Annotated in this window: 55 protein-coding genes and 3 tRNA genes (1 of these 58 running past the window's edge); 46 read left to right on the top strand and 12 right to left on the bottom strand. The window is 53.5% G+C overall.

The genetic code is table 11. From position 1 onward, the window contains the following. A protein-coding gene (locus ACTCIA_RS04985) for a type II toxin-antitoxin system RelE/ParE family toxin (RefSeq protein ID WP_463000697.1) crosses the window boundary here: on the top strand, positions 1-169 show its final stretch. The gene continues 170 nt to the left of window position 1, outside the view; only the last 169 of its 339 coding nucleotides appear in the window; its start codon lies off the left edge, out of view; it ends in the stop codon at positions 167-169. After that, the gene (locus ACTCIA_RS04980; protein ID WP_463000696.1) at positions 162-443 is read left to right on the top strand and encodes a helix-turn-helix domain-containing protein; all 282 of its coding nucleotides are present in this window, start codon (positions 162-164) and stop codon (positions 441-443) included. The genes ACTCIA_RS04985 and ACTCIA_RS04980 overlap by 8 nt, the downstream gene beginning before the upstream one ends. Here the strand turns inward: ACTCIA_RS04980 and ACTCIA_RS04975 are convergent. Continuing rightward, positions 434-862 carry a transposase gene (locus ACTCIA_RS04975; RefSeq protein ID WP_463000695.1) on the bottom strand — a complete coding sequence of 143 codons (429 nt, stop codon included), beginning with the start codon at positions 860-862 and terminating at the stop codon, positions 434-436. The two genes, ACTCIA_RS04980 and ACTCIA_RS04975, sit on opposite strands and share 10 nt — an antisense overlap. Before the next feature lie 227 nt (positions 863-1,089). On the opposite strand from ACTCIA_RS04975, the gene ACTCIA_RS04970 reads away from it, so the two are divergent. The 37 genes from ACTCIA_RS04970 (at position 1,090) to ACTCIA_RS04790 (ending at position 37,251) form a co-directional block, all read left to right on the top strand. Next, positions 1,090-1,308 (top strand): hypothetical protein, encoded by a 219-nt coding sequence (locus ACTCIA_RS04970; RefSeq protein WP_463000694.1) that lies wholly within the window; start codon positions 1,090-1,092, stop codon positions 1,306-1,308. Then, positions 1,305-1,745: a type II toxin-antitoxin system VapC family toxin gene (locus ACTCIA_RS04965; protein ID WP_463000693.1), complete on the top strand. Its 441-nt coding sequence runs from the start codon at positions 1,305-1,307 to the stop codon at positions 1,743-1,745. The genes ACTCIA_RS04970 and ACTCIA_RS04965 overlap by 4 nt, the downstream gene beginning before the upstream one ends. Before the next feature lie 513 nt (positions 1,746-2,258). Then, a complete protein-coding gene (pseB, locus tag ACTCIA_RS04960) occupies positions 2,259-3,260 on the top strand; it encodes a UDP-N-acetylglucosamine 4,6-dehydratase (inverting) (RefSeq protein ID WP_463000692.1) in 1,002 nt (333 codons plus the stop codon). After that, positions 3,257-4,417, top strand: a complete 1,161-nt coding sequence (gene pseC / locus ACTCIA_RS04955; RefSeq protein WP_463000691.1) for a UDP-4-amino-4,6-dideoxy-N-acetyl-beta-L-altrosamine transaminase — start codon at positions 3,257-3,259, stop codon at positions 4,415-4,417. Before pseB ends, pseC begins: the two co-directional genes overlap by 4 nt. Then, positions 4,414-5,100 carry a pseudaminic acid cytidylyltransferase gene (pseF, locus tag ACTCIA_RS04950; protein WP_463000690.1) on the top strand — a complete coding sequence of 229 codons (687 nt, stop codon included), beginning with the start codon at positions 4,414-4,416 and terminating at the stop codon, positions 5,098-5,100. Before pseC ends, pseF begins: the two co-directional genes overlap by 4 nt. 24 nt (positions 5,101-5,124) lie before the next feature. Continuing rightward, positions 5,125-5,754, top strand: coding sequence for a pseudaminic acid biosynthesis-associated methylase (locus tag ACTCIA_RS04945; protein WP_463000689.1), 630 nt, complete (start codon positions 5,125-5,127; stop codon positions 5,752-5,754). A 2-nt stretch (positions 5,755-5,756) separates the two neighbouring features. Continuing rightward, positions 5,757-7,379 carry a UDP-2,4-diacetamido-2,4,6-trideoxy-beta-L-altropyranose hydrolase gene (gene pseG / locus ACTCIA_RS04940; protein WP_463000688.1) on the top strand — a complete coding sequence of 541 codons (1,623 nt, stop codon included), beginning with the start codon at positions 5,757-5,759 and terminating at the stop codon, positions 7,377-7,379. A 196-nt stretch (positions 7,380-7,575) separates the two neighbouring features. After that, complete coding sequence (locus tag ACTCIA_RS04935) at positions 7,576-7,770, top strand: hypothetical protein (RefSeq protein WP_463000687.1); 195 nt, start codon at positions 7,576-7,578, stop codon at positions 7,768-7,770. Positions 7,771-7,811: 41 nt separating this feature from the next. Next, positions 7,812-8,510, top strand: a complete 699-nt coding sequence (locus tag ACTCIA_RS04930; RefSeq protein ID WP_463000686.1) for a PIG-L deacetylase family protein — start codon at positions 7,812-7,814, stop codon at positions 8,508-8,510. Positions 8,511-8,592: 82 nt separating this feature from the next. Further along, complete coding sequence (locus tag ACTCIA_RS04925; RefSeq protein ID WP_463000685.1) at positions 8,593-9,312, top strand: formyl transferase; 720 nt, start codon at positions 8,593-8,595, stop codon at positions 9,310-9,312. A 96-nt stretch (positions 9,313-9,408) separates the two neighbouring features. Beyond that, positions 9,409-10,452 carry a pseudaminic acid synthase gene (pseI, locus tag ACTCIA_RS04920; protein WP_463000684.1) on the top strand — a complete coding sequence of 348 codons (1,044 nt, stop codon included), beginning with the start codon at positions 9,409-9,411 and terminating at the stop codon, positions 10,450-10,452. A 298-nt stretch (positions 10,453-10,750) separates the two neighbouring features. Further along, positions 10,751-12,154, top strand: a complete 1,404-nt coding sequence (locus tag ACTCIA_RS04915) for a flagellin N-terminal helical domain-containing protein (protein ID WP_463000683.1) — start codon at positions 10,751-10,753, stop codon at positions 12,152-12,154. Positions 12,155-12,225: 71 nt separating this feature from the next. Then, entirely contained in the window at positions 12,226-12,615 is a 390-nt protein-coding gene (locus ACTCIA_RS04910; RefSeq protein ID WP_463000682.1) for a flagellar protein FlaG, read from the top strand. Between the two features lie 129 nt (positions 12,616-12,744). Then, complete coding sequence (fliD, locus tag ACTCIA_RS04905; RefSeq protein ID WP_463000681.1) at positions 12,745-14,136, top strand: flagellar filament capping protein FliD; 1,392 nt, start codon at positions 12,745-12,747, stop codon at positions 14,134-14,136. Positions 14,137-14,141: 5 nt separating this feature from the next. After that, positions 14,142-14,594, top strand: coding sequence for a flagellar export chaperone FliS (gene fliS / locus ACTCIA_RS04900; protein ID WP_463000680.1), 453 nt, complete (start codon positions 14,142-14,144; stop codon positions 14,592-14,594). An 11-nt stretch (positions 14,595-14,605) separates the two neighbouring features. Further along, a complete protein-coding gene (locus ACTCIA_RS04895) occupies positions 14,606-15,037 on the top strand; it encodes a hypothetical protein (RefSeq protein WP_463000679.1) in 432 nt (143 codons plus the stop codon). A gap of 118 nt (positions 15,038-15,155) precedes the next feature. Next, positions 15,156-15,779: a PilZ domain-containing protein gene (locus ACTCIA_RS04890; RefSeq protein WP_463000678.1), complete on the top strand. Its 624-nt coding sequence runs from the start codon at positions 15,156-15,158 to the stop codon at positions 15,777-15,779. Positions 15,780-15,908: 129 nt separating this feature from the next. Beyond that, a complete protein-coding gene (locus tag ACTCIA_RS04885) occupies positions 15,909-16,520 on the top strand; it encodes a hypothetical protein (protein WP_463000677.1) in 612 nt (203 codons plus the stop codon). Between the two features lie 11 nt (positions 16,521-16,531). Next, complete coding sequence (locus ACTCIA_RS04880; protein ID WP_463000676.1) at positions 16,532-18,433, top strand: motility associated factor glycosyltransferase family protein; 1,902 nt, start codon at positions 16,532-16,534, stop codon at positions 18,431-18,433. 172 nt (positions 18,434-18,605) lie between these two features. Beyond that, positions 18,606-19,643 carry a hypothetical protein gene (locus tag ACTCIA_RS04875; protein ID WP_463000675.1) on the top strand — a complete coding sequence of 346 codons (1,038 nt, stop codon included), beginning with the start codon at positions 18,606-18,608 and terminating at the stop codon, positions 19,641-19,643. Next, positions 19,640-19,993 (top strand): EscU/YscU/HrcU family type III secretion system export apparatus switch protein, encoded by a 354-nt coding sequence (locus ACTCIA_RS04870; protein ID WP_463000674.1) that lies wholly within the window; start codon positions 19,640-19,642, stop codon positions 19,991-19,993. Before ACTCIA_RS04875 ends, ACTCIA_RS04870 begins: the two co-directional genes overlap by 4 nt. A 102-nt stretch (positions 19,994-20,095) precedes the next feature. Continuing rightward, entirely contained in the window at positions 20,096-20,470 is a 375-nt protein-coding gene (locus tag ACTCIA_RS04865) for a response regulator (protein WP_463000673.1), read from the top strand. Positions 20,471-20,495: 25 nt separating this feature from the next. Next, positions 20,496-20,954: a chemotaxis protein CheX gene (locus ACTCIA_RS04860; RefSeq protein ID WP_463000672.1), complete on the top strand. Its 459-nt coding sequence runs from the start codon at positions 20,496-20,498 to the stop codon at positions 20,952-20,954. A 36-nt stretch (positions 20,955-20,990) separates the two neighbouring features. Continuing rightward, positions 20,991-22,838: a hypothetical protein gene (locus tag ACTCIA_RS04855; protein ID WP_463000671.1), complete on the top strand. Its 1,848-nt coding sequence runs from the start codon at positions 20,991-20,993 to the stop codon at positions 22,836-22,838. 12 nt (positions 22,839-22,850) lie between these two features. Further along, positions 22,851-25,520: an Hpt domain-containing protein gene (locus ACTCIA_RS04850; RefSeq protein ID WP_463000670.1), complete on the top strand. Its 2,670-nt coding sequence runs from the start codon at positions 22,851-22,853 to the stop codon at positions 25,518-25,520. A 67-nt stretch (positions 25,521-25,587) separates the two neighbouring features. After that, the gene (locus ACTCIA_RS04845) at positions 25,588-26,103 is read left to right on the top strand and encodes a chemotaxis protein CheW (protein ID WP_463000669.1); all 516 of its coding nucleotides are present in this window, start codon (positions 25,588-25,590) and stop codon (positions 26,101-26,103) included. A gap of 25 nt (positions 26,104-26,128) precedes the next feature. After that, complete coding sequence (locus ACTCIA_RS04840; RefSeq protein ID WP_463000668.1) at positions 26,129-28,123, top strand: methyl-accepting chemotaxis protein; 1,995 nt, start codon at positions 26,129-26,131, stop codon at positions 28,121-28,123. An 18-nt stretch (positions 28,124-28,141) separates the two neighbouring features. Beyond that, complete coding sequence (locus ACTCIA_RS04835) at positions 28,142-28,963, top strand: CheR family methyltransferase (RefSeq protein WP_463000667.1); 822 nt, start codon at positions 28,142-28,144, stop codon at positions 28,961-28,963. A gap of 12 nt (positions 28,964-28,975) precedes the next feature. Then, positions 28,976-29,464, top strand: coding sequence for a chemotaxis protein CheD (locus tag ACTCIA_RS04830; RefSeq protein ID WP_463000666.1), 489 nt, complete (start codon positions 28,976-28,978; stop codon positions 29,462-29,464). Further along, positions 29,451-30,293 (top strand): HDOD domain-containing protein, encoded by an 843-nt coding sequence (locus tag ACTCIA_RS04825; protein WP_463000665.1) that lies wholly within the window; start codon positions 29,451-29,453, stop codon positions 30,291-30,293. The genes ACTCIA_RS04830 and ACTCIA_RS04825 overlap by 14 nt, the downstream gene beginning before the upstream one ends. Before the next feature lie 20 nt (positions 30,294-30,313). Then, positions 30,314-30,688 (top strand): response regulator, encoded by a 375-nt coding sequence (locus tag ACTCIA_RS04820; RefSeq protein ID WP_463000664.1) that lies wholly within the window; start codon positions 30,314-30,316, stop codon positions 30,686-30,688. 23 nt (positions 30,689-30,711) lie between these two features. After that, the gene (locus tag ACTCIA_RS04815; RefSeq protein ID WP_463000663.1) at positions 30,712-31,176 is read left to right on the top strand and encodes a chemotaxis protein CheX; all 465 of its coding nucleotides are present in this window, start codon (positions 30,712-30,714) and stop codon (positions 31,174-31,176) included. Between the two features lie 42 nt (positions 31,177-31,218). After that, positions 31,219-32,259 carry a protein-glutamate methylesterase/protein-glutamine glutaminase gene (locus ACTCIA_RS04810; protein ID WP_463000662.1) on the top strand — a complete coding sequence of 347 codons (1,041 nt, stop codon included), beginning with the start codon at positions 31,219-31,221 and terminating at the stop codon, positions 32,257-32,259. Between the two features lie 56 nt (positions 32,260-32,315). Further along, positions 32,316-33,182: an HDOD domain-containing protein gene (locus ACTCIA_RS04805; protein ID WP_463000661.1), complete on the top strand. Its 867-nt coding sequence runs from the start codon at positions 32,316-32,318 to the stop codon at positions 33,180-33,182. Positions 33,183-33,229: 47 nt separating this feature from the next. Next, positions 33,230-33,748, top strand: a complete 519-nt coding sequence (locus ACTCIA_RS04800; protein WP_463000660.1) for a hypothetical protein — start codon at positions 33,230-33,232, stop codon at positions 33,746-33,748. 13 nt (positions 33,749-33,761) lie between these two features. Continuing rightward, complete coding sequence (locus tag ACTCIA_RS04795) at positions 33,762-34,994, top strand: HDOD domain-containing protein (RefSeq protein ID WP_463000659.1); 1,233 nt, start codon at positions 33,762-33,764, stop codon at positions 34,992-34,994. Beyond that, positions 34,978-37,251, top strand: coding sequence for a putative bifunctional diguanylate cyclase/phosphodiesterase (locus ACTCIA_RS04790; protein ID WP_463000658.1), 2,274 nt, complete (start codon positions 34,978-34,980; stop codon positions 37,249-37,251). Before ACTCIA_RS04795 ends, ACTCIA_RS04790 begins: the two co-directional genes overlap by 17 nt. Positions 37,252-37,299: 48 nt before the next feature. Here ACTCIA_RS04790 and ACTCIA_RS04785 read toward each other — a convergent pair whose 3' ends face one another. Next, positions 37,300-39,126: a GGDEF/HDGYP domain-containing response regulator gene (locus ACTCIA_RS04785; protein ID WP_463000657.1), complete on the bottom strand. Its 1,827-nt coding sequence runs from the start codon at positions 39,124-39,126 to the stop codon at positions 37,300-37,302. A gap of 85 nt (positions 39,127-39,211) precedes the next feature. Here ACTCIA_RS04785 and ACTCIA_RS04780 point away from each other — a divergent pair, with 85 nt between their 5' ends. Further along, positions 39,212-39,493: an LA_2272 family surface repeat-containing protein gene (locus ACTCIA_RS04780; RefSeq protein WP_463000656.1), complete on the top strand. Its 282-nt coding sequence runs from the start codon at positions 39,212-39,214 to the stop codon at positions 39,491-39,493. Between the two features lie 76 nt (positions 39,494-39,569). Here ACTCIA_RS04780 and ACTCIA_RS04775 read toward each other — a convergent pair. The 5 genes from ACTCIA_RS04775 to alaC all read right to left on the bottom strand — a co-directional run bounded on the left by ACTCIA_RS04775 (position 39,570) and on the right by alaC (position 43,185). Continuing rightward, positions 39,570-39,646: transfer RNA gene (locus ACTCIA_RS04775), tRNA-Met, on the bottom strand. A gap of 39 nt (positions 39,647-39,685) precedes the next feature. Continuing rightward, entirely contained in the window at positions 39,686-40,015 is a 330-nt protein-coding gene (locus ACTCIA_RS04770; protein ID WP_463000655.1) for a DUF167 domain-containing protein, read from the bottom strand. A 20-nt stretch (positions 40,016-40,035) separates the two neighbouring features. Beyond that, entirely contained in the window at positions 40,036-40,653 is a 618-nt protein-coding gene (thrH, locus tag ACTCIA_RS04765; RefSeq protein ID WP_463000654.1) for a bifunctional phosphoserine phosphatase/homoserine phosphotransferase ThrH, read from the bottom strand. Between the two features lie 14 nt (positions 40,654-40,667). Further along, entirely contained in the window at positions 40,668-41,999 is a 1,332-nt protein-coding gene (locus ACTCIA_RS04760; RefSeq protein WP_463000653.1) for a homoserine dehydrogenase, read from the bottom strand. A 19-nt stretch (positions 42,000-42,018) separates the two neighbouring features. Continuing rightward, positions 42,019-43,185, bottom strand: coding sequence for an alanine transaminase (alaC, locus tag ACTCIA_RS04755; RefSeq protein ID WP_463000652.1), 1,167 nt, complete (start codon positions 43,183-43,185; stop codon positions 42,019-42,021). A gap of 481 nt (positions 43,186-43,666) precedes the next feature. On the opposite strand from alaC, the gene purM reads away from it, so the two are divergent. Together purM and tsaD are read left to right on the top strand one after the other, a co-directional pair. Beyond that, the gene (purM, locus tag ACTCIA_RS04750) at positions 43,667-44,728 is read left to right on the top strand and encodes a phosphoribosylformylglycinamidine cyclo-ligase (RefSeq protein ID WP_463000651.1); all 1,062 of its coding nucleotides are present in this window, start codon (positions 43,667-43,669) and stop codon (positions 44,726-44,728) included. Positions 44,729-44,984: 256 nt separating this feature from the next. Beyond that, complete coding sequence (tsaD, locus tag ACTCIA_RS04745) at positions 44,985-45,989, top strand: tRNA (adenosine(37)-N6)-threonylcarbamoyltransferase complex transferase subunit TsaD (RefSeq protein ID WP_463000650.1); 1,005 nt, start codon at positions 44,985-44,987, stop codon at positions 45,987-45,989. On the opposite strand, the gene mltG is transcribed toward tsaD, so the two are convergent. After that, complete coding sequence (gene mltG / locus ACTCIA_RS04740; protein ID WP_463000649.1) at positions 45,979-46,989, bottom strand: endolytic transglycosylase MltG; 1,011 nt, start codon at positions 46,987-46,989, stop codon at positions 45,979-45,981. The genes tsaD and mltG overlap by 11 nt on opposite strands. A gap of 26 nt (positions 46,990-47,015) precedes the next feature. On the opposite strand from mltG, the gene ACTCIA_RS04735 reads away from it, so the two are divergent. Then, a complete protein-coding gene (locus ACTCIA_RS04735) occupies positions 47,016-48,182 on the top strand; it encodes a radical SAM protein (protein ID WP_463000648.1) in 1,167 nt (388 codons plus the stop codon). Beyond that, the gene (hemW, locus tag ACTCIA_RS04730; RefSeq protein ID WP_463000647.1) at positions 48,182-49,321 is read left to right on the top strand and encodes a radical SAM family heme chaperone HemW; all 1,140 of its coding nucleotides are present in this window, start codon (positions 48,182-48,184) and stop codon (positions 49,319-49,321) included. Before ACTCIA_RS04735 ends, hemW begins: the two co-directional genes overlap by 1 nt. A gap of 35 nt (positions 49,322-49,356) precedes the next feature. Here hemW and selB read toward each other — a convergent pair whose 3' ends face one another. Together selB and ACTCIA_RS04720 are read right to left on the bottom strand one after the other, a co-directional pair. After that, on the bottom strand, positions 49,357-51,279 hold the full coding sequence (selB, locus tag ACTCIA_RS04725; protein ID WP_463000646.1) for a selenocysteine-specific translation elongation factor: 1,923 nt from the start codon (positions 51,277-51,279) through the stop codon (positions 49,357-49,359). Positions 51,280-51,293: 14 nt separating this feature from the next. Further along, positions 51,294-51,470 carry a hypothetical protein gene (locus tag ACTCIA_RS04720; RefSeq protein ID WP_463000645.1) on the bottom strand — a complete coding sequence of 59 codons (177 nt, stop codon included), beginning with the start codon at positions 51,468-51,470 and terminating at the stop codon, positions 51,294-51,296. Between the two features lie 166 nt (positions 51,471-51,636). On the opposite strand from ACTCIA_RS04720, the gene ACTCIA_RS04715 reads away from it, so the two are divergent. Both ACTCIA_RS04715 and ACTCIA_RS04710 read left to right on the top strand, forming a co-directional pair. Continuing rightward, positions 51,637-51,712 (top strand) — tRNA-His (locus tag ACTCIA_RS04715). Between the two features lie 20 nt (positions 51,713-51,732). After that, a tRNA-Arg gene (locus ACTCIA_RS04710) sits at positions 51,733-51,809 on the top strand. A 91-nt stretch (positions 51,810-51,900) separates the two neighbouring features. Here the strand turns inward: ACTCIA_RS04710 and ACTCIA_RS04705 are convergent. Together ACTCIA_RS04705 and ACTCIA_RS04700 are read right to left on the bottom strand one after the other, a co-directional pair. Next, the gene (locus tag ACTCIA_RS04705) at positions 51,901-53,913 is read right to left on the bottom strand and encodes a PAS domain-containing hybrid sensor histidine kinase/response regulator (protein WP_463000644.1); all 2,013 of its coding nucleotides are present in this window, start codon (positions 53,911-53,913) and stop codon (positions 51,901-51,903) included. A gap of 173 nt (positions 53,914-54,086) precedes the next feature. Further along, positions 54,087-55,085, bottom strand: coding sequence for an NAD-dependent epimerase/dehydratase family protein (locus ACTCIA_RS04700; protein ID WP_463000643.1), 999 nt, complete (start codon positions 55,083-55,085; stop codon positions 54,087-54,089). Between the last annotated feature and the right edge of the window lie 897 nt (positions 55,086-55,982).

Genomic DNA, 55,982 nt, shown 5'->3' with positions numbered 1-55,982 from the left:
CCAGGATAAAATCTGGGAAATAAGAGCGTTACAGGGAAGGAGTCTTTACATTACAGCGACGGGCAAAAAGATCATAATTCTCAGGTGTTTCATCAAAAAATCAAATAAGCTGCCGCGCAAAGAATTAAAAATTGCTCTGAAAAGAGCCCGGGAGATAGAAAATGGGTAAGAGTATAGAAGAAAAGCATAAGGAAATGCTTGTGGGAGATCCCGAGTATGCTAAAGTTTTCGCTGACATGGAGGAAGAATTTCAATTGGTCAATGAATTGATAAGGGCCAGAATCAGGTCCGGCATGACCCAGAAACAATTGGCTGAAAAAATGGGGACAACGCAATCATCCGTGGCGCGACTTGAATCCGGCGGTTCTCTACCGAGCCTGCGAAGCCTGAAAAGATACGCTTATGCAACAGGAAGTAAAATAAAAATCTCTCTCTATTCCTGAAACCGAGGATTGCGCGAGATTGCGGGGGACACAATACCTAATTTTTTGGTTTCGGTCCTGGCTTTTGCGGCCTGACTTTTCGGCCTGTCATCTTTTCCACGGAATCCAGAAAGTCCTCGTTTCCCAGTGGACGGCCGGTTTTGCCGTGCATTTTGATGCTGTCTTTGTCTGCTTCCGGCAGTCCTGATTCCAGGAGCCGATCCCAGTTTGGAACGATCCGGCACGGCGATGAGATGGATATGGTTGGGCATCAGGCAATAACTCCATATTTGTACGCCATGCTCATGGCACCACTGTGACATCAGCCTGATATACTGCCGGTAATCCCCACTGCTGAAAAAGGTCTTCTGGCCTCGGTTGCCACGCTGGGTCACATGATGGGGGCAGCCGGGTACAACGATTCTGGGTAAACGTGCCATATTTGAATCATGCCTGAGGCTGTATCGAATTTCAAGAAAATTGCATATTGTGTCCCCGGAATTGGATAAGGCAATAATCAAGGATTGACTCCCTCTGGTCACAAAATGGGGTCCACTCCTGATTGCAAAAAAGGCAATCTCCTGTTAAATTGATTTAAAATGAAGATGCTTTTCATTTATTGAAAAAATGGACAGATGAAAGCGGTTCAAGAGAGGAGGGGGTCTATATGAAAATCAAAGAACAGACTATCAAAGCCCTGGATGATTTGTCTGAAGCAGACATCATGCTTGTCAACGAATGGATTGATCAGTTGCGGCTTTCCCGTCATTCCCCTATCCCCCGGGAAAGCTACAAAATTACTTATGAACAGCTCCATGCCGCCATGCAGAAATGTAAAACAAGTCTCAGCAATGAAATTCACAGACAGCGCGAGGATCGGCTGTGAATCTTTTTCTCGATACTTCAGTGCTGGTGAAACTGTTTCAGGCGGAAAACGGTACAAAAGCGGTTATGGACTGGGTAAGTAACGCCCGGAAAATAACACTTCTTGATCTTGCCAGACTCGAGTTTCAAAGTGCATTGCAAAGGCTGCTGCGGAATCAGGAATTAAGCAGGGAGCACTATAACCTGCTTCAGCAGGGCTTTCGGGAAAGGTGGGATTCTTTTAACATTCAGCCGCTTAACCGCAAAGTCATTGATGAAGCTGAACAATTGCTTGAAAATTACGGCAGTCGATATGGCCTGAGATCACTTGATGCGATGCATGCGGCAGCATTTATATTGATTGCGGAAAGAGACTGGTATTTTGCAGCCTCGGATAAAAATCTTTGCGCCGTGGTGTCTGATCTCGGATTTCAAGTCCTCAATCCTCTTGAAAAATAGAATTTTTGATTAAAAACGCCGACTGGTTGTGACGATCCTGCCCCGTTATTGCCCATCCCCCTATCTTTTGAATTCTGTATTATGTCCCCGGAATTTGGACAGTATTCGATCAACTCCGAATATTCGATTGTTATACCCCCAAACATTATCTGGCGAAAATCAGTTCATTTGCCGTTTGAATGATATATTCTCTGCGCATGTTCTTTATACTTTTTTTGATTTGCGGCAGTTTTATTTACAATATCAGTCAACATGTCGAAAATTCAAGTAGAATTTTACGGGTCAAAAAGGGGGGCTTGATAATTGTCTTCAGACGAAGGGGTTTCGATTATTGTCTTTGGGGTTAGCCCAAAGACAATAATCAAGGTTTATCCCCCGGACCCTTCCCGCTTTTTTACCCTAAACCTTTTTGTTGATTTGGCCGAATAGCATTCCAGTATTAGGCTGAGGCAGCCGGTTTTTTTGCAGATACCGGCGTAAGGGTTTTGATGAAATTTCAACAATGGTAAAAAAATGCTAAATGGCAAATCCATACTGATTACCGGCGGAACAGGGTCGTTTGGGAAAAAATATATAAAAACCATTCTGGAGGGGTATAATCCCCGCCGCATTGTGGTTTATTCCAGAGACGAGCTCAAGCAGTTTGAGATGCAGCAGGATTTTAATCAGTCCTGCATGCGCTATTTCATCGGCGATGTCCGGGACCGGGACCGGCTGACCATGGCCATGCGGGGCATTGATTATGTCATTCACGCTGCGGCTCTCAAGCAGGTGCCGGCTGCGGAATACAACCCCACCGAGTGCATCCGGACCAATATCCAGGGGGCGGAAAACGTCATCCACGCTGCTTTGGCAAATGAGGTGGAAAAAGTCATTGCCCTGTCCACGGACAAGGCCGCCAATCCGGCAAATCTCTATGGGGCCACCAAGTTGTGCTCAGACAAGCTCTTTGTGGCCGGCAACAATCTGGCCGGAGACAGAAAAACCCGGTTTGCGGTTGTTCGTTACGGCAATGTTGTGGGTTCCCGGGGTTCGGTGGTGCCGTTTTTTCAAAAGCTTTTGCAGGATGGAACCGATCATTTTCCCATCACCCACGAAGACATGACCCGGTTCTGGATCACCCTTCAGCAAGGGGTGGAGTTTGTTCTCACCAATTTTGAGCGCATGCAGGGCGGGGAAATATTTATTCCCCGGATTCCCTCTGTGCGGATTGTGGATCTGGCCGCAGCCATGGAACCCGGTCTGCCCCACAAAATAGTGGGCATCCGGCCGGGGGAAAAACTCCATGAAATCATGTGCCCTGCAGACGATTCCCATCTGACCCTGGAGTTTGATGATCATTACGTGATTTGTCCTTCCATTAAGTTTTTCGGCATGTCCAACGGGTATAACAAAAACAGGCTCGGAGAAAAGGGCATGCCGGTAAAACAGGGTTTTGAATACAATTCCGGAAACAATCCACGGTTTTTAAACGTGGATGAAATCAAACAGTATAACCATCTGGGACTGCAATGATCCCATACGGAAAACAGGATATCACCCAGGCAGACATTGATGCCGTTGTGGCGGTATTAAAATCTGATTGCCTCACCCAGGGTCCGGTGATGACGAGGTTTGAACAGGCCGTGGCCGCCAGGACGGGGGCAGATTACGGGGTTGCGGCAAACAGCGCCACATCCGCCCTGCATCTGGCCTGCCGAGCCCTTGGGGTGGGCAATGGCAGCCGGGTATGGACATCGGCCATCACTTTTGTGGCATCTGCCAACTGCGCCCGCTACTGCGGGGCGGACGTGGATTTTGTAGACATTGATCCAAACACCTATAACATGAGCCCAGGGGCTCTGGAAATTAAACTGGCCGAAGCTGAAAGCACCGGAAAATTGCCCCATGTATTGATTCCCGTGCACATGTGCGGCCAGTCCTGCGACATGGCCGCCATCCACGCCCTTTCCCGGAAATACGGATTTTCCATTATCGAAGATGCCTCCCATGCCATCGGCGGGGCCTACCAGGGCCGGCCCGTGGGCTCTTGTTTCTACAGCGACATCACTGTTTTCAGTTTTCACCCGGTCAAGATCATCACAACGGGCGAAGGGGGCATGGCCATGACCAACGACCCGGCCCTTGCCCGGAAAATGGAACTGCTCCGAAGCCACGGCATTACCCGCGACCCGGCCGAAATGACCCATGACCCCGACGGACCCTGGTATTACCAGCAGATTGATCTTGGCTATAATTACCGGATGACAGATATTCAGGCAGCACTCGGCATCAGCCAGCTGGAGCGCCTTGACGCGTTTGTGTCCAAAAGAAGGGACCTGGCCCGCCGATATGACCAATTGCTGGATGATCTTGCTGTGATAACGCCTAAAGTAATACAGGATGCATCCTCATCCTGGCATCTCTATATTATTCGATTTCAACTAGAAGCCATTGACCGGAGCCGGAAAGAGATATTTGACTTTTTGCGCCAAAAGGCAATCGGGGTAAATGTGCACTACATTCCTGTCCCTGCTCAGCCTTATTACAATTCCATGGGATTTGGAATTGACCGGTATCCTGAATCTGAAAAATATTATCAGGAAGCCGTTTCCCTTCCCCTTTTTCCGGCAATGCGCAATGCAGACCAGGATAAAGTGATTTGCAGCATAAAGGAGGCCATTTGCCAATGAAAACAGTCGCCGTGATTCCGGCCCGGGGCGGCAGCAAACGAATCCCGGGAAAAAATATCAAAAATTTCTGCGGCCGGCCCATCATTGCTTATTCCATTCAGGCGGCACAAGACTCCGGGCTTTTTGACCGGATCATTGTTTCCACCGATGATGAAAAAATCGCTGAAGTGTCCAAACAGTATGGCGCTGAAATTCCGTTTATGCGCCCCAAGGAACTCGCAGATGATTATACCGGGACCAACGCTGTTGTGAAACACGCCCTTGAATGGTTCAGGGATCAGGGTGTTTCCGTGCAATACGCCTGCTGCATTTATGCCACAGCCCCGTTTATTCAGGTGGCGTATTTAAAGCAGGGGTTTGATAAACTGGTATCCAGCAACAAGGATTTTGCTTTCAGCGTGACCACTTTCGAATTTCCCATCCAAAGAGCTGTAAAAATAAATCATAAGGGCGAGGTTGAACCTTTTTACCCGGAGTATATTTCCAGCCGCTCCCAGGACCTGGAAGAGGCCTATCACGATGCGGGGCAGTTTTACTGGGGCAGGGCGGAAGCCTTCATAAATAAAGAGCAGGTGTCTTTGGCCTGTGCTTTACCGGTTATCCTGCCGCGATATATGGTGCAGGACATTGATACTTTAGAGGATTGGGAAAGGTCGGAATTAATGTTTCATACATGGCAATAAAGATAAAAATGCATGGAGACCGAGATGACTTTTAAAACCGAGCAAGAAGCATTCTGGCACGGGGAGTTCGGTTCAGCCTATATTGATCGAAATAAAAATGTGCAAAACATTGCGTCGAATATACACCTTTTTTCCAGAATTTTAACTGCTACTAGCGATATTAACTCTATCATTGAATTCGGATCCAATGTAGGGCTCAACCTGATTGCCTTGCAACAATTAAAGCCCTCTGCAGATCTGTGCGGTATAGAAATTAATCCTCAGGCTGTCAGAGAGCTACAGCAATTGAGAGGGATCAATGTGATCGAGGGCTCCATGCTTGAGATTGAAATAAATGATACCTGGGATTTGAGTTTCACAAAAGGGGTATTGATTCACCTCAATCCGGATTATTTGTCCATAGCCTATCAGCAGCTCTATGCTGCATCACGGAAATACATCCTTATCGCTGAATATTATAACCCGACCCCATTGTCATTAAACTATCGGGGACATAGTGACCGGCTTTTTAAAAGGGATTTTGCCGGTGAATTAATGGATCGCTATACCGACTTGGAATTAGTGGATTATGGGTTCGTGTACCATCGAGATCCCAATTTCAAACAAGATGATGTTACTTGGTTTTTGCTTGAAAAAATAAAAGTTGACAAATAGTTATGAAAATTTTCTTCCGTACTGATGCATCAAATAAAATCGGTAGCGGCCATGTTATGCGTTGTCTGGCTCTGGCTGAGGAACTTCACAAGCAAGGGTGTAGGGTCCATTTTATCTGCCGGGCGCATCCCGGGCACCTGGGCGGCATGATTACTGAAAAGGGCTTTTCTCTGTCCCTTCTCCCATCACCAGAGCAGCAAAAAAATGCCGAAATGGGAAATGATGACTATGCGGCCTGGCTTGGCGTTTCTCAGGATGAGGACGCCGAACAGACAATCGATGCCTTGGGTTCAAAACATTGGGACTGGCTCATAGTGGACCATTACAGTTTGGATGTGCATTGGGAAAAGAAGATCCGATCCCATGTTACCCGAATCATGGCTATTGATGATCTGGCCAATCGGAAGCACGACTGCGATCTGCTCTTGGATCAGAACTATTTTTTGAAAGAAGTGTTTAACCATAAAAGTACTAAGGGCACAGAAAAAGAAGCGCAAGAACAGCATGCAGGCCCTGGATGTTCACAATATATTGGTCTCGTCCCTGAAGACTGCCGTCTGCTTTTAGGGCCCAGATATGCTTTGCTCCGGCCTGAATACGCCCAATACCGGCGGACAATGAATCAACGAACCGGTGAGATCAAACAGGTACTGGTATTCATGGGCGGTTCTGATAATGCCGATATTACAGGCACGGCCCTGGAAGCCTTGTCCGTGCCGGAATTGGCCCATGTGCAGGTGGACGTGGTTGTGGGCGCTAACAATCCGCATAAGGATAAGATAGCCCAACAGGCCGAGGAGCGGTCCAGCACCTATCCCTACGGCCCGCGCCCCCATCTTGCCGATCTCATGAGCCGGGCTGGCTTGGCAATAGGCGGCGGTGGTGTGACCACCTGGGAAAGGATGTGCCTCGGTCTGCCCAGTATAGTGATCTGCGTTGCAGAGAATCAGAGGCCAGCTTGCGAGGCTCTTTACCAGGCAGGCCTTATTCATTACCTGGGGTTCTGGAAAGATGTAACGGCGGCTACTCTGGCCGAAAATATTATTGATATTTGTGAGAATCAGGAGATTTTGCGCTTCCAGGCCAAGGCCTGCCAGGCCATGGTTGATGGCTTGGGCGCCAAAAGGGTGGCAGAAGTTTTGCTCCCAAGCTCAAAGAGTGATCTATATCTCCGACCGGCTCTGGAAGATGACGCATTGATCTATTATGACTGGGTAAACGATCCAGTGGTTCGGGAAAACGCCTTTGATTCGGAACCCATCTCCCTGAATACCCATTTGGACTGGTTCGAAAAAAGACTGGCTGATGCGGACACCTATATGTTTGTTCTAATGGCCAGGGATTTGCCTGTGGGGCAGGTCAGGTTTGAACTGCAGGGAGATGAAGCAATTATTGACTACTCCCTGGACGGGATTGTCCGGGGACGGGGCTGGGGGGCTGAGCTGGTCCGATTGGGAGCACGCACGCTGTACAACATCCGCCCGGCTGACATCCAGGGCCAGGTGAAACCTGAGAATCAGGTTTCTTCAGCCGTGTTCATGTACCTGGGATTCGAGGAACAGCCTTTGCAGAGGGGGGTGCGCACCTTTCGATTGCCATCCTCTCGGATAGGGACAGCTGGATAAATGATTGGCTGCCGGGTCTTCTTCAATCCTGGCTGAATAAAGGCCATAAAGTGCTTTGGGCTCACGACAAAGAGACCCTGCAACCGGCGGATTTCTGCTTTTATCTGAGCTGCGGAAAGATCGTACCATCCGTGGTGCTGGATATGTTCATGCATAATCTGGCAGTCCATGAAAGTGATCTGCCCCTGGGGAAAGGTTGTCCCCGCTCACTTGGCAGATCCTGGAAAGCTTTTATCTTAGACGAAGGCCGGAAGACAGCCGGCTTGATCCGGACAAAACCATCCGGGAGCAATTCAATCTACTGCGGGTGGTGGATAATGAAAAGTATCCGGCCTTTTTTGATCTGCATGGCCAGAGATTTTTGCTCAAGGTTGAAAAGGCAAGCAATTAACTCTGCAACCTTTTAATATTATGTGGAAAATAAAAAGATTTATGAAACAAACAATACTTGTCATAGCCGCCCATCCCGACGATGAAATCCTGGGGTGCGGAGGAACAATAGCCAGGCACGTGGCCGAAGGCGACGAGGTCCATGTAGTCATCCTGGCCGAAGGCGCTACCAGCCGGGATGCGACCCGCAATTCTAAGGCCAGGGAACAGGAACTCAGCGATCTGGCCCAAGCCGCACACAAGGCAAAAGATATTCTGGGTGTATCCTCCCTGCACCTGCACCGGTTCCCGGACAACCGCATGGACGGGGTTGAGCTGCTTGATGTGATTAAGGTAATAGAGGGACACATCTGGCACCTTCGCCCCGCTATCGTCTATACTCATCACGCTGGAGATCTGAACATAGACCATCAGATCACTCACAGGGCAGTGGTTACGGCCTGTCGCCCTCAAACGGGACAAAAAGTGAATACTTTGCTGTTTTTTGAAGTCCCTTCCAGCACGGAATGGCAGATATCCGGCAGCGGGGCGACTTTCACGCCCAACTGGTTCGTGGATATATCCGAGGCCCTGCAGCAAAAAGAAGAAGCCCTGGCAGCCTATGCCGGTGAAATGAGGCCCTGGCCCCATGCAAGATCCATTGAGGCTGTAGAGCACTTGGCCCGCTGGCGCGGTGCAACTGTTGGGGCGGAGGCTGCTGAAGGGTTTGTTTTAGGCAGGCAGATTTGGTGCAAAGGTTAAAGGGACAAGGCAGAAGGTACCTTATGACCAAGTTTGCGTTCCTTTTTCTGATTTTTCGAATGTTCCGAGGGGATAAATTATTATGAAATATGTTCTTGCCACCTCAAGACCCTGGAATGAAATTCTGGCCAGGCGGCTGGAAGAGCAAACAGGCCATTGTTTCCATCTGATTACCCGGAAAGATGAATTGTCCCTGGAAGATTTGCGGAAGATTCAACCACGCTATGTTTTCTTTCCCCACTGGTCTTACATCGTGCCAGAGGAAGTTTTTAATGCTTACGAATGCGTTATATTCCATATGACGGACCTGCCCTATGGCCGGGGCGGCAGTCCTCTGCAGAATCTTATTCAACGCGGGCATAAAGAAACCAGGATTTCAGCTTTGCGCTGCACAAAGGAAATGGATGCAGGTCCGATTTATCTCAAGCGCCCGCTTTGTCTGGAAGGTGCTGCCTCTGAAATATTCCTGCGGGCAGCAGGTATTATCGAGGAGATGATAGAAGAAATTGTCCGTAAAGAGCCCACCCCTCTTACCCAGAAAGGCGGGCCTGTATTGTTTCAGCGTCGCACACCAGAGGAGAGCGATCTGGCCCGAGCCTCTGTACGGGATTTAAACGACTTTTTTGATTTCATCCGCATGCTGGATGCAGAGGGTTATCCCAGGGCTTTTCTGAATGTGCATGATCATAGAATAGAGTTCTCCAGGGTGCAGAGGGAGCCGGACAAGTTGGTGGGGACTTTTGTGATTTATAAGCAGCACAATATTTCTGATAAAAAAGGTGGGAATAAAGATCCTTTTTGATAGATGCTATTTAAAGCTTGGTCACCAGGCTCAGGCTCTGAATGATATAGAAACCTTTTTCCGCGTTTTCAGTAAACAAATACGGGATGTTATACAATGCATATTAAAAACAGGATTATATCAAGAAACTCTGAACCCTTCACCATCGCTGAAATGTCCGCCAATCACAATCAGTCGCTTGGCCGGGCGCTGGAGATTGTGGAGGCTGCGGCAAAATCAGGGGTCCATGGGGTAAAGCTCCAGACCTATACCCCGGATACCATGACCCTGGATCTGGGTGAAGGCGAGTTTTTCATATCCGATGAAAAAAGCCTGTGGAAGGGGCGATCCTTGTATGATCTCTACAGACAGGCCCATACCCCCTGGGAGTGGCACAAGCCCATATTTGAGCGGGCCAGTCAATTGGGGCTGATCGTGTTTAGCACGCCGTTTGATGAAACTTCTGTGGATTTTCTGGAAGATCTGGATGTGCCCTGCTACAAGATCGCCTCTTTTGAAAATATTGATATCCCTTTGATCCGCAGGGTGGCACAGACCGGCAAGCCCATGATCCTATCCACCGGTATGGCCACCATTGCCGAACTCGATGAAGCCGTGTGCACAGCCAGAAAACACGGCTGCAATGAAATTGTCCTTCTCAAATGCACCAGCACCTATCCCGCCGCACCGGAAAACACCAATCTGTTAACCATCCCGCACATGCGCGAATTGTTCGGCTGTGAAGTGGGGCTGTCGGATCATACTCCCGGCATAGGTGCGGCTGTTGCCTCAGTGGCCCTGGGCGCCACAGTCATTGAAAAGCATTTCACCCTGGACAGGGCAGACGGCGGTGTTGACGCGCCCTTTTCACTGGAACCCGAAGAAATGCGGGCATTGGTTGAAGAATCAAAACGGGCCTGGCAGGCCCTGGGCAGGATCACCTATGGACCGTCCGGTGCGGAAGAAAAAACTCTGATGCGGCGATCCCTGTATATCGCCGAAGACATGAAAGCCGGGGATATCTTAACGCCGGTGAGTTTGCGCCGTATCCGTCCGGGATACGGCCTTGCGCCGAAATATTATGATGTGTTGCTGGGCCGGCGGGTCAACCGGGACCTCAAAAAGGGAACTCCAGTGAACTGGGGATTGATTCAGTCATAGACCCGGGCACCAGAAAAAATTAAAGATTTTTGGCCAAAGCGTCGAAGAGAGGAATAAAGGCGGAAAGTAAAACGCTTTTGGCATTTAAACAACAGTGACATTAAACATTTTTTTCACAGCGAAATTTTTTGAAAGGAGGTGAAACGGCAGGATAGCAAGGGCATGGCAAGGGAAACGCAATTGTTTCCCAAACATGCAATGGAGGGCAGAGACCTTCCGCACTACCCGGAGCTTTTTGGCTCCCTAACTGAATAAGGGCATGGACGCCCGAATTTAAACTTTTCAAGGAGGAAAAATCATGGCTATTGTTATTAACACCAATGTTGCGTCTTTGAACGCACAGAGAAACCTTTCCCAGTCCCAGAGCACGATGAACACCGCAATGCAGCGGCTGTCCTCGGGTCTTCGCATCAACTCCGCAAAAGACGATGCAGCCGGTCTGGCCATTTCCGACCGGATGACATCCCAGATCCGCGGCCTGAACCAGGCCGCCAGAAACGCCAATGACGGCATCTCCCTTGCACAGACCGCTGAGGGTGCGCTCCAGGAAAGCACCAATATTCTCCAGCGCATGCGCGAGCTGGCGGTTCAGTCTGCCAACGACACCAACAGCGAATCCGACCGGGCATCTTTGAACGATGAGCTGAATCAGATCAAAAGCGAGCTGGACCGGATCGCCCAGACCACGGAATTTAACGGCACCAGCCTGCTTGACGGCTCCATGGACGGCGATGATGCGGCCACCTTCCAGGTAGGTTCCAACGCAGGTGCTGACCAGACCATTTCCTTTGGTATCGCCAGCGCCCGTGCGGAAGATTTGAGCGTTGAGGGCGTTGCGGCCGGCACCGAGGTGACCGGTGAAACCATCGCCAGCGGCGGGGTGGCCGCCGGCGACGTGACGGTCAACGGCGAGGACATTGGCGCGGTCAGCGGCGACGCCAAGGCCATTGCCGATGCCATCAATGGGGTTGTGAGTGGAGTGGCCTCTGCCCAGAACGAACAAACCATTGCATTTGGTGAGGTTTCACTTGCTTCTGGTGAGTCCTATACGCTTAGCGGCGCAGATGGCACGATAGTCGAAGTGACTAACGGAGGAGGTGGCACTGAGACAGTCTCTGCCCAGGATGTGGCATCCGGCATCAACGACACCAGTGGTTATTCCGCATCGGTGGATGCTGACGGAAATATTGTGGTCACCAAAGAGGATGGCAGCAATCTATCATTGACCGAGTCTTTGAGCGGCACAGGTGATGGTCTGGCTAATGTTAGTGGCGGTGCTGCAACCGATTTTTACGGCCAGGTCTCCATCAACAACACCACCTCTGATCCCATTGAGCTGGGCGGTGACAGCCTTGCGGCCGCCGGTCTTGATGATGCGGCCAATATGACCACGGTCAGTGATGTCAGTGTCGCCACCCGCGAAGATGCGGTCAAGGGCATTGAAAGCATTGACCAGGCCATCAAGCAGATCGACAACATGCGCGGCAGCCTGGGTGCCATCCAGAACCGGTTCGAGTCCACCATTGCCAACCTTGGCAACGTGTCCGAGAACCTGTCGGCAGCCCGCTCCCGGATCCTGGACGCAGACATTGCCCAGGAGACATCAACAATGATGAAGAGCAACATCCTGCAGCAGGCCGGTACTTCGATTCTGGCCCAGGCCAACCAGTCAACACAGCTTGCGCTGTCACTGCTGCAATAAACCATTGCCCGATCCCCGGAAGGGGCCGGATTTTTCCGGCCCCTTCCGATTCCCTTTAAGGAGGATGGGTTATGAAGATTGAAACCATTGCAGCTGTTGATTTTGCGGCGCAGAGCATGAGACCGGTTCGGCCGGACAGTTCCGACGGGCACAAAAGCCGGATCCGGGAGGTCACCGGCGACAGCCGCCAGGACCAATCCGGCTCCGGGATCCTGAAAGAATCGGAGAACAAGGAAGACAAGGTCTCTCCCTCCGAGGTTCTGGACCGGATCAAGGAGCTCACGGGTGATGGTTTTTATTCCGTGCGGTTTGAAAAGAGCATGGAATATGATCAGATCGTGGTCAAGGTCGTGGACCGGGCCACCGAGGAGGTGATCCGGGAAGTGCCCCCGGAGGAACTGCTGAAGGTCAAGGCGCAGCTCACGGAGTTTTCCGGCAATATTTTCAACAGCGTGTCATAAATTCGCACAAACCGGCCGGCCCGGGCGGGAAGCCCTTCCCGGGCCGGCTTCGGATTGGCGGCTTCCGAGCGTTTTAGAGAAGTTTTCGGCAGGTGTAGGCCAACCGGCGGAAATCAACAGGGGGAGTATATGTCTGCAATCAATTTCAGCGGGCTGGCATCGGGGCTGGACACCGAGTCCATTATCAAAGGGTTGATGGAAGCTGAGAGTCAGCCCCTTGAGCGGCTCCAGCAGACCCGGGAATATGAACAAGCCAAGTTAAACGCCTTTAAAGCGTATGATGACAAGCTAAGTGCGCTTAATTCCGCCATCAGCGGGCTTTACCTGAGTTCCGGGATTCAGCAGAGCAAGGTTTCCTTGTCATCAGAGGACAATGTCACCGCAGAGGTGACCTCGGCTTCTGCCGGAACCTATGATGTTGCGGTGGAACAGACCGCCCGGGTGCAGAAAAGTGTCTCAGACAAAGCCTATGCCTCCCGCAGCGATGACGTGTTCGGTTCGGGAGAACTCGTCTTCACTGTGGGCGAGGGGGCCGAGGCTGTAGAGCATACGGTTGCTGTTGAAGACGGTAAGGGCGCTTTATCTGACATCATGAAAGCCATTAATGATACCAGCCAGGAACACGGAATTTCGGCCTCCATCATTGACAATGGAAACGAGGGCGGGGATCGCTATCACCTGATGCTTTCGGGCGCGGATTCTTCCACCACCTTTTCCATGACAAGCAGCCTGGCAGGCGGCACAGAGCAGTTGGCCATCCAGGACCCTCCTGTTCAGGAAGCCCGAAATGCCATCGCCTATATTGACGGCATCCAGATCACCAGTGACACCAACACCATAAAAAATGCCCTAAACGGGGTGACCCTGCACCTGGAATCGGCCAGCGCAACAGATGGTGCGGGAGAGCTTGTGCCCACCACCATGAAGATCGAGACTGACACGGCATCGGTGACCGAAAAGGTGGAAGGGTTTGTGGCCGCTTACAACGACATTGTCTCCTATGTAAACGGCATCAACCAGGGCGAGGAGGCCGAGGCGGGAGCCGGGATGCTCCGGGGCGATTCCCTGGTGAAAACCGTGACCCGAAGGCTGCAGGGGCTTGTCAGCACCCGGGTGGATGACAGCGGAAATTTTGACTCCCTGGCCCAGCTCGGCTTGTCAACAAACCGGGACGGCACGCTTTCTTTTGATTCATCCGGGCTGGAAAGCGCCATGAACGAGGATTTCAGCCAGGTGGTGGACGTTCTGGCCGGCGACAGCGGCGTGTTTAAGCAATACAGGAATTATTTAAACGATATGACCAGCAGCAGCGACGGCCTGTATGCCACCCGGGAGGACAGCACGGAATCGACTTTAAAGCGCATTGATTCGGATATCGAAAGGACCAGCGCCCGGCTGGAAAGGCGTGAGGAAATGCTCAGGCAGCGCTTTGCCGCAATGGAGGAAATGGTTGCCATGTTCAACTCCCAGAGCGAATACCTGACCCAGCAAATGGACAAAATGCCCGGATATGGAGGTTAATCATAATGAATCCGTACCAGAATTATTTTGCAACCCAGATTCAGACCGCATCCCCGGAACAGGTTCTGATCATGCTCTATGACGGGGCCATCCGCTTTCTGCGCCAGGCACGGCAGGCTGCGGAAAACAACGACCGGGCCGGCAAGCTCAAAAAGGTGAGCCGTGCCGTGGCCATCATCACCGAGCTGTCCAACAGCCTTGATTTTGAAAAAGGCGGGGAGATCGCGGAAAATCTCGACGGACTGTACTCGTATATGGTCCGCGAACTGACCCGGGGCAACACGGCCGGAGATACCAGTCCCATAGATATTTCTGAAAATATCCTGGTGGAACTGCGCGAGGCCTGGACCGGGGCCATTGAAAAAAACAAGTCCGGGGCCGGTGAAGAATCTGCGGAAAACGGTGCTTACGGCAATGGCGGCCAGGCGCCCCGCAAGGCCATGAACGCAGCCATATAAAGGGGACGGCAATGCCGCATCAATACGCTGAAAGCACCACATTGCAGCACGAATTGGACCAGGCCTCGGCCTGGTGCCGGAATTTGCTGGAAATATATGCCCAAATCCGAAAGGCGATGGCAGAAGGGGCGCCCGGTGCGCACCTGCGGGATTGCATGGCGCAGATGGGCAGCATTAATGTCCTGGCAGCCGAATCCGGGGAAAAAATTCTGGCTGAGGCGGATCGGGCCGGTATTTCTTTGAAAGACCATCCGGGGTATGGGGCCTGGCGGGATCTGGCAAATCAAGTGCTGGAGGAAAACAGGCGCATCAGGCACTACGTGGAATCCTCCATGGCCGTTGCCAAAGACGAGCTGGAGCGCATGCGTGCCGGAAAACAGGCCCTTTTCGGTTATCACAGCGGCACGGGCGCCACGGGCGGGCGCATCTGTTACGGAGCCTGAAAACAAGATGGATTTGTGTAAATGTTCAGCTAGTGGTTTACTTTAAAGCGCATTTCTGGTAATGCCACGGGCTATGAATGTAAATGAATATCTGTCTAATTTTCCGGAAAAAATACCCGTGGCTGTCAATGTCCCCATCCGGGGCGGTGAGGTGCAAAAATACAGCGCCACTGCGCTGGTGACCGATCCGCCGGAGGTGGAGCTGTATTTTGACCCAAACGCCCTGCCGGATGCCGGACGCATTGACACGGAAGCCGACTGCCTGGTGTTTATTGAAACCGGCGAGATCGTCACCCTGATATCGAGCATTGAAGAGGTGTCCGGCCGGGATCTTTTGCACATCACGGTGCACAATGTGATCCAGCACGTGGAAAAGCGGGAGTTTTTCCGCGGGCCGGCCGGCCGGCTGAGCCTGTCATGCCGCCGCAAGGGCCCCAGCGGCGGAAAGCCCTTTGCCGCCAAAGGGGTCAACATCAGTTGCGGCGGGATGCTTATGATGGTGCACCAGCATCTGCAGAAAAAAGAAAAGCTTTCCATAGAGATCCGCGTTCCGGAACCCGTGGGCAAAACCCTTGAGACAGACGCTGTGGTGCTGCGTGTCAACCAGGTGAGAAAGGGTACTTTTTCTGTGGCCGTCCGGTTTACCAACATGGATTCCGAGACCTGTGACGATATTATGGCTTTCTGCTTTGCCGAGCAGCGCCGAATGCTCAGAGAACAGGTCCTGACCCGGGACCTTTAAAAACCTTCCTTTCCGCATCGCATTCTTTGTTTTCCCCTAAATTATTGTCTCCATGTGCCGATACGTCAGTGGCAAAGGCAGGGTTTTTCTGCCCTGCAACAATGCGGCTGAAACTTGGAGGCAGGCAAAATGATTAAGGTCAAAATCAACGAAACAGAATTTGAACTGCAGCGGCATGCCGGCGCTGCCGAGGAACTCGACCGGCAGGTGGAGGCCCGGCTCAGTGAACTGGGCATGTATCCTGACAAAGTGATCGTCGATGGCGTCGAACCAGACGAGGATCTGAAAGGATATGTCGCCGGCCGCCTGGATGAAATCAATTGCATCGAGATCCGGGCGGTGGCGCTTTGCCAATTTCTGGACAAGGCCCTTGGCGCATGCCGCCAATACCTGGAAACCGCAGTTCCGGAAATCAGCCGCCTGGGCGAAGATTTTTACAAGGATCCCACCAGCGGTACCTGGCAACGGTTCGGGCAGATGCTCGAAGGGCTGGAGTGGATTTCGCGTCTGCTGGATTCCATTGCCGCCAATCCGGACGCCTGCCTTTATCCGGAAACCTATCAGCGTTTGGGCAATGAGCTTTCCCAACATCTGAAACAGCTCCATGATGCGGTTACGGACCGGGACATGGTTTTCACCGGGGATCTGATTCAGTATGAGATCGCCCCGCTTCTTGCCGGTCTGCAGGACACCATTGATCAGAGCGCTGCCGGCCGGCCCCGGCAGCAGGCCTGCCATTGAGGAGGATTTCCATGCACGCGCAAAAGGTTGAAAACCATATTTCTGAAATCCTGGACGCTGATATCACCACCCTACTCAAAACCCGGTTTCCGGACGTTTATAACCGCCTCCGGCAGGAAAAATGCACATTGTCCGAAGACCGTGTCCGGGCCATGCCCGCCAAAAGCGGAGCTGTCACCTTAAGTGTTGAGAAAAACGGCCGGAATCTTTATCTGCACAGCCGGTATGATCCGGTGCGGGAAGCCGGGCAGATCGCGGATCAATATCCGGACATGGAAAAATACCGGCACCTGATATTCTACGGGACCGGGCTGGGCTATCATATCCTGGAGTTTGCCCGCCGGTACCCGGACAAGCAGATTTATATCCATGAGCCGGACGCGGATGTGTTTTGTCATTTTCTTTCCAGCGGGAACCTGGCCCGACTGCCGGCCAGATCCCTGCAGTCCCTTTCTTTCGGATTTGAATCCGAAGATGTGAACGGCCTGCTGAAAAAAATGCTGCAAAAGGCCAGAGAGCAAACCCTGGTTATCGAATTGCCCGCCCACAGGGAAATTTTTCCCGAAGCGCATCAAGCCTTTTCAGAGTTATTCAAAAAGCGCATCCAGGAGCGCAGAACCGGGGTGGTCACCAATTACAAATACCAGAAGCGCTGGATTTTCAACAGTATGGCCAATTTCCCCCATGTGCTTCACACCCCCAATGTGCTGATGGGCCATGATGGCGTTTTTGAAGGCAAACCCGCCATTTTGGTGGCCGCAGGGCCGTCGCTGAACCAGGAGATTGAAAATATCCGCCACATCAAAAAGCAAGGGCTGGCGTATATATTCACCGTGGGTTCAGCTGTTAATACCCTGGTTTACCATGGCATTTATCCCCATGCCGCCTGCACTTATGACCCTCAAAAAGTCAATAAAAAGGTGTTTGACAAAATCGTGGAGCAGCAAATCCATGAAATTCCCATGATTTTCGGCAGTTCTGTGGGCTATGAAACCATTATGCACTACCCGGGGCCAAAACTGCATATGCTCACCAGCCAGGATACGGTTGCCGGTTATTTTCTAAAGACAGCATCCGGAGATGCGCCGCCAAAGGTGGCCGATGCCCCGACCATTGCCATTGTGACCCTGGAGCTGCTGGCCCGGCTCGGGTTTTCCAGGGTGATTCTGGCCGGTCAGAACCTGTCGTTTAAAGACCGGAAAAGACATGCCGATGGCGTGCATTACAGCAAGGAGATTTCGGATGCGGAGATGAAAAAAGCCTTGTGGATCAAAGATGTGGACGGCGGCGAGGTGATGACCAGCCAGGGCTTTGACAGCATGCGCCTGCAGATGGAGGCTTGTATCCGGATGTACCCGGATGTGATGTTTGTCAACACCACGGCCGGAGGAGCGGCCATTGAAGGCGCGCCTTTTAGGTCTTTAAAACAGGTGCTCAAAGAAGAGCTCACAGGGCCGGTTGTGGATGAAAACTGGCGGGTCATGGAAAACCATTGCTATGATCCCGGATATCTTGAAAACCGGCTCAATGAAATGATCGCAGCCTTTGATCAGCACCGTGCCCTTGTCCTCAATATTCGGAAAAATCTTCAGACAGTTGAAAAATTGTGCAGAAACAGAAATTTCAGTCAGGCGTCCAAAACCTACACCAAAATAGACCGCCTGTTTTCCGATATCAAGGCAAACGCGTTTTTCAAAACCTTTATTCTGCCAATGAACCGGGTCTATTATGAAATGCTCACAGGCGAGATCCGCAGTCTTCAGGAGGAGAAAAATCAGCAGAAAAAAGGTCAGCGGGTGATCGACGCCTTTGGTCGGTTCCTTGGGGCCTGTGATAAAGACATGAATATGATGACAAAAGTCTTTCCCCGCATCCAGTCAGCCGCCCAAAATTATATCCAGGCGGCGGGATAGCCCTTCAACCCCGCCGCCCTTTCTTATCCGCCCACTGTTCTCAGCCCTCTGTCCTCGGTCTTCTGTCCTCCGTCTTCTGACCACCGACAACTGAATACCGACCACCGACAACTGACCACCGCCCCCGGCAATCCCCCCTAAACTTTCAAAATTGCCCGCCGATAAGCAGCATATGTACATCAATGCCCAACCACCTCCGATATTGAGTCTTGCGGCCCCTGCAGACATTTCCATGCACCGGGTCGGCGAGAGCCAGACACTGAAGCTGGCGCCCTACCAGATCGTTCAGGCAACGGTTGCAGAAGGGGGTATGGAGCGGGTTGTGCTCAAAATCAAGGATCACCAGCTAAGTGCTGAGACAAAGGTGCCCCTGCGCACGGGCCAGAAGCTCAACCTGCAGGTGATGGCCACCTCTCCCCAGACGCATCTGCGAATCATGGAGGAGGCCGAACTTCGCCACCTGTTTCGGCTGCTGCATTCATTCGGCCGCAGCATCCGGATCATGCCCATGTTAGAAAACATGGGGCCCGAGGCAAAGGCCATGGTGTCCAATCTTATGAACGTGCTGGGCTCGGACCCGCGTGCCCTGACCGGAAGCGATATTTCCCGGCTCTGGCAGCATATGGGGTTGAACCTGGAGGCGCTGCTGGCCCAGGGCCGGAGCCAGGAGGCGTTTTCCGGGTTCAAGGCGCTTTTGCTTATGCAGGCCGCAGGCGGGCAGGGGGCGGGAGCCGGGGCAGAGGAGGCTTCTGCCATGCTTGAGCACCTGAATTTGTTTCAGCTCTGCCGGTACCGCCTGGCCCAGGACAATACGGTATTTCTGCCGCTTCCCTTTGAATTTTTGGAACAGGGGTATCTGCTGGCGCAAAAACAGCAGCCCCGGCAGGGCGGGAGCCAGGACGCAGATGATTCCGCAGACCCGCCTGATGAAACGCCGGCATGGAAGATGAATCTGAACCTGAAATTATCGGTTCTGGGGAGTCTGGAAATTCTTTTGCTGTTTGAGGATCCCGGCCTGCGCATGCGGGTTTTGTGCGAAACCCAAAAAAGCGCCAAAACCATTTCCCAGGCCATGCCCCAGCTTGCAGACCGGCTTACCACGGTGTCTTTGCTGGGTTATTCCGTGGATACCGGGGCCAGAGATCCGGTGATGACGCTGCTGGAGCGCCTGGTGCCCGAAGGCGATCATTTCCTGGAGGCCATGGCATGAAAGAGGATTCCGGCAAACCCAGAAAGGCTGTTGCGCTGAAATACGACCGGGACCGGGACAATGCACCGGTGGTGGCCGCCGGCGGCCAGGGGGAGGTGGCGGAAAAGATCCTGGAACTGGGCCGCCAGGCCGGCATTGCCATCCAGGAGGACCCTGACCTGGTGGAGGTACTGGCCCGGGTGCCGGTTGGAGATGAGATCCCGGTGGAACTGTACCAGGCCGTGGCCGAGATTCTGGCGTTTGTGTATGGCCTGAATAAGGCGGAGGGCGGAGGACAGAAGACAGAGGGCGGAAGACGGAAGGCAGAGGACAGAGGACGGAGGGCAGAGGACGGAAGGCAGGAGGAATAGCTTTTGGCCCTGATCTTGCATTGATTTATTGCGATTTCAATCAGGTCAAATAATTGACAGTCATTCGGGGTTTTAACCAATAGGAAAAAGAGGAGAAAGCAGATGGGAAAAATTATTTTAATTGTGGATGATTCCAGCACCATGAGAAAAATCGTCAACCGGTCCCTGCGGCAGGCGGGCCTGGAGTTTGACACTGTTCTGGAAGCCGGCGACGGCCAGGAGGCCATGGATCTTTTGGCCAATGAAAAGCCGGACATCATTTTGTCGGATATCAACATGCCCAACATGGACGGCATCGAGTTTTTGAAAAACAAGGCCAATGACGCCTCCATCAAGGACATCCCCGTGGTCATGGTCACAACCGAGGGCGGGTCCCAGGATATGGTGGACCAGTCCATGTCGCTTGGCGCCTCCGGATGCGTGAAAAAACCCTTTACTCCCGATCAGGTCAACGAAGTGCTCGGTCCCCTGCTGTAACATCAGACAAGGAGCTGTTTTTATCATGGATTTTGCTGAAAAAATTGTGGATGTCACCAAGGAAATCTTTGGGACCATGATCATGGTCGATGTCACGGCCGGTGAGCCGCTTTCCGAGCACAAATCGCGGTTTCAGTGTTCCCTGAGCGCCATGGTGGGCTTTGCGGGGTTCAAGCAGGGCAACCTGACCCTTCATGCCCCGGATGCAGTGGCCCGGGGGCTGACCCAGGATTTTCTGGGTATGGAGGTTGAAAGCATCAACGAGGACGTGGAGGATGCCATGGGCGAGCTGGCCAACATGCTGGCCGGTTCCCTGAAACCGTTTATCTCTTCTGAAAACGGCAAGGTGGAACTTTCCCTGCCGTCAGTGGTCCACGGCGAGGAATACACCCTGACCGTGGTCAACAAGGCCGACTGGGTGATTGTGCCCTTTACCGTGTCCCACGGCGATTTTCTGGTGGGCCTGGAAATCAAGAAACAATAAGTATTTTAATATGATTACGGGAAAAGCGGATTTGTAATGAGCGGGGATAATCCCATAGAACAGATGCATCCGGAGCTTCTTGAAAACAGCCTCCAGGAAGTGGGCGACCTGATCGGCGACCCCCTGGAAACAGGCGAGCCGGCCGTATCCCGGGGGACGTTGCAGGAGGTCTTTGTCCGGCCGAAGAAAAAGGCCGCCCTGGCCGGTTTCCGGGCCAAGGGCGAGGACGTTGACCGGGTGCATTTGTTAATGGATCTGGACGCGGCCATTGAGCTGGCCGGAAAGCTTATCATGCTGCCGGCCGACGAAATCCGGGCCAGCCAGAAGCAGGCAAAGCTCGACGGCGAACTCGAGGATGCGTTTTCCGAGATCGCCAATATCATTACCGGCGTGATCAATTCGGTCTGGCAGGATTCGGTTTCCGGCAAAAAGCTTCATTTTATCAAGGGCGACATTTCCGTGCTGGGTCCCAAGGACAAGGGACTGCCACTGGCAGATGAGGCCCAGAGCGTTTTTTTCGGCAAAATCATGCGCAAGGAAAAATCCCTGGGCGGGGTTCAGTTTTTTTTCCCGCACAGCCTGGTGGCCGAGCCGGCTGAAGAAACCGCCCAAGCCGCCCAGGCGGCTGAAATAGCCGCTGACAGACCGGCAGATCAAGGTGCGGATGCGCCCGAACCCTCCGGCCCCGGGGAAAAACCCGCAGCAGCCGGTCCTAAGCCTGAGCCGCAGCCCGAAGCCGAAGCTGAACCCGAAACTGCAGGCGAATCCGGCGGACTGATGAGCCAGGAGGCCGTGGATGCGATGCTGCTGCAGGGCCTGGAGCCGGCAGCCGAGGAACTCGAAGCCCTGCTCGGCGATTCCGTCTCCTTTTCCGAGCCGACAACAGCGGCACGAAAAAAGGCAAACTTGCTTTCCCAGACCCGCGGCAAGCAGGTGCTCACCCGGATCCGGGCTACCGGTGACCATGAAGGCCGGGCATTCATGCTTCTGCCGCTCAAGGACGCCATCTATTTTGGCGGCCTGCTGCTGATGATGCCCATGGAATCCATCACTCAGGTGATCAAGCAGGGCAAGTTCGAAGGAGAGGTGGCAGACGCCTTTGGCGAGGTCGCCAATATCCTGGTCAGTTCTTATTCCAACCAGTTCAAGGCGGAACTGCCCTTTAATCTCAAGCTTCAGAAGGATCAGGTGGAAACCCTGGTGCCGGCCCAGGCGGATTTGTCCGGAAATGAGCCGTTTTCCGCAGACCATTATTACCTGGTATCGGCCGGCATCCAAATGGGGGACAAGGCCTATGGCCCGCTGGAACTGCTGTTTCCGGCGAAACTGCTGGGGCTGGCTGAGCCGGGGGCATCGGCAGAGACGGCTGCGGCAAAGGCAAAACAGGATAAAGCCGCCGCCGGGGCCGCGCAGAAAAAGGCGGATGCCGGGGTCCAGGGTCAAAAAACAGGCCCGGGACAAAAACCCGACACAACCGCTGAAAATCAGCCCTCTGCAGCCAAACCGTCTGGTTCAGGAGACAAGTCCGCCCGAATCGTTTCGGTTATCGGCGATGATCCCGATCAGCTCAATCTCGTGGAAGAAAGCATCGCCCAGGAGGATGTGGCCCTGGCCAGGCATTCCATGGACAGCGATTTTAAACAGGAATTCAGCCGGGAAAACCCCGACTGCGTTTTTCTTTTCATCAACCGGGTCAACGACCAGGGGCTGGCCAAGGCCATAAAGGTGCGTTCGGCTCTTAAAAAAAATTGCCCCTTGATCGTGGGCGGTCCCCAGTGGACCAAAAGCCTTGTTCTCAAGGCCAGAAAATACGGGGCCAGTGATATTCTGGTCACGCCCGCGGACAAGGATATGATTCGCAGCAAATACCGGAAATATCTGTAATCAGGAAAACACATGACAAAAAATCAGATGCAAACGGCAAAAGAAAAGATCGGTCCATTTGTGGAAAGGGCTGCAGAAGCGCTGGTAATGGGTGATCTCTCCGATGCCTCCGCAGCCGGGGATCTGGCAGGGGCGTTTACGGAAGTTGCCGGGGCGCTGGGTGAAGACTTTCCCCGTGCCTCCCGGGCAGCCCGGAGTGCCGGCGAACTGCTGGAAAAAATGGCTGCCGGGGGCAGACCCCCGTCCGGAGACGCGGTTGAGGCCCTGGAAGGGGTGATTTCCGGACTTCAGGACATTTCTGAACGCAACCTGGCCGATGACCAGCCGGCCTTTCCAAAAGGCTTTGCCCCCGAGGCCGGGGCAAAAGCAGATGAAACTTCCATGGCTTCGTCAGGCGAGGCGGCCAATCCGGCCTCTGCCGTGGACCAGGAAATCCTGGGCGAGTACCTGGCCCAGCAGGATACCGTGGTCTCCGAGATCGAGGATCTGGTGCTCTCATTTGAACACCAGGCAGACGCCCAGGTCTTAAAGGCATTAAAGCGCCTTTTGCACACGGCCAAGGGCGAGGCGGGCGTTCTTGGATTAAACCCCATTGAGCGGGTATGTCATCGGGTGGAGGATTATATCCAAAAAGATGAGCAGCACCTGCAGGCGGACCTGCTCCTGGAGTTCAAGGACTGGTTTGAGCAAAGCATTTCCGCGCTCAAACAGGGTCAGGAGATTGTTTCTGCAGACAACCTGCTTGAGGCCCTGGACACAGCCATTCATTCACCGCCGGTCTCAGCGGAAAAAGATCAGGCGGCAAAATCCGCTTCTGATCCCGGGCCGGAACCGGAACCAGCACCTGAATTCGATCATGTCCCTGAACCCCCGCAGGCGCCGGAGCCACAGACGTCTTGTGCCGAGGCCGGGCAAGACAGTGAAATGGCTTTGCTGATGTCTGCAGTGGAAATCGAGGATCCGGAAATCACGGCGGATTTTATTTCAGAGGCAAACGAGCATTTTGAGATTTCGGACGAAAACCTGCTGACCCTGGAAAATGATCCGGAAAACGAGGAGGCCATTGCCTCGATTTTCAGGGCCTTTCACACCATCAAGGGCACAACCTCCTTTCTCGGGCTCACCCCGGTGTCCACGCTGGCCCACAAGGCGGAAAACCTGCTTGACGAGGTGCGCAAAAAGCGCATCGCCTTTGACGGCCAGGTGGTGGATGCCACGTTTAACGCCCTGGATCTGCTGAAAAAAATGAATAAGGATCTGGAGGCCGCCCTGGGAGCAGACGGGATGTACACACCCCCGCCTGAACTGCCGGACGTGTTTGTCCAGCTCAAGGCTGCTCTGGGAAACGGGGATGCCGCTCCTAAAGCCAAACCAGCCCCTGAGGCCGCACCGCAGGAAAATAAAAATCCCGCGCCTGCGGCCGCAGATCCTCTGCCGGATACCGGTGCCGAAGCTGCGCAGCCGGCCGCTGAGGCTGCGGCTGCCGGAGGTGCTTCGGCCTATGCCGGCAAAACCGTGCGCCAGACCATGAAAATTGATGCCGACCGCATCGATCTGCTGCTGGAAACCATCGGCGAGCTGGTGATCGTGGAATCCATTGTCAGCCAGGAGGCCGGCGAACGCCGAACCGAGGCCCGGGAACTGGAAAGAAACCTTGCCCAGTTAAAAAAGATCACCCGCAGTCTCCAGGACATCGGCATGTCCATGCGTCTGATTCCCATTGACAATACCTTTCGCAAAATGGGCCGCCTGGTGCGGGATCTGGCCAAAAAATCCGGCAAAAAGATCGAGCTGACCATGGAGGGCCGGGAAACCGAGCTGGACAAGGGCATGGTGGAAAAGCTCGGCGATCCTTTGGTGCATATGATTCGAAACGCGGTGGACCACGGCATCGAGCCCACGGCAGACGACCGGGTGGCCGCGGGCAAGCCCGCCACGGGCACCATTGTGTTAAAGGCCTATCACCAGGGCGGCAATATCCATATTGATATCACTGATGACGGCCGGGGTCTGGACCGGGAGGCCATTTCCGCCAAGGCCAAAGAGCGCGGTCTGATCACAAGCGATGAGACAATGACCGACGAGGAAATCTTTGCCCTGATCTTTGAGCCCGGGTTTTCCACTGCAAAGCAGATCACAGACGTTTCGGGCCGGGGTGTGGGCATGGATGTTGTCAAAAGCAATATCGAAAGTATGCGCGGCAATGTGCGCATCCGGTCGCAAAAGGGCGTGGGCAGCACCTTTACCCTGGTTCTGCCCCTGACCATGGCCATTATTGATGGCATGATCGTGCGTGCGGGATCAGAGCGCTATATTCTGCCGCTTTTGTCCATTATCGAATCCTTCCAGCCCACCCGGGAGATGATCACCACGGTGTCGGGCAAGGGTGAGACCGTGCCCTTCCGTCAGCGCCTGCTGCCCCTGTTCCGGCTGGCCACCATGTTTGACATCCATGATGCCCAGTCCGATCCCACACAGGCCCTGGTTGTGGTGCTCGAGGATGCGGGCCGGCAGATCGCCCTTTTGGTTGATGAACTGCTGGGCCAGAACCAGACCGTTATCAAGAACCTGGGCCAGGGTCTCAAGCACGTGGACGGCATTGCCGGGGCCAGCATCATGCCCGACGGCACCCCGGGGCTGATCGTGGACGTCAACGGCCTGGTCAAGCTGGCCACGGCATAAAAAAATAAAAAATAACCGTGGGCAGGCAATTCAATAAAAAACAAGCATAACCGCAGGAGAGGAAAAAATGACGCAAACCGCTCAAAAAACAAATGAAACCAATGAAAGCCTGGCGAATCTGGCCGGAAAATACCTGACATTTTTGCTGGGCGACGAATCCTACGGCATCGAGATTTTAAAAGTTCAGGAGATCATCGGCATGCAGTCCATTACCCGGATTCCGCGCACGCCCGAATACGTCAAAGGCGTGATCAACCTGCGGGGCAAGGTGATCCCGGTCATTGACCTGCGCCTGCGCTTCGGCATGGAGGCCGCCGAGGTTTCGCGCAAGACCTGTATTATTGTGGTGCAGGTGGCCAAGGCCGATATCAACGTGACCATGGGTATTGTGGTCGACGAGGTATCAGAGGTGCTGGAAATTGCCGCAGCGGAAATCGAGCCGGCCCCGGGTTTCGGCACCCGGGTGGAGACCTCGTTTATCATGGGCATGGCCAAGACCGAAAGTGCGGTCAAGATTCTGCTGGATATCGACAAGATCATGTCTGAAAACGAAATGGAAGCCCTGGCCAAGAGCACCGGCTGAACCAGAAGAAGAAAGAGGGAAAAAAATGAAACTGAGTTTGAAAAACAAAATTTTATTGCCCGTTCTGGCCCTTGTTGTTCTGGGTATGGGCGTGTCCACACTGGTATCCTATGTGCAGTCCAAAAACGCCGTGGAAACGGAACTCAACCGGCAGCTGGAGCAGATCACCACCTCCAGCATCCAGACCCTGAGTGGCTGGGTCCAGGACCGCAAGCTGGATATCAGCTCCTGGAGTACAGAGGAGCTTTACCCCAAGGCCATGACCCAGGGGCTTATGGGGCAGGCGGCCCGCAAGACGGCCAACGAACGCATGGCCCATCTCCAGGGCGCCTATGAATATTACGCCAATATTTTTCTGGCGGACAAAAGCGGGGACCTGATTGCTGCATCGGACCCGGATTCAGTGGGCAATCTCAATGTGGGCGACCGGGATTACTTTAAAACTTCCATGCAGGGACAGGAAACCATCTCAGAGGCGATTGTGAGCCGGGCCACCGGAGAGCCGGTATTTGTGATTTCTGCTCCTGTTGTCATGCAGGAAGAGGTCCAGGGCGTCTTGCTGGCCACAGTCCGAATCGAGGCGTTTGCCTCCCAGTTTATTGATCCCATCAAGGTCGGAGAGCAGGGCTATGCCTTTGTCTATGATGATGACGGCGATGTGCTGGCCCACCCGGACCGCAGCCAGATCATGAAAACCAACATGAAGGATCTTGATTTTGGCGCCCGGATGCTGCAGCAGGGCAACGGCCTCATGGAATATAGCTACGATGATACGGAGAAAATTGTCAGTTTTGACAGCGAGCCGGTCACCGGCTGGACCGTGGCGGCTTCCGCCAGCCAGCATGAGCTCATGGCCCCTGTGCGCCAGTTAAGCTACATCAACCTGGGCCTGGCCGGCGGGGTTATTGCCGCGACCCTGGTGATTGTATTTTTCCTCGCCCGCTCCATTGCCAACCCCCTCCAGACAATGACCGAAAGCCTGACCCGTAATTCCGAGCAGGTGGCATCGGCTTCCTCCCAGGTATCGTCGTCGAGTCAGTCCCTGGCAGAAGGGGCCAGCGAACAGGCCTCCAGCCTGGAGCAGACCTCGGCGTCTTTGGAGGAGATCGCCTCCCAGACCAAGATGAACATGGAAAACAGCAAATCCATGGACAACATGATGAAAAACGAGGCAGGTCCCAGTTTTCAGCTCATGGAAGAGAAAATGGCGGTCATGGACGGCAATCTCAAGGAAAACGTCAAGCTCAGCGAGGAAAGCGCCAAGATCATCAAGACCATCGATGACATTGCTTTTCAGACCAATCTGCTGGCGTTAAATGCCGCTGTTGAGGCCGCCCGGGCCGGCGAGGCGGGCAAGGGATTTGCCGTGGTGGCAGAGGAAGTGCGCAATCTTGCCGGCAGAAGCGCCGAGGCCGCCAAGACCACCCAGGAGTTGATTGAAAATTCCCAGACCAAGATCCACGAGACATCTGCGGTGTACAAGGAGATTTCCGAGGCTTTGAACAGCACCAACCAGATCGCCCAGAAAGTCATGGCCATGGCCGGGGAAGTGGCTTCTGCTTCTGAGGAGCAGTCCCAGGGCATTGACCAGGTCAATGGCGGTGTTTCGGAAATGGACAAGGTGGTTCAGCAAAACGCTTCCAATGCCGAGGAAACCGCTTCGGCCTCAGAAGAGCTCACCGCCCAGGCCAGTGAGCTCGAGGAAGTGGTGATCCGGTTAAACCGGCTGATCCATGGCCAGGCGGAAAACGGCCATGCAATGGTGCACCGGGAATCGGGTTCTGCAAAGCAAATTTCCCGGGGCGCTTCTTCGGGCAGACAGGCAAGTGCCGGGCAATCCCGGAGTCAGCAGGATCGGAAACAGGTACAGAACAACAGGCAGCCGGGTCAGCAGACAAAGCAAAAGGCTGTTGAAGGCCGGCCTGGCAAAAAACCGGCCCAGGCTTCTTCTGCCCGGCAGGCGAAAAAACGGCCGGAGGAAGTCATCCCCCTGGATGAGGATGATTTCAAGGATTTCTAAACAGATAAGGATTTCCGGATGAACGGGTACGGTTCTTTAAATGAAAAAACGTTTCGTCAATTTTCGGAACTGATCTACAATGAGGCCGGTATTCACCTGGCAGAGCACAAGCAGGCGCTGGTTTCGGCCCGGCTGGGCAAGCGGATGAGAAAACTCAGAATCAATGATTTTGAAGATTATTACCGCTATGTCCAGGAAGACGAATCCCGGGCCGAACTCAGCCAACTGCTGGATGCCATTTCCACGAATGTCACGTTTTTCTACCGCGAGCCGGATCATTTCGAGGTGCTCGAGTCGGTGGTTAAAAAATGGCATTCGGAAGGTCAGCGAAAGTTCAGGGTTTGGTGTGCGGCGGCCTCCACGGGAGAGGAACCCTACACCATCGCCCTGACCCTGGCCGAGGCACTCGATGATCTGCGGGATGTCAAGATTCTGGGCACGGATATTTCCACCACTGTGCTGGAAACCGCGCGCAAAGGGGAATACAGCTCCAAAAAACTGCAGAAGATTTCAAAGAAGCTGGCAAGCAGGTATTTCACGCCCATGGGCGGCAAGGGAGACGACCGGATCTTTCGGGTCAGAGATGAGATCAAAAACATGATCACCTTTTCCTGGCTCAACCTGTCGACTCCACCGTTTCCCATGCGCGGGCCCCTGGACGTGATCTTCTGCCGCAATGTGATGATATATTTTGACAATGCGGTGCGCCAGCGCCTGCTCGATGAGATGCACCGGCTGCTCAAGCCGGGCGGATACCTGATGGTGGGCCATGCCGAAAGCCTTTCCGGCCTGTTGGGCGGGTTTCGCTCTGTGCGGCCTTCTGTTTATATTAAACAATAACCGGGAAAGAAAATGGCGCAAATCATTGTTGACATAGCAGATATGCGGATTTCAAAAAATCCCGGCGATACCCTGATCACCTATTCCCTGGGTTCGTGTGTCGGTGTGGCCATATATGATCCGGTCATCGGGCTGGGCGGGATGATTCACTGTATGCTGCCTTTATCCAAGGTGGACCGGGAAAAGGCCCAGGTGAGGCCGTATATGTTCGTGGATACGGGCATGCAGCAGATGCTCACCCGGCTTTATGAAGGCGGGCTGCGAAAAGCCCGGGCGGTGATCCATGTTGCCGGCGGCTCCCAGGTGCTCGACAGCCAGGGGGTGTTTAAGATCGGGGAGCGCAATTTCACGGTGCTCAGGAAAATTCTCTGGAAAAACGGGCTGCTCATGGAAACCCAGGAAGTGGGGGGCAACCGCTCCCGAACCATCAGCCTGGATGTGGGCACTGGCCGGTTTACCATCAAATCAGGAGGCAGGATAACCCATTATGACCTTCCGTGACCAAATCGAGCAGCACATCGACCATTTTGCCGAGATGCCGCCCCTGTGTCAGCGTCTTTTGGGGTATCTCGAAGATCCGGACGTGGACTTTAAAGTCATCCGCGACACCATTCAGTATGATCCCGGCCTGACCGCCAACGTGCTCAAACTGGCCAACTCGGTCTATTTCGGCGCAGTACAGGAGGTGGCCTCTCTTCAGGCGGCCCTGGTGCGGCTGGGCACCCGCCGGATTTTTGAGCTGGTGCTTTCCCTCAACGTATCCGGGCGCCTGGTGCCGGCCCTGCCCGGATACGGCCTGGAAGCCAATGAACTGCTTCGGCACTCCATCTGGACGGCCGTGGCCGCCCAGGAACTGGCTGCGCTTTTGGGCATGAAAGATGTGGACACGGTCTTTACCGCAGGGCTGCTCCACGATATTGGCCTGCTTCTGCTCGATCCCTTTATCGCAGAGCAGCACGAGCGTTTCGGGCGGGTCATGGACGAGCAGTCCATGGCCTTTGATCAGGCCGAAAAAGAGGTCCTGGGCATGGATCATGCCGAGGCCGGCGCCCGCATCCTGGAGCGATGGAATCTGGGAGCGGGAATGGCTGCGGCCGTGCGCTGGCATCACGCCCCGAACGAGGCAGAAGAGAATCACTCCCTTGTTTACCTGGTTCATCTGGGAGATATGCTCGCCCTTTCAGAAGGGGTCGGCACGGGCATTTACGGTTTGCAATTCAGCGTATCTGCCGAACCGGTCAGAGCGCTGGGTTTGAAAAAGCATCATCTGGAATATACCGCCAGCAAGACCCTTGATAAAATGCGGGAGCTGGAAAACATTTTAACGTAACAAACCAGAGAGTCAACAGTATGGGCTATAATGTGCTGATTGTCGACAATTCCGTGATCATCCGGAAGATGGTGGCCAAGACCCTGGGCATATCGGATCTGGATATCTCCGGGTATTACTATGCCGAAAACGGCAAACAGGCCCTGGAGCAGCTCGATGAAAACTGGATTGATATTGTTTTTGCAGATATCAACATGCCTGTGATGAACGGCATCGAGATGATCGAGGAAATGAACAAAAAGGACTTGCTCACCACCATTCCGGTGGTGGTGATTTCCACGGAGCGGAGCCGGGATAGAATCGACCATCTCAAATCCATGGGAATCAGGGCGTATCTGCAAAAGCCTTTTGTGCCCGAGGAATTTGCCCGGGTGGTCAAGGAATTGCTGCAATAACCGCTAATATCGGAGCGTAAACTATGGATACCAATGACAGCGCAATGCTGCTGCAGGTGTTTTCCTCGGTGTTTGAGGACTTTGCCTTCATGTTCGTGGATGCCGATGACGACCCGCCCGAGCCGGACTCGGAGTGTTGCCCGTGTCTGCTTGCGCAGATTTCGTTTTCCGGACGGGATCATCAGGGTCGGCTGGAAGCCGCGGCACCCGAGGATCTTTGCGAGGAACTGGCGGAGAATATTCTGGGCACAGGTCGCGAGGAGCTTCCTGATGATGCGGCGGAACAGGCAATTACAGAGGTCTTGAATGTGGCCTGCGGCTATCTGCTGGCGGAAAAATTCGGTACGGACGAAGTCTTTGACTTGTCCATTCCCGAGACCCGAACCCTGTCGGAACCGGAATGGAACGAGCTGGCAGCAGGCGGCCGTCATTTGTTTCTGCGGGTGGATGAATCGCCCATGCTGGTTCGGCTGTTCCTGGACGCGTAAGCGGACTTAAACAAAAACTGTAATGTTTGCGGATAAACCAATATGATCAGGGTAATTATCGTGGATGACTCGGCCATTGTTCGCCAGGTCCTGTCCCGGGAACTGTCCCGGGCTGAAGATATTGACGTGGTGGCAACGGCCCCGGATCCTTACGTGGCAAGGGACAAGATCGTGGAATTGCGGCCGGATGTGGTGCTGCTGGACATGGAAATGCCGCGCATGGACGGTCTTTCCTTTTTGAAAAAACTCATGAAGCATTTGCCCATCCCGGTTATCATTGTTTCCTCGCTGACCCCCCAGGGGGGGGAACTGGCAGTGGAGGCCATGAATGCCGGGGCTGTGGATGTGATGTGCAAGCCGGGATCGGCCCTTTCGGTCAACAATATGTCCGAGGCCCTGATCGAAAAAATTCGGGCAGCGGCCCGGGCAGAAGTGAAAAATACCGGGGTCCGCCATGCCGAGGCTGGTGCCGGCCGCCCCCAGATTCGGATCACCCAGGCAAAAATGACTGACACGGTGATTGCCATTGGTGCCTCCACCGGCGGGACTCAGGCTATTCAGGAAGTCTTGACCCGCATGCCCGGAAACGCTCCGGGCATCGTGATCGTCCAGCACATGCCGGAGCAGTTCACCGCTTCCCTTGCCCAGCGGTTAAATCAGCTGTGCGCAGTGGAGGTGCGCGAGGCCAAAAACAACGATTCGGTGCTGCCGGGTACGGCCCTGATTGCCCCGGGCAATTATCATCTGCTTTTGCAGCGCAGCGGTGCACGGTTTTATGTGCAGACCCGCAGCGGGCCGCTGGTATGCGGACATCGGCCAAGCGTTGAAGTTTTGTTTAAATCAGTGGCCCGGGCGGCTGGCAGAAACGCATTGGGTGTGATTTTGACCGGTATGGGCAAGGACGGCGCGTCCGGTCTGCTGGAGATGCGCAACAGTTCTGCCCGCACCATTGCTCAGGACGAGCAGAGCTGCGTGGTGTTCGGCATGCCCAAGGAGGCCATTGCTCTGGGGGCGGCTGAAACCGTGCTGCCTTTGAGCCGGATTCCGGAAAAAATCATTCAGTGTGTTAATGAAAAAAACTGAATCAGACGTTTTTGAATAAACCAAACCGGCACGACAATACGAAATGGAATAACCCCATGCAGCGTCAATTGATCAAGCGGCTCGAATCCATCCGGAATCTGCCGACTCTGCCGGCGGTCATCGAGAACCTGGGCACCGCGCTGCAGGATCCGGAAGTCGATGCCGGCCAGATCGCGGCCATTATCGAGGATGATCCGGCCATCACGGCCCGTATCATGAAAGTGGTCAATTCCTCCATGTATCTCGGCGTGGAGGAAACCGTTTCCCTTCGCCCGGCCATTGTCCGGCTGGGTTTCCGGGCGGTGAGCAACATTGCCATGTCTGCTGCGGTATTTTCCACCTTTGCTCCGGGCAGCAGGCCGGCCCTGGATCGGGCAGGGTTCTGGCGGCACTGCATTGCCGCCGGCATTGCCGCAGAAGTTTTGTGCACCTGGATTCCACAGTTTGCAAGGGTACACATTGCCCCGGATGTACTTCATGTGTGCGGTTTGCTCCATGACATGGGAAAGATCGTTTTTGAGCAGCATTTTCATGATCAGTTTTCCGAAGCCATTGAAATCAGTAAAAAAGAGGGAATTTGCCTGTCTGTGGCAGAGCACCGGGTCATGGGAGCCGATCATTGCCAGGCCGGGGCTTGGCTGGCCCGGAAATGGAATCTGGCCCAAAGCCTGATTTCAGTGATCCGGTGGCATCATGATCCATCTATGGCAGAGGAAAGATACAGGGAGCTGGTTCAGGTCTGCGGGTTGTCTGACAGGGTGGTCAATGCCGGGGGGCTGGGGCAGGGGGGGAATTACAAGATTAATCAGGCACCTGAAATTGAAGAAGAAATTGACCTGGACCCGGAGGATCTGGTAAAAATGATTCACCTGATCGAAACCCGGGCCGCTCAATCACCCCTGCTTGATGTTCTGGGCGCTTGAATCGGTCCCGGAATGAATCAACCCAGCAGGCTACCGGAAGGTAAGCAATGAATTGCCCTGATGACGAGATCCTGACCGAGATCGCCATAGACAACTATAACTTCAGGGTCACCTGGAGCGCGGCCAGCCGGGATTGCTGCATCCTTTGGATACAGGATGCCGATACCATGGAACAGTTCGAGGCCCTGGGCCGTTTCAGCCGGTTTGACAAGCGCAGCATTCTGGAATTTGTGGTCCGGTATGTGACCAGCCAGTCTCTGCGGGAAGAAATCAGCAAGCGGCGCTTTGCCCGGTATATTGAAAGTCTGCCGCCCACTTTTTTTCAGCAGGTCCAATACATGGGCTATCATGAAAAGGCGGCAGCATTTAAAAATCTCTACAACCTCGATTCGGTTATTGATGAAGCCGCGGACCTGGGATGGAAACGCCGGTGTATGGCCAAAAAGTTCCACCCGGACAAAGGCGGCGACAAACGCGCCATGGCCCTGATAAATGAAGGCTACGAGCTGTTGAACGCCAAAAAGGATGATTGTTCTTCCAAAGATGGAAAAAACAAGCGCTCATAAACTGGTGCCGGGAATGATCCTCGCCCGGGACGTCAAGGATGCGGCCGGCCGGCTGCTTGCGCCTTCGGGGCAGAAGGTCAATGACAAACTCATCCGGATTTTTAAGATCTGGGGGGTGGGCGATGTGCATGTGCGCCTTCCGGATGAGGCTTCCGGCTCCCAACCGGGAGCTGACCCGCATGTACCGGAGGAAATCCGGAAGAAGGCGGAAGATGTTGTCCGGTACCGGTTTCAGTTCAATGATTTAAATGATCCCTTTGTGGCTGGCTTGTTTCAGCTCAGCGTGGATCGAAAAGCCCGGCGGCTGTTTAACAACCCAAATGCCGGGGCCGGATACAAGCACCTGCAGGACCGGCCGGATTCAGGAAGAAAGCCTGTGCGCGCACGCCCGCAGAAGGTCAACGTGGAAAGTCTGATCCACAGAACCCTGCGCCTGGGGACTCTGCCGGATATTTACTACAAGACCATTTCGGCCATCAATAACCCGGATGCCTCTTTGGATGACATTGCCGGCATTGTGAGCAAGGATACCACCCTTTCGGCCAAGGTGCTGCAGCTGGTCAACAGCAGTTTCTACAGTCTTCGTCAAAAAGTGGATACACTGACATGGGCCCTGGCACTGGTCGGGACCAACCAGCTGATGACCATTGTCAGCGGGGTTTCAGCCGTTTCGCTGTTTAAAAACATTCCTTCCCGGCTCATTAACATGGCCTCTTTCTGGGAGCACAGCATTGCCTGCGGAACCGCAGCACGGCTGGTATCCAGCTACTTTCCCCAGCGCATCGAGGCGGAGCGGTTTTTTGTGGCCGGACTTCTCCATGACATCGGCCGCCTGATTCTGGTCCAGAACCTGCCGGAGCAGTATTTTCAGATATTCAGACAGGTAAAACGCGAGGAGCTGTTTCTTTTTACAGCCGAAGAAGAGGTTTTCGGCTCGGATCATTCCCATATCGGCGCAGCCCTTGCGCGGCACTGGAACCTTCCGGACCGGCTGGTCAACATGATCCAGTACCATCATTTTCCCGCAACCCAGAATTCCTTTTTTGAAGCCGCCATTGTCAATCTGGCCGATATTATTGTCAATGCCCTGGAAATCGGAAACAGCGGCGAGTTTTTTGTCCCTGTCATGGAACCGGAGGTATCTGAGAATCTGAATCTTGATCCTGAGATCCTGCATACCATGGCCCATGAAATTGATTTTCAACTCGCTGACATATTTGAGATTATTTATGGACGAATTGAATAAGGCCATGGATTTGACCGCTGGTGAGCGGCTTGAAGCCATTTCCAGAAATGCCATGGAGGCGCTGGAACTTTGCGCTTCCCTGGGCGACTATCAGACCTCTGTGACCAAGTTCAAAAACCGCAAGGATATAATTGAACGCTCATTGCAGGGCTTGCGGCAGATGGTGGCCATAGAGTTTTATGCCTTTTATGCGGTTAACGAAACCCACTTTGATATTGCTCTGGAACATCTCGATGATCCGGGCCGGGCGGATTACGTCGACCGGACAGTGGAGGATCTGATTGACCGGGGGGTTGTGGCCCTGGCGTTTCGGGAAAAACGGACCCAGACCGTCCGCAGCCATGACGGCGAATACAAGGTATTGATCCATGCCGCTGCCACCACCTCGAAAATTTATGGTGTTTTTTTCTGTTTTGTCAAAACCGGCGTCCTGGAAAAAGGCATTGTGGACAAGATCACCACGATTATTATCAAGGCCACGGGATATGCCCTGGAAAACTTTGAGCTCTATCAACTGATCCGGCAGAAAAACGAAGAACTGGTGGAAAAAAACCTCCAGGTGTCCAAGTCTGAAGTCCTTTACCGAAATACATTTGAAAATACCGGCAATCCCACCATCGTGGTTGACCAGAAGGGAACCATTGTTCATGTTAACAGCCAGTTTGCGGCTTTCTCGGGGTGGGAGCGGGAAGCGCTTTCAGGCAGGCGCAACATTGCCGAGTTTCTGGCCTGCGAAGGCCGCACCGGTTTTGCCAGGATTCTGGAAACCGCTGAAAAAGATCATTCAGACGCTGCACCGGAATACAGGTTTGAAAATCGGAACCAGGAGCAAAAGACCGTTTTTCTCAAAATTTCGCCCCTGGGTCTTGAAAACCAATACATTGTCTCATTTGCCGATATCACGCCCATCAAGGAGGCGGAAAAACAGCTTCAGTTTCAGGCGTTTCATGACCCGCTCACCCGGCTGCCCAACCGGATCCTTTTCCGGGACCGGCTCAATCAGGCAATTAAGAAAAAGAAACGGTATCCGGATTACAACTATGCCATTGTTTTTATCGACCTGGATCGGTTCAAGTCCATCAATGACACCATGGGGCATAACGTGGGCGATGATTTGCTTGTCAAGGTGGGCCAGCGGCTTGCCTCAAGCGTTCGCGAACTTGATACCGTGGCCCGGTTCGGGGGCGACGAATTTCTGATCCTTCTTGAGGACATCCAGGATCAGAATTGCTGCGATATTGTCATCCGGCGCATCCTGGATCAGTTCCGCCTCCCCCTGGGGGTTGCCGGTCATGAAGTTGTCATGACCCTGAGCATGGGGGTGTTGATCAGCAGTGAAAATCAGGTGGAGCACGCTGATGCGGTCCGGCTGGCGGACATGAGCATGTATGAGGCCAAGCGCCAGGGCCGAAACCAGGTGATCTATGCTCACCAGATTCAGGACCGGGAGATTGAGCGCCGTCTGGTCCTGGAAAATCATCTGCAGTCCGGCATTCAGAAGGGCGAGTTTTTCGTGCAGTATCAGCCCCTGATGGATCTTGCCACAAACCGCCTCTACGGGGTGGAGGCCCTGGTGCGGTGGCGGCACCCGGAGTTGGGCATTATCCCGCCCAACAGCTTTATTCCCATTGCAGAGGAAACCGGGCTGATCATTCCTCTGGGCCGGAAAGTTTTTGAAATGGCATTTGCCGATTTTGCTGCATGGAAGACCAACTTTGCATCAGCAAAAGATTTGTGCCTGAGCGTCAATCTTTCGGTCAAGCAGATGCTGCAAAACAATCTGGCGGCCGATATCCAGGCCATGGCCAGGGACGCCGCGCTTCTGCTGGAAAACATTAACCTGGAGATCACTGAAAGCCTGTTTATTGACGATATGGAGCGGGCGGTTAAAACCATTCATGAATTAAAGACCCTTGGGATATCCATCTCCATTGATGATTTCGGTACCGGCTATTCCTCTTTGAAATACCTGAATCAGTTTTCCATCGATTTGGTGAAAATCGACAAGATTCTCATTGATAACATCAACGGCAACCCGACCAATTACAACATTGTGGCCTCCATGCTGGAGCTGTGCGCCAAGCTCAATCTCAAGGCCATGGCCGAAGGCATCGAGGACATCGACCAGTTGGAAAAACTCCGCGGCATGAACTGCCCCTTCGGGCAGGGCTACTACTTTGCCCCGCCCCGGGACAGAAACGTAATCGAAGAAATGCTTGCCGGTGATATGGGATCAAACCTTGATTATTGCCTTTAGAGCAGAAGAACTCCGATAGTTCCTGCTTATATCAACCCAGGGCAATAATCAAGGTTTGATGGCCTCTATAAAGACCTCGACCACTGCAGGGTCAAACTGGGTGCCGGCTGCCCGCCGGAGTTCGTCCATTGCCTGTTGCGCGGAACGGCTGTCCTGATAGGGCCGCTGGTTGGTCATGATGTCATAGGCCTCGGCCACCGCAAGAATCCGGCATTCAATGGGGATTTCCTCGCCTTTTAGTCCCAGGGGATATCCCCGGCCGTTCCACCATTCCTGGTGTTTTAATATCAAATCGGCAATCGGGGCCAGATCCGGAGACGACAGGGCAATGCGATAGCCGATTTCACAATGCCGCTTCATTTCCTGGAATTCCTCTGCAGTGAGCGTATCTGATTTAAACAGGATACGGTCGGAGATGCCCACTTTGCCCAGGTCATGGAATTGGGCGAGCAACTGCAGGTTGCGGGATTTTTCACTGGAAAGCCCCATCTTTTCAGCTATCTTTGATACGTAAAATTTGAGCTGCTGAGTATGGCCTTCCCGGATATAATCTTTTTCCTTCAGTGCCTGCAGCAGGCTTTGCAATATCCGTGTGCTGCCGGTCTGGAGATGTTTGAGTTTTTCTTTGTACATGTTGTCGTCGGCTTCCTTGAACAGGGCCTGCATGTCAATGGGAAGGCTCGTGCATACGGCATGGCCGATGGAAAACGACAGGTGCCGGTCCGGATTGGCGGCATTGTGCTTTTCGATTTCCCTGGCAATGCGCTGGATGCGGTTTTTGACCACTTTTTGTTCACTGCCGGGCAGAAGAACGGCAAATTCATCCCCGCCGATGCGCGCAATGATATCGCTTGAGCGAAACGCGGCTTTCAGGGTGCCGGCAGCGGCCCGCAGCAGTTCATCGCCCTTTTGATGGCCAAGGGTGTCGTTGATCAATTTTAATCCATTGATGTCACAGACAATGATGCCCAGCGGCAGGTGCCGCCGGCGGGCCAGCCGGTTCATTTCCTCCTCAAAAAAGGCCCGGTTATACAGGTCGGTCAGGGAATCGTGAAAGCTTAAGTACCGCAGTTCCTCTTCGGCCTGTTTCTGTTCGGTGATATCGTGGATCATCACCAGAAAGGACCGGCTCTGGTTTTCCCGGGGCACGGGGATGATTTTCACCGAAACCCGCCTGTGGTTGATGGCAAGATCTTCAGTGAAAATGATTTCTTTTTTACTGCGCCCGGCTTCTGTGAGCTGCTTGCGCACAAGGGCCTGGTCGGCATCCCGGAAAAGCCCGGTAAAGTCACAGGACAGCAGATCCTGTTCGCTTCTGCCGATAATGCTGACAGCCGCCGGGTTGGCGTAGACGATCTTGCCTTTGCCAACCAGCTCCAGCAGGCCCTCGGACATGTGCTGCAGAGTGGTTTCGGAATGCTGCTTGGATGCCAGCAGCTCCTTGCTGATCTGGCGTTCAAACAATTCATCCCGGCCCATGATTTGCCCCCTGATCTGCCGGCCCCCGTCGGTTTCAACCTGCTCCAGGATAAATTCCACCTTGGCGGTCAGACGGTCAAAGGGCCCCTTGGCAAGGATCATGTCGGCATAAAAATTTTCCGGATGCGCTTCCTGTTCCATGGCAATGGCTGAAAGCATCACGATAAAACTTTGTGCATGGCACGGGTTCCGGCGGAGCAGCAGGCATAGCTTGTCTCCGCTGATGTTGGGCATGATCAGATCTATAAAAAAAATATCCGGGCTTCGGGTTTTCAGCAGTTCGATTGCAGACAGCCCATCGGCGGCAACAATAACGTCATGTCCTTTTTTGCTGAGCAGGGTTGACATAAATTGGCGCATTACCGGATGGTTGTCTACCACCATGATTTGTTTCATTCACCTGTAATCCTTTTTTGCCGATAGACTGCTTTAACAGCATATTTTGTCTGTTAATTCATGCCGAATCAGAAATTATATACCATTGTCTTCAAAAAAGCAAAATCTCTTATGGATTAACCTGGGAACCAATGCAACCGATGCAATCAACTTTTATGCGGATACGCGCTTAAAGGGGGTTCAAACCGGATGGGTAAATTATGCCCGCCGGTTTACAGGAGTTCAGCTCGGGCTGGTGAATTTTGCCGAAACCGCGGAAGCGGGCCTGCAGGTCGGGATCGTCAATGTGATGCGGAAAAACAGATGGTTCGGCGAGTTCCCGGATGCCGTGGCACCGGGAATGGTTTTGGTAAACTGGCGGTTTTGATCGGTGTTTGAGTTTGAAAAGAATTCGGATGCAAAAAAGGGGTTGGCTGACCAACCCCTTTTGTCGTTTGTTGATTTGGTAGCGGGGAGAGGATTCGAACCTCTGACCTTCGGGTTATGAGCCCGACGAGCTACCAGACTGCTCCACCCCGCAATGTTGAATTAATACTTATAGCGATTTGCAACACGCTTGTCAAGCATCTTTTTTACCAGCCAGGGCACAAATCTTTTTTTGGATCTGATCGGCCCTTTTGGCGCGGGTCTTGTCATTTGCCAGGTGGACCCGGATTTTCTTGGAACGGCTGCCTGCCCCGGAAATGATTTCCAGATCCGATTTGGCAACATTTAGCTGTTTTGCCAGAAATTTGATGCACGCGCGGTTGGCCTCCCCGTCCACGGGCGGGGCGGTCAGGCGGATTTTTACCGCATCCTCACGCACTCCGGCGATCTGGTTGCCTGCGGACCGGGGCTGGATGTGCACCTTGAATACAAGGTCTTGTCCGTTTACCTGAAAATAAAGCATTTTGGCCGGTGCCGGGTCTTTTAATAATGGCAGGAAGAAACCGCCTGCCGGATCAGGGCTGCGAGTTCATCGTATTCGTATGCCACGGCAATTTGGGGAAACTCCCGGACCACGTTTTCCGGGGGGCGGAACAAAAAGGCATTGTCTGCGGTTTGCAGCATGCTGATATCATTGTAGGAATCGCCAAATGCAATGACCCGGTAATTCAGATCCTGCAGGGCCCGGGTGGTCTTTTTCTTGCCGTTTTCCTGGCGCAGTTCATAGCCGGTGATCCGGCCGGTGTCAGCGACCTGCAGGCAGTTGCAAAACAGGGTGGGGCGCCTGAGCTTTTCCATCAAAGGACCGGCAAACTCCAGAAACGTATCGGATACAATAATAATCTGGTGCTCGGCCCGGATTGCGTCCAGAAACTCCAGGGCTCCGGGCAGCGGTTCGATTTCCGCGATCACCGCCTGGATGTCGGTTAATGTCAGGCCGTGGGCATCGAGTATGGAAAGACGTTTGTCCATTAACACGTTATAGTCGGAAATATCCCGGGTGGTGAGCCGGAGTTCTTCAATGCCGGTTTTTTCCGCCACATTGATCCAGATCTCCGGCACAAAAACCCCTTCCAGGTCAGAACAGAGCATGTGCTGCATGAATCTATTATCCTTCACGATTGCTGTTGGGCTTTTTCTTCCTCGGGCGCCTCTATGCGAATGAGAACCGGCGGATGGGGGATGACTTCCAGTTTGGTAATTTGATCCAGGGCTTTTTTGACCTGGGCTTCGCGTGCCAGATGGGTCAGGATATATAAGGGTACAGCACCGTTTAGTTTGCGTTCGGTCTGGCGAACCGACTTGATGGAAATATCGTGCTCGCCGAGTATGCCCGCGATTTTGGCCAGCACCCCCGGCTGGTCCATGGCTGAAAACCGGAAATAATAATGGGTGAAAATTTCATCCATGGGCTTGACGGTTATTTTTCGGATTTGCTCCATTCGGAAGGAAAGCGCGGGCACACGCATGGCCCCGCCGGCCACAATGCTGCGGGAAATGTCGACCACATCGCTGATCACGGCGCTGGCAGTGGGCATCATCCCGGCGCCGTGGCCGTATAAAATCATGTCGCCCACCGCATCGCCGGAAACAGTTACCGCGTTCATGGTGCCGCTGACATTGGAGAGCATGTCGTCAAGGGGAATCATGGTGGGATGCACACGGGCCTCCACGCTTTGGCCGTCAAACTTGGTGATGGCCAGCAATTTGATGGCGTATCCGCACTGGGCCGCAAATTCGATGTCCATGGGGGTGATTTCCGAGATTCCCTCAATGTGGATATCATCGTAGTTAATCTCCATGCCGAAGGCAATGGCCGATAAAATGGCCAGTTTGTGCGCGGTGTCAAAACCGTCCACGTCCAAAGACGAATTGGCCTCGGCATAGCCTTCAGCCTTGGCAAGGTCCAGGGCCTGCTCAAAGGACATGCCTTCCCGGGTGATCTTTGTGAGAATGTAATTGCAGGTACCGTTTAAAATCCCGGTGACCGCCTGGATGCGGTTTCCCACCAATGATTCCCGGATGGTTTTAATAATGGGCATGCACCCGCCTACACTGGCCTCGTATGCCAGGGCCACGCCTTTTTCCGCAGCCAGCCGGAAAAGCTGGTTTCCATGGGAGGCCAGCAGGGCCTTGTTGGCGGTCACCACGTGCTTGCCGTTTTCAATGCTCCGGGAAATGAGCTGCCGCGCAATGTCCATGCCGCCGATCATTTCCAGAACAATGTCGATTTCCGGGTCATCAACGACTTCATAGGGATCTGTTGTTAAAACACCCGGGCCAAAGTTTATGCCGCGGTCCCTTTCAATGTCGAGATCCGCGCCTTTTTTGAAAACCAGCTCAGCGCCCAGCCGGGCGCTGAGCACGTCGCTGTTTTCGACAAGCAGCCGGGCGATGCCGGTGCCCACGGTTCCGAGTCCGAGAATTCCAATATGAATCTGCTTCATGTTTTTCACCAACCTGCTTCTAAAGGGCCTTTTTAATGCCCCGGACTGCCTGTTTGATGCGCATGTTGTTTTCAATCAAGGCAAAGCGGACGTATTCATCACCGTATTCGCCGAATCCCACCCCGGGTGAGACCGCCACCCGGGCCTCCCGGATCAGTTTTTTGGAAAATTCCAGGGACCCCATTTTCCGGAAGGGTTCGGGAATCCGGCCCCAGACAAACATGGTGGCCTTTGGCGGCGGAATTTCCCAGCCGGCCCGGGCAAGGCCCTGAATCAGGGCGTCTCTGCGGGACTTGTAGATATCACAGGTTTCGGTCACGCACTCCTGGGGACCGTTTAGGGCGATGATGCTGGCGATCTGGATGGGCTGGAAAATCCCGTAATCCAGATAGCTTTTGATGCGTTTTAATGCAGCAACCACTTCCTGGTTGCCCACACAAAAACCCACCCGCCAGCCGGGCATGTTATAGCTTTTGGAAAGGGAGAAAAACTCCACGCCCACGTCCTTGGCGCCTTTGGCCTGCAGAAAACTAGGAGGCTTGTAGCCGTCAAAGACGATATCGGCATAGGCCATGTCATGGATGACCAGTATGTCGTGCTCCTTTGCAAAATCCACGATCTTCTGGAAAAAATCGAGATCCACGGTTTCAGTGGTGGGATTGTGCGGAAAGCACAGCACCATGACCTTGGGCTTGGGCCAGGTGTGCTTGGTTGCAGTCATCAGATTTTCGAAAAAATCCGTGTCCGGCCCCAGGGGCACGTAGCGCACATCCGCCCCGGAGATAATGGCTGAATAGGGATGGATGGGATATGTGGGGTTGGGGGAAAACACCACGTCACCGGGCCCGACTGTGACCAGCATCAGGTGAGAGATTCCCTCTTTTGCCCCGATGGTGGCAATGGCTTCTGTCTCGTAGTCGATATCAACGTCATACCGGCGTTTATACCAGTCCGCGATGGCCATTCGCAGCTTTTTAATGCCCATTGATGCGGAATAACGATGATTGTGGGGCTTCTGGGCGGCTTCCACGAGTTTGTCCACAATATGGTCGGGCGTTCCGAGATCCGGATTGCCCATGCCCAAATCCACGATATCTTCACCCGCATGCCGCAGTTCCATTTTCAGTTCGTTGACAGCGGCAAAAACATACGGCGGCAGACGGTTTAATCTGGCAAATGGTTTCATGTTCACCTCGTTTGTGATACCCGTTGTGTAAAGGACGATGTTGTGTTTGAATACACCACATGGCACGGGTTGTCAAAAATTTTGTTTTGACTTTTATTTGCATTTCAGATATCAAGTCATATTTTTTAAGTTGTCGGCCGCACTTTTCTGAAATGTTTTCAGCAACCCCGTAAACGTCAAATTTTGATTGGCCTGTAAAAAGTCTTTTTTATAGGCAGTGTTAAGTTTTAAGTGATTAAGTGTTAAGTAAAATCAATAAGTTGTCTCTTTAGTGGTTGGCGGTGATATCCGTTTTAGGACTTTTTACGGCACCATCAATTTTTATTTTACGGCGCCATTTGAAATCAGACTTTTTACAGTTTTTGGAAAATTTTCTGCGGATTTTTGCGGAAAGTTTTGTTTCGTGCTGACCGCGGGGCAGCGGAATGTCTTTTTTTTAAGAACCCACCGAAATCCAAAAAGGATACAGGGATAATACAAGATGTCAAGTTCTAAGGGATCTTCCACCTATGCCGCCGCAGGTGTGAATATCGAAAAGGCAAACGAGTTTGTGGATGCAGTCAAGAAAATCGCCTCACAAACCCCGCGAACCGGTGTGATGGGGGAAATCGGCGGTTTTGGCGGGCTTTATTCGCTGAAAACCGGCGATTATCAGAACCCGGTCCTGGTCAGTTCCACCGACGGCGTGGGCACCAAACTCAAGATCGCCTTTATGATGGGCAAGCATGACACCGTTGGCATTGACCTGGTGGCCATGTGCGTCAACGATGTGGTGGTCCAGGGGGCCAAACCTTTGTTTTTTTTGGATTACCTGGCAATGGGCAGCCTTGATGTCAATGTTGGAAAACAGATCGTCGAAGGCGTTGCCGAGGGTTGCCGCCAGGCGCAGTGCGCCCTGATTGCCGGGGAAACAGCCGAAATGCCGGGCATTTATCGGGAAAACGAATATGACCTGGCCGGGTTTGCCGTGGGCGTGGTGGACAATGACAGGATCATTGACGGCTCAGAAATCCGGGGCGGTCATAAACTGGTGGGCTTTGCTTCATCCGGGCTTCACAGCAACGGCTACTCCCTGGTGCGAAAGATCTGTTTTGATACGCTGAACTTAAAGATTGACGATTACGTGCCGGAGCTGGGAAAAACCCTTGGCGAGGAGCTGCTGACACCTACGCGGATTTATACGGAAACCCTGCTGCGCCTGCTAAAGGATCTGCCCATCCACGGACTGGCGCATATCACCGGCGGCGGTATTGCTGAAAACCTGCTGCGCGTGATTCCCTCGGCATGCAGCCTGGTGCTTCACAAGGATTCCTGGGAAGTGCCGCCTGTTTTTAAGTTTCTCCAGGATGCCGGGCGCGTGGATGACGCCGAGATGCTGCAGACGTTTAACAACGGGCTGGGCATGGTGGCGGTTGTCCCCGCCAAAGCCGCCCAGGAAGTGGTGGACCGGCTCGCAGCCATGAATGAAAAGGCCTGGATCATCGGCGAAGTTGTACAGCGCCGCAAATCCGACAAGGAACGGTTCCGGTGGGCTTCGGCCTAGTCTGCGTCCGAAAACCCGGAAGCGCATAACGCATACAGCAAGGCCGGGAATGCCGGAATCAACCGGCACCCGGCCTTTTTGTTATTCTCTGCCACAATTTATACGGCGCCATCAAAAAATCCTAAAACGGATATAACCGCCAACCAATAAAGAAATAATTTGTTGATTTTACTTAACACTTAATCACTTAAAACTTAACACTGCCTGTAAAAAAAGCTTTTTACAGGCGAATCAATATTGCAGACCTGTTTTCCTCATGAAAATACTCGGAATAGAAACCTCCTGTGATGAAACCGCGGCCGCAGTGGTAAAAGACGGCATTGAAATATGTTCCTCAGTGGTGGCCTCCCAGGTAAAGCTCCATCATCGCTTCGGCGGGGTGGTGCCGGAGCTGGCCTCGCGCAAGCACATCGAAGCCATTGCCCCGGTGGTGGATCAGGCCCTGGATGAAGCCGGGGCCGGGCCTGGAGATATTGACGCGGTGGCCGTCACCCAGGGTCCCGGCCTGGTGGGAGCGCTGCTGGTGGGTTTCTGTTTTGGCCGGGCCTGGGCCTATGCCCGCAATATTCCATGGGTGGGCGTCAATCATCTGGAAGGGCATTTAAATTCCTTATTTTTTTGCCGGCCCGCCCCGAAATTTCCGTTTGCGGCCCTGCTGGCCTCGGGCGGCCATACCAGCATCTATCTGGTGCATTCCCATACGCGGTCCGAATGCCTGGGCCAGACCCGGGATGATGCCGCAGGCGAGGCCTTTGACAAGGTGGCCAAGATGCTGGATCTGGGATATCCCGGCGGTGCGGTGATCTCTGATCTGGCAGCCAAAGGGAATCCGGAAAAATACCGTTTTCCACGGGCCTATCTGGACAGGGATGCCTTTGATTTCAGCTTTTCCGGTATTAAAAGCGCGGTTAAGCGCCACCTTGAAACCCATGAAAACTGGCAGGATCACCTGGCAGACATTGCCGCGGGATTTGAGGCGGCAGTGGTGGATGTAATGGCAGACAAGCTGATCCTGGCGGCCAAAACCCACGGCTGCGGCCATGCCGCCATCGTGGGCGGGGTGGCGGCAAACGCGTGTTTGCGGCAAAAGGCTGCGGATCGGGCCGCAGATAACGGGATAAAACTGTTTGTGCCGGATCTGGCATTGTGCGGGGACAACGCGGCCATGATTGCGGCTGCGGGTGGTCATTTGCTGGCAGCGCAAAGCGTTTGCGGCCGGCTCGATGATGATGTGTATTCCCGGGTCAGGTTTATCGGTTAAGCTGGTATTTGCGAACTGCCCGGTTGTGTTCTTTCAATGTGGTGGAAAAATAATGACTGTTTTTTGAATCCGCCACAAAATAAAGATACGGGGTGTCTGCCGGGTAAAGGGCGGCATGAAGCGAGGCTTGCCCGGGGTTTGCAATGGGACCCGGGGGCAGCCCTTTGCGTTTGTATGTGTTGTAGGCAGTGGGCGTTCTTAAGTGTTTTCGGGTCAGGTTTCCGTCAAAGTCTTCAATGCCGTAGATTACCGTTGGGTCGCTGTCTAAGCGCATCCCCCTTTCCAGCCGGTTGTGAAATACTGAGGATACGGTTTTTCGTTCTTCAGGTGCACCGGTCTCCTTTTCAATAATGGAGGCCAGGGTGACGATTTCGTGGACCGAAAAGCCCAGTTCGTCGGCCCGCTGCTTCCATTGATCCGAAAAAACGCTGTTAAACCGCCGAACCATAGCCCGCACAATGGTTTCTGCGGACACGGGCTTTTCAAAATGATAGGTTTCCGGAAACAGGTAGCCTTCCGTGGTTTTTGCGGAAAGGCCCATTTGCCGTGCCAGGTCAGGGTCTGTGGCTGCCCTGGTGAATTCGGATTTTTCACACAGCCCGGCATCGGCCACCCTTTGGGCGGTTTCAGGGATGGTCAGGCCCTCGGGAAGGGTCAGCCGGTGCAGATGCACCCTGCCTTCGCCCAATTGTTGGAGGATCCGGCTTGGGCTCATGGAACCCGGGATACGGTATTCCCCGGCCTTGATTCGGGTGGTGGCTTTTTGGTAAACTGCAAGAATCCGGAATTTTGTGGGATGCTTGATAAGTCCCTTTTCCCGGAGCATGGCCGTGACATCTTTGAAGCTTTGCCCCGGTTTGATGACCACTTCCACGGACCGGTCAAGGGACGGGTTGACCGGCGTTTGGGCATAGCGGGCCATATGACGGGCAAACAGGCCCGCGGCAACAGATGCGGCAGCAAGAAACAGAATCAGTATGAGCAGCAGTTTTTTTTTCATGGGATTAATGCAGAGGAGAACATAAATTGAAGCGCAAATCAACCCAAAAAGAGCAATACAAGGGTTTTGAGCAGGGCCCGATCCGGCCGCCCAGCGAAGCCTACAGCCTTCTGATCCGGGTGACCCGCAATTGTCCCTGGAACAAGTGTGCGTTCTGCCCGGTCTATAAGGGAGAAAAATTTTCCCTGCGGCCGGTGCAGCACGTCAAAAAAGACATTGATGCTGTTTATGAGCACGTCCGGGCCCTGGGCAGCATGAGCGATTCCGCGGGTCAGGTTTCCCGGGCGGATCTGGATGCCTATGTTTCAAAGCTTTCCGATTCCGATCGCCAGGCTTTTTACGCGGCCCTGAACTGGTATGCCGCGGGCATGGAGTCGGTGTTTTTACAGGATGCCAACAGCATGATCATTTCCCCGGAGGAGATGATCGAAATACTGCAGCATTTGAGAACGCGGTTTCCCGGTGTGGTTCGGATCACCGCCTATGCCCGGTCCCATACAGTGGCCCGCATCGCAGATGACCGGTTAAAGGCCATAGCCAAAGCCGGATTAAACCGTTTACACATCGGCATGGAGTCGGGAAGCGATGCGGTGCTGAAAATGGTGCAAAAAGGCACCACCAAGCAGCAGCATGTCAAGGCCGGAAAAAAGGCTGTGGCCGCAGGCATTGAACTTTCCGAATACGTGATGCCCGGGCTCGGGGGCAGGGCGCTTTCCCGCAGTCATGCTCTGGAGACCGCAGACGCGCTGAATCAGATCAATCCGGATTATATCCGTTTGCGCACCCTGGCCATTCCCGGCAGCGTGCCCTTGTTTGAAGATTATCAGGCGGGCCGGTTTGAAAAATTAACCGATGTTGAGGCTGCGGAGGAAATCCTTTTGTTTCTGCAGAACCTGGAGGGCATTGCCAGCCGGGTCAGAAGCGATCATATCCTGAACTTGTTTGAAGATATTCAGGGCACCCTGCCGGAAGACAAAGAGCGGATGACAGGGGTCATCGAGGCTTTTCTGGCCATGGCCCCCCATGACAGGATGCTTTACCAGGTGGGCCGGCGGCTGGGTCAGCTGCGCAGCACAGATGATCTGGAAAACCCCGGGGTTCGGTCTCAGCTCGAGGATCTTTGTTTGAAAAACGGCATTACCCCGGATAATGTGGATGCGTTTATCAACGAGATGATGAAGCGGTTTATCTGATGGCCCCGGGCCTCTACATTCACGTGCCGTTTTGCGTGCGCAAGTGCCGGTATTGTGATTTTTACTCCATTGCTGATTTGTCGGCAATGGAGGCCTACATGGCGGCCCTGATTGCGGAAATGCAGATGCGGGGGGCTGGTTTTAAAGACGGGGTCTTTGATACGATCTACCTGGGCGGGGGCACCCCTTCGGTTCTGGGGCCCGGGCGAACAGGACGCGTGCTTGAAGCGGCAGCAAAACACTTTCACATTCTGCCCGGCGCGGAAATCACCCTTGAGGCAAACCCTGGCACCCTTGAGTCCCGGAGCCTGGCTCAATACCGGTCAGCCGGAGTCAACCGGATCAATATCGGGGTCCAGTCCTTTGATGACGCAAATCTTTCATTTCTCGGAAGGATTCATTGCGCCCGCCAGGCGGCCGATGCCCTGCGGGCTGCAGAAAAGGCCGGTTTTTCCGATATTGGAATGGATCTGATATACGGCCTGCCCGGCCAGGGCCGGGATGCCTGGCAAAGGGATCTGGAGGCGGCGGCAGGCTTTTGTCCCGCCCATATTTCCTGCTACATGCTCACCTATGAGCCGGGCACCCGTCTTGCGGCGGAAAAAGACGCCGGGCGGACCAAAGCCCTGTCAGAAGACCGTGTATCTGCCATGTTTGTGCAGGCACACGCTTTTTTTGCCGAAAAGAAATATCAGCACTACGAGATTTCCAATTTTGCAGCCTGCAGGGACAAACGCTCCCGGCACAACCAGAAATACTGGAACAATGCGTCCTATCTCGGCCTGGGCCCGTCAGCTCACTCCTACACGGAGCCGGAGCGGTTCTGGAATCACGCGGATTTGAGCCGATATATCAGGGATCTTTCCGCCGGCTGCCTGCCCACAGCGGCATCCGAGCGGCTTACAGGTTCCCAGATGATGCTTGAAGCCGTCTACCTGGGCTTGCGCCAGTCAGACGGCATTGATGTGGCAATGTTGGAAAAACGTTTCAACTGCGATTTTTGGAAGCGGTTTGGCCCCGTGATCCGCCGTTTTCAAAAAACCGGTCACATGCACACCAGCCATAACCGCTGCCGCCTGACATCCCGGGGCATGCTGTTTCTCGACAGCATTGCCGCGGAAATGGCCGGGGTGATTTGAATGAAAGCAATTGTCTGTCCGCGTGCGGGTGAGGCCTACCGGGCTGTTGCTTTTTTTCTCAGTTTGCGCACATCGCCGACCCGGATGGTGATGTTTTCGGAATCAAAGTATTCAAACAAAGGAATGGTGTATTTTCTGGATGCACCGGTCATCTCCTTGAATTCTCCGGGATTGATTTCCTGGTTTTGCTGCAGAAAATCAATGAGCCGGGCCTTTAAATCAGAAATGGCGTCGGCATGGAAAAACAGTTCTTCCTTGACCCGGATCATGCGGCCTTCGTCCACCAGGTGCATGAGCACGTTTTTGGCCTTTGCCGGATCGGTTTCCAGCGTCTGAACCAGTTCCTTGAAGTAGGGGGGCTGGAGGCCTTTTTCCGCGTATATGCCGAGAATTTTTTCCTTCAGATCGCTCTGGTCTGTCTCCAGGGTGACCTGGTGGCCGGCCAGGTGCACGCTGTCATCGTTTTGCACCACCTCGTTGGTTTTCAGCAAAAGATGGAGCATCTGGTTAAACAGCCGCGGGGTCTCGATGTCGGGCAGCTTGGAGCGAAGCTCGCCCTTGGACATGCCGGCTTTCAATGGGTGGCGCTTGTGATAGGCCGAAAGCAGTTCTGTGACATCCTTGCGAAAGGTTTCAAATACAGATTGGTGAACAAACCGGCGCTGGCTGCGCTCGGTCTGGATAATGGTCCGGTCAGAGAGCAGTTTTTTCAAAGATGTTTCCAGGGCCTTGTCTGACAGGCTGGTGAGCACCTTGAGCTCGGCAAAGGAGCGTTCCGCAAAACCGGCCATCTCAATGTGGGAGGCGATAAGCGATTGCGGATCCGTATCGCAGAGCCGCTCAATGCGCTCCATGGATTCCTTTCGGAAACGCTTGTGCTTGGGCGGTGCGGGATTTAAAACGCGGCCGCCCCCCAGGGTCCGCACGGGCGAGTAACTGCGGATGACATAGCGGTCGTCGCGCACGCAAACAACCGGTCCTTCCAGCCGCACCTGCACCAGGGCCGTTTCCCCGGGTTCGAGCACGTCCCGGTCGATTAAAACGATGTGGCAGGGCATTTGGGATGTGCCGATATGAAAGCGCACCCGCTGGCGGTTTTTCAGGGGCCGTTCATTGCTTTCCAGCAGGTGCAGTTCCACGTCAATCATGTAGGTGGGAATCAGGGTGTCGGGCCGGGCCAGCACATCTCCCCGGTTGACCGCGTACTTGTCAACACCCTGGAAATTGATGGCGGTGCGCAGGCCGGCTTCGGCGGATTCCACGGACCGGTCATGGACCTGGATGCCCCGGACCTTGGTTGTGATGCCAGACGGATAGACCATGACCTGCTCGCCCAGTTCCACCTGTCCGGAAACCAGGGTGCCGGTGACCACGGTGCCAAATCCCTTCATGGAAAAAACCCGGTCAATGGGAAGCCGGAAAATACCGGTGGCGGTTCTTTCCGGAAGGGCCACGCAGTAGCGGTCCAGGGTTTCAATAAATTGGTCAAGCCCGTCACGGGTGACAGAAGAAACCGGGACAATGGGTGAGTCTTCCAGAAATGTGTCTGCCATGAAATCGGTGACATCTTCGGTGACCAGTTCCAGCCATTCCTCGTCAACCATATCGATCTTGGTGAGCACCACGAATCCGTAGCGGATGCCCAGCAGGCTGCAGATTTCCATGTGCTCCCGGGTCTGGGGCATCACGCCTTCATCTGCGGCAATGATGACAGCCACCACGTCAATGCCTGTGGCTCCGGCAACCATGTTTTTCACAAACTTTTCATGGCCGGGCACATCCACCACACCGATATGCAGTCCGCTTGGCAGATCAATGGCGGCAAAACCGAGTTCAATGGTTATCCCCCGGCGTTTTTCTTCTTTCAGCCGGTCCGTGTCCGTGCCGGAAACCGCTTTGATCAGACTGGTTTTTCCATGGTCAATATGTCCGGCCGTGCCGAGGATGATCTGTTTCAATTTAAGGGTACCTGTTAGTCTTTGTTTCTGTTGTGTATCCATTCCAGGCCATAGGCTGCGCCCACAAGGGCCACAAACAGGCCTGCGGCAAATCCCGGCCCGGATTCCGGGAAAAACAACCGGGAGAGCACAACGGCCAGTATACCGCCGGTAACAATTCGAACAATCGCCTTTGTGGCCGGATTCACCATGACCTCCTTGTTTTTGCGTTAAAAATAAATATGTAATCAAAAACCCGTATAGGGTCAATCATTAAGTTTAGCGGGCCTTTCTTGACCGGCCGGCTCCCGGGCATGAAAAATGGCTTGCATCAGCAGTGTTTTTTTGTTAGTTGAATGGAGTTTAAAGTCAGATATGGTGAGTGTAGCTCAGTTGGCAGAGCACCAGGTTGTGGCCCTGGGGGCCGTGGGTTCAAGTCCCATCACTCACCCCATTTTATCCTCTCCCGGAAATGCGCCCGTAGCTCAGCTGGATAGAGCGCCGGACTTCGAATCCGTAGGCCGCAGGTTCGAATCCTGCCGGGCGCGCCAGCAAGTCAGCCATCTAAAATCAGACTTCCTTCCTGCAACAACAGCGGACGCGGTAAAAAGCTTTTTACGGGTGCATCAAAATTTGAAATGCTCAGGATTCATTTTTCGCCGCATCCAGCACCTTTCGAACTGTTCCGGCCATTTTGTCCCTGACCACCGGCTTTAGCAAAAATGCGTCAATTTCAGGGTTGCCGTTTTTTTTCTCAATGTGTTCGCTAAACCCGGTGCACAAAATAATGGGCATTTCAGGCCGCAGTTTCTTGAACTCCCTTGCTATCATGTCGCCGGTCATGTTCGGCATGGTCATATCCGTTATCACCAGGTCGAATTTTCCGGGTTCGGCCTTAAACGTCTGCAGCGCCTCAATACTGCTGGTGCGGGCAATGATCGTATAGCCCAGACTCGCCAGGCTTTGTTGTTCCATTTCAACAATGGGCAGTTCGTCGTCAACCAGGAGGATGCATTCCGAACCCCCCAGGAGGGATGTTTTCTTTAAATCCCCGGGCTGCGGTTTCTTTCCCCGGATAAGCGGAAAGTATACATGAAAGGTTGATCCTTTGCCCACATGGCTTTCAGCCTCAATGTATCCGTTGTGGCTTTTGACGATTCCGTGGACAATGGACAGACCCAGGCCCGTTCCCAGTCCTTTTTCCCGGGTGGTGAAATAGGGCTCGAATATGCGGTTGATGTGTTTTTCGGGTATGCCGGCACCGGTATCGCTTACTGCGATATGAGCGTAGTCCCCCGGTCTCAGACCGGGGTTTTTGTTTTGGATGCTATTGTCAAACCGGGTGGATTCAATCGATACGGTCATCGTCCCCACGCCGCTATCCATGGCATGTCTGGCGTTGGTGGCCAGGTTGACGATCATCTGGTGAACCTGGGTGGGGTCTGCATTGATCATCAGGTTATTGTCGGAAATGTTTTCCACCAGCTCAATGGACGAGGGCAGGGTGGAGCGAAGCATTTTCAGGGCCTCTTTGATCATAGAGACGAGAGAAACAGGGCGGGCGTCTTCTTCTATCGGCCGGGCAAGGGTGAGGATCTGCCGAACCAGGTCCTTGGCCCGCAGGCCGGCCTCGTTTATCCTGGCCAGGTTCTGGTGAGGCAGCGAGTCTTTTTCCAAATGATCCTTTGTAAGCTCGGCATACCCGATAACCGATGAAAGGATGTTGTTAAAATCATGGGCAATGCCGCCGGCCAGGGTGCCGATGGCTTCCATCTGATGGGCGTGGCGAAGCCGGGCCTGAAGGCGTTGTTTTTCTTTCTCGGCGATTTTGCGTTCGGTCACATCCCGGGCGATGCCCCTGTATTTCAAAGGGGTTGCCTGGTCATCTTTTACAAGGGTAAGAGAGCTTTCGATATGGCGGATCGAGCCGTCCTTTCCGATCAATTCCCAATCGATAAACCGCCAGGGCTCGCCGGTTTTGTTCACAGACATCACGGCCCGGGAGATTTTTTTCCTGTTTTTTTGATCCATGAAATTTTTGGCCGGCATTCCAATCAATTCCTCTCTGGAACAGCCAAGTATCCTGCAAAGGGCCTGGTTGCAGAACAGGATATTATGGTCCATGTCAATTTCATAAAATCCATCCTCAATGCTTTCAAGGATGTTTCGGTATCTTTGTTCGCTTTCCTGAAGGGCCTGTTCCATGTTTTTTCTTTCGGTGATATCCACCAGCATTCCCTGAATGCCGCTGATTTCGCCGTTTTGGAAAATGCCCCGGGCGTTGGACATCACCCACACATACCCGCCTTCTTTGGTCCGGTAGCGGTATTCCGTTGCCACTCCTTTACCGGAGGCGACTTTTTCAAAAAAGTCGAGCCGGTTGGGCAGGTCTTCGGGACAGACAAAGTCGATATAGCAGCGGCCGATGATTTCATCAGGCCTGTAGCCGCTGATTTTTTCCACATTGGGTGTGATGTAGGTCACCGTGGCATCGATATCAGTGATATACAGGACTTCATTGAGGTTTTCGATGAGCTGGCGATAGGTGTCCCGCTGATTTTTGAGATTTTTTACCCGTTTTTTGAGGGCATTGTTTTCTTTTTGCAGGCGCTGGGTTTGCTGCTGGGGATTTTTACAATCAGGGCTTGAATCCATCATATGCTCCGGCAGAAAGGATAAAATCAAAACAAGGATATGAATTCAAAGAAGAGTTACTACAAAATTTTATGGGTTTACAACCATAATGTTATCTTTTTTTATACACCTATTCTTTGATAAAGAGGAATGCATATATAATCGCATGGTTATGAAAAAATATATGGCAGGCCTTATAAAAGCCCCCGGCCCTGGTACCACTCTGTGGTATGAACAAGGCCTTGTCTGAGGCTGACCCGTGGCCTGAATCCCAGTTCATTTTTGGCTCGCGAAATATCCCAGCCCCGATTGGTCGTAAACCAGGACAGCCGGCGCCTGAAAATCGGGGGCTCGAAATCAAAGGGTTTGCTAGCCAGTTCCATAATGTAAGCCAGGAAGTAAATCGGCTCAATCCAGGGAAATCCATATATCCGGACATCTTTTCCCTGCACACGGCCCACCAGTTTTACCAGTTCGTTGAGGGTAACGTATCTGTCATCGCCGATTAAATAGGTTCGTCCCCGGGCCTCTGCAACATCTCCGGCCAGCAAAAAAGCATCTACCAGGTTGCCTATAAAAACCGGATGGTTGAAGGTTTTGCCCGAGCCGAGCATCAGAAATCGTCCCTTTTTGCACATCTTAAACAGCTTTAACCAGCCATGGGTGTCTCCGGGGCCGTAAATGGATGTGGGCCGGATATTGACAATATCCATTCCCGCGGCCATAAATTCATCACAAACTGTCTCGGCAGCCACCTTGGCGGCACAGTAATAGTCGATGGGGGCGATTGGGGAATCCTCGTTGCCCGGGACCAGACCCGCCGGAAGGGAGCCGTGGACTCCCTGGGTCGAGCAGTGCACAACGCGCCTTGCCCCTGATTTTTGGGCGGCTGCCAACAGCAGCCGTGTTCCTTCCACATCGATTTTTTGGAATAACGGGGGGCCCTGATGGATATCCCTAAACGCGGAGGCAAGATGAAAGATCAGCTCCTGACCGGATACGGCTTTGCTGAGTATGTCTTTATCATCCACGGATCCTTTTATGAAATGCACGCCCTGGTCTTTTAACCCGGCAGTGTCGACCGGGTCTCCATCGCTGATATCCAGAACCGTGACGTCATCGCCCCGCTGGACAAGTGCCCGCACCAGATGCAAGCCGGTAAACCCCGTCCCCCCGGTCACCAGAACCTTCATGGATTGTTCCTTTGTATTTTATCAGCCGTTGTTTTGCTGCTTTCCGTGTTTTGTAGCAAAGTATACAGGGCCTGTACGGATCTTTCATCAATTTTTTTGCATTGGATGGCGGCCAAATTGCACCGAAGCCTGCCGCGATTTTTCCAGCACAGGCCATTTCATGCCGGCTGATATACGGGGTTGCGACAATAAACATCATGTTCTGAGTATAGGTGCAGGCGCCAATATTGTCGGCTGGATCTATGAAACGGGCAACGATTGATCAATTTCTGGAGTATAGGCATATGCGCGGCCGATTATTCAGACATAATGATTCCGGCCTGATGAAGGTCCAATAAAAGCATATGTATAAAAAACAAGAGGGTTTGATTAAGCTGCATGGCCATATGGTCATCTGATGGCAGCGCGGTGGAATATATCGAAAATGTGCACCCCATGGGGGCCATTCCCCGGGAGCCATGATAGCCGCTATACGTAACAAATCCTGATTTTTCTATTAATATCAAAAAGTTGTGCGGCCGGGCAAGGTCGTACATTCAAGCGGGTGTGACTCCCGCCCCGGAAGGTTGGCCAGCCACCGGATAGCGAGTCCTTGGATCGAAGGGGGTAACCCCGGAGATTAAGCGTAGGACAGCGAGCAGGCAGGCCGTAAGCCATAAGGCTGAAGGGATTGAGCCTCGAAAGGATTAGATGGGAGAGACGACGCAGTAACTGTTGTGGAAGTCAACATGGGCCGTATCGATAATGGCAAGGTATGGTTCGTCTCCCCGGGGTCTGAGACCATGGCATGTCTGACACAGTGAATGTGCGGCAACCCGGGAGGTCCTCTGCTTTCTTGCAGCAATGCGAGTATGCCGGCCAACCGATAACAAAGGAAGAAAGGCAAAAGAGGCAGGG

The organism is Desulfosalsimonas sp., from assembly GCF_055149105.1.
This window is presented reverse-complemented; position numbering and strand designations above follow the sequence as displayed.

What these genes read in the sequence shown, in the direction of transcription:
- fliD (WP_463000681.1), top strand. Translation starts at nt 12,745, where the DNA reads ATGTCTGCAATCAATTTCAGCGGGCTGGCATCGGGGCTGGACACCGAG.
- ACTCIA_RS04930 (WP_463000686.1), top strand. Translation starts at nt 7,812, where the DNA reads ATGAAACAAACAATACTTGTCATAGCCGCCCATCCCGACGATGAAATC.
- alaC (WP_463000652.1), bottom strand. Translation starts at nt 43,185, where the DNA reads ATGAAACCATTTGCCAGATTAAACCGTCTGCCGCCGTATGTTTTTGCC.
- ACTCIA_RS04975 (WP_463000695.1), bottom strand. Translation starts at nt 862, where the DNA reads ATGGCACGTTTACCCAGAATCGTTGTACCCGGCTGCCCCCATCATGTG.
- ACTCIA_RS04945 (WP_463000689.1), top strand. Translation starts at nt 5,125, where the DNA reads ATGACTTTTAAAACCGAGCAAGAAGCATTCTGGCACGGGGAGTTCGGT.
- ACTCIA_RS04805 (WP_463000661.1), top strand. Translation starts at nt 32,316, where the DNA reads ATGCAGCGTCAATTGATCAAGCGGCTCGAATCCATCCGGAATCTGCCG.
- tsaD (WP_463000650.1), top strand. Translation starts at nt 44,985, where the DNA reads ATGAAAATACTCGGAATAGAAACCTCCTGTGATGAAACCGCGGCCGCA.
- ACTCIA_RS04925 (WP_463000685.1), top strand. Translation starts at nt 8,593, where the DNA reads ATGAAATATGTTCTTGCCACCTCAAGACCCTGGAATGAAATTCTGGCC.
- ACTCIA_RS04980 (WP_463000696.1), top strand. Translation starts at nt 162, where the DNA reads ATGGGTAAGAGTATAGAAGAAAAGCATAAGGAAATGCTTGTGGGAGAT.
- pseG (WP_463000688.1), top strand. Translation starts at nt 5,757, where the DNA reads ATGAAAATTTTCTTCCGTACTGATGCATCAAATAAAATCGGTAGCGGC.
- ACTCIA_RS04860 (WP_463000672.1), top strand. Translation starts at nt 20,496, where the DNA reads ATGGATTTTGCTGAAAAAATTGTGGATGTCACCAAGGAAATCTTTGGG.
- ACTCIA_RS04880 (WP_463000676.1), top strand. Translation starts at nt 16,532, where the DNA reads ATGCACGCGCAAAAGGTTGAAAACCATATTTCTGAAATCCTGGACGCT.
- ACTCIA_RS04705 (WP_463000644.1), bottom strand. Translation starts at nt 53,913, where the DNA reads ATGGATTCAAGCCCTGATTGTAAAAATCCCCAGCAGCAAACCCAGCGC.
- ACTCIA_RS04700 (WP_463000643.1), bottom strand. Translation starts at nt 55,085, where the DNA reads ATGAAGGTTCTGGTGACCGGGGGGACGGGGTTTACCGGCTTGCATCTG.
- fliS (WP_463000680.1), top strand. Translation starts at nt 14,142, where the DNA reads ATGAATCCGTACCAGAATTATTTTGCAACCCAGATTCAGACCGCATCC.
- pseF (WP_463000690.1), top strand. Translation starts at nt 4,414, where the DNA reads ATGAAAACAGTCGCCGTGATTCCGGCCCGGGGCGGCAGCAAACGAATC.
- ACTCIA_RS04850 (WP_463000670.1), top strand. Translation starts at nt 22,851, where the DNA reads ATGACAAAAAATCAGATGCAAACGGCAAAAGAAAAGATCGGTCCATTT.
- ACTCIA_RS04875 (WP_463000675.1), top strand. Translation starts at nt 18,606, where the DNA reads ATGTACATCAATGCCCAACCACCTCCGATATTGAGTCTTGCGGCCCCT.
- ACTCIA_RS04790 (WP_463000658.1), top strand. Translation starts at nt 34,978, where the DNA reads ATGGACGAATTGAATAAGGCCATGGATTTGACCGCTGGTGAGCGGCTT.
- ACTCIA_RS04785 (WP_463000657.1), bottom strand. Translation starts at nt 39,126, where the DNA reads ATGAAACAAATCATGGTGGTAGACAACCATCCGGTAATGCGCCAATTT.
- ACTCIA_RS04760 (WP_463000653.1), bottom strand. Translation starts at nt 41,999, where the DNA reads ATGAAGCAGATTCATATTGGAATTCTCGGACTCGGAACCGTGGGCACC.
- pseB (WP_463000692.1), top strand. Translation starts at nt 2,259, where the DNA reads ATGCTAAATGGCAAATCCATACTGATTACCGGCGGAACAGGGTCGTTT.
- ACTCIA_RS04820 (WP_463000664.1), top strand. Translation starts at nt 30,314, where the DNA reads ATGGGCTATAATGTGCTGATTGTCGACAATTCCGTGATCATCCGGAAG.
- ACTCIA_RS04970 (WP_463000694.1), top strand. Translation starts at nt 1,090, where the DNA reads ATGAAAATCAAAGAACAGACTATCAAAGCCCTGGATGATTTGTCTGAA.
- ACTCIA_RS04840 (WP_463000668.1), top strand. Translation starts at nt 26,129, where the DNA reads ATGAAACTGAGTTTGAAAAACAAAATTTTATTGCCCGTTCTGGCCCTT.
- pseC (WP_463000691.1), top strand. Translation starts at nt 3,257, where the DNA reads ATGATCCCATACGGAAAACAGGATATCACCCAGGCAGACATTGATGCC.
- ACTCIA_RS04835 (WP_463000667.1), top strand. Translation starts at nt 28,142, where the DNA reads ATGAACGGGTACGGTTCTTTAAATGAAAAAACGTTTCGTCAATTTTCG.
- ACTCIA_RS04885 (WP_463000677.1), top strand. Translation starts at nt 15,909, where the DNA reads ATGATTAAGGTCAAAATCAACGAAACAGAATTTGAACTGCAGCGGCAT.
- ACTCIA_RS04720 (WP_463000645.1), bottom strand. Translation starts at nt 51,470, where the DNA reads ATGGTGAATCCGGCCACAAAGGCGATTGTTCGAATTGTTACCGGCGGT.
- ACTCIA_RS04910 (WP_463000682.1), top strand. Translation starts at nt 12,226, where the DNA reads ATGAAGATTGAAACCATTGCAGCTGTTGATTTTGCGGCGCAGAGCATG.
- purM (WP_463000651.1), top strand. Translation starts at nt 43,667, where the DNA reads ATGTCAAGTTCTAAGGGATCTTCCACCTATGCCGCCGCAGGTGTGAAT.
- ACTCIA_RS04825 (WP_463000665.1), top strand. Translation starts at nt 29,451, where the DNA reads ATGACCTTCCGTGACCAAATCGAGCAGCACATCGACCATTTTGCCGAG.
- ACTCIA_RS04870 (WP_463000674.1), top strand. Translation starts at nt 19,640, where the DNA reads ATGAAAGAGGATTCCGGCAAACCCAGAAAGGCTGTTGCGCTGAAATAC.
- ACTCIA_RS04800 (WP_463000660.1), top strand. Translation starts at nt 33,230, where the DNA reads ATGAATTGCCCTGATGACGAGATCCTGACCGAGATCGCCATAGACAAC.
- mltG (WP_463000649.1), bottom strand. Translation starts at nt 46,989, where the DNA reads ATGAAAAAAAAACTGCTGCTCATACTGATTCTGTTTCTTGCTGCCGCA.
- ACTCIA_RS04810 (WP_463000662.1), top strand. Translation starts at nt 31,219, where the DNA reads ATGATCAGGGTAATTATCGTGGATGACTCGGCCATTGTTCGCCAGGTC.
- pseI (WP_463000684.1), top strand. Translation starts at nt 9,409, where the DNA reads ATGCATATTAAAAACAGGATTATATCAAGAAACTCTGAACCCTTCACC.
- ACTCIA_RS04815 (WP_463000663.1), top strand. Translation starts at nt 30,712, where the DNA reads ATGGATACCAATGACAGCGCAATGCTGCTGCAGGTGTTTTCCTCGGTG.
- thrH (WP_463000654.1), bottom strand. Translation starts at nt 40,653, where the DNA reads ATGCAGCACATGCTCTGTTCTGACCTGGAAGGGGTTTTTGTGCCGGAG.
- ACTCIA_RS04895 (WP_463000679.1), top strand. Translation starts at nt 14,606, where the DNA reads ATGCCGCATCAATACGCTGAAAGCACCACATTGCAGCACGAATTGGAC.
- ACTCIA_RS04830 (WP_463000666.1), top strand. Translation starts at nt 28,976, where the DNA reads ATGGCGCAAATCATTGTTGACATAGCAGATATGCGGATTTCAAAAAAT.
- ACTCIA_RS04845 (WP_463000669.1), top strand. Translation starts at nt 25,588, where the DNA reads ATGACGCAAACCGCTCAAAAAACAAATGAAACCAATGAAAGCCTGGCG.
- ACTCIA_RS04915 (WP_463000683.1), top strand. Translation starts at nt 10,751, where the DNA reads ATGGCTATTGTTATTAACACCAATGTTGCGTCTTTGAACGCACAGAGA.
- ACTCIA_RS04795 (WP_463000659.1), top strand. Translation starts at nt 33,762, where the DNA reads ATGATCCTCGCCCGGGACGTCAAGGATGCGGCCGGCCGGCTGCTTGCG.
- ACTCIA_RS04770 (WP_463000655.1), bottom strand. Translation starts at nt 40,015, where the DNA reads ATGCTTTATTTTCAGGTAAACGGACAAGACCTTGTATTCAAGGTGCAC.
- hemW (WP_463000647.1), top strand. Translation starts at nt 48,182, where the DNA reads ATGGCCCCGGGCCTCTACATTCACGTGCCGTTTTGCGTGCGCAAGTGC.
- ACTCIA_RS04855 (WP_463000671.1), top strand. Translation starts at nt 20,991, where the DNA reads ATGAGCGGGGATAATCCCATAGAACAGATGCATCCGGAGCTTCTTGAA.
- ACTCIA_RS04865 (WP_463000673.1), top strand. Translation starts at nt 20,096, where the DNA reads ATGGGAAAAATTATTTTAATTGTGGATGATTCCAGCACCATGAGAAAA.